The following is a 57,671-nucleotide window of genomic DNA, read 5'->3' as shown; positions in this document are numbered from 1 at the left end:
ATTTTATTGGCCACCAGCAGCACGGTTTCCAGACCCGTGCCGCAGGCCTGTTGTACGTCATACGCCGGCGTGCTTGGCGACAAGCGCGAGCCCAGCACGCATTCACGCGTCAGGTTCATGTCCCGGGAAAACTTGAGCACCGCACCAGCGGCCATTTCGCCGATGTGTGCACCGTGCAGGTTGTAGCGCTCGATCAATCCTTCAAGCGCGGCCGTCAGCATCGCCTGGTTGCTGGCGGTGGCATAAGGCCCGTTGGAGCGGGCGAAAGGAATGCGGTTACCACCGATGATCGCAACGCGGCGTAGCTGTGCCATGAAGAACTCCCCTGTATGCGCGAAAGATGCGAAATAAGCCTGCTGTAACGTACCCCAGCCACAAGCTTAGGCTTTATCCCGGCGATCGAACGACTGATTGCCAAACATGGTCCACACTTGGAACCTCATCAGCCGGAGTGTGTTCCATGTCAGACCGTTACATAGACTTTGCCAATTCGCCCATTGGCCTGCGTCTGGTTGGCGCTCTGGGCTTGCCATCGCCGGTGCGCCTGGAGCGCTGGCAAGCCGGGCGGTTACGGCCAATCGAGGGTGCCCTGCTACTGGGCGGTGGACCGCTGACCGAACAGGTCGGCACGTTTGCCAAGCGCCTGACCGATGCGATCTTCATCTACGGCGGCGAACCGACGCTGGCGACCGAATGGATTCCCGGCCATGGCCCGAAAATCAAGGCAGTGGTGTACGACGCCAGCCATCTGGTGCAGGTTGATCAACTCAAGCAGTTGCGCGAATTTTTCCAGCCACTGATGAAAAACCTCGACCACAGCGCCCATGTCGTCATTCTCGGCCGTGCCCCGGAAAGCTTCGATGATCCCTTCGCCGCCAGTGCCCAACGCGCCCTCGAAGGCTTCAGCCGTTCCCTGGCCAAGGAACTTCGCCACGGTGGCACGCTGCAGTTGCTGTACGTCGGTGAGGGCGCCGAAACGCAGCTGGAGGGGGCACTGCGGTTTTTCCTGTCGCCCAAGAGCGCCTACGTTTCCGGACAGGTGATTCGCCTCAAGGCCTGTGAGACCCAGGTCCAGGATTGGACGCGACCGCTCACCGGGCTCAAGGCACTGGTGACCGGCGCCGCACGCGGCATCGGCGCTTCGATTGCCGAAACCCTCGCCCGGGACGGCGCCGACGTGATCCTGCTGGACGTTCCACAGGCCAAGGCCGACCTGGACGCGCTGGCCGCACGCTTGAGCGGGCGCAGCGTGACGCTGGATATCTGTGCCGAAGACGCCGCTGCGCAATTGATCGAACACCTGCCCGAGGGTGTCGATATCGTGGTGCATAACGCGGGCATCACCCGGGACAAGACCTTGGCCAACATGACTCCGGAATTCTGGGACGCCGTGCTGGCGGTCAACCTCAACGCACCACAAGTGCTGACCAAGGCGCTGCTCGACAGCGGCACCCTGCGGGACAATGGCCGCGTTATCTTGCTGGCCTCCATCAGCGGCATCGCCGGCAATCGCGGGCAGACCAACTATGCCGCGAGCAAGGCCGGGCTGATCGGCCTCGCGCAGGCCTGGGCACCGGCCTTGCAGCCCCGGGGAATCAGCATCAATGCCGTGGCGCCAGGTTTCATTGAAACGCGCATGACCGCCGACATCCCCTTCGCCCTGCGCGAAGCCGGGCGGCGCATGAGTTCGCTGGGCCAGGGCGGCTTGCCCCAGGACGTCGCCGAAGCCGTGGCCTGGCTTGCGCAACCGGGTACGGGCGCCGTGACCGGGCAGGCGCTGCGGGTCTGCGGGCAAAGCCTGTTGGGGGCGTGAGCATGACGATCCAATGGCATGAGATAAACACTGCGCCGTCGATGTCCGGGCTGTACGCCAAGGCGGCGACACGCCGCAAGATAACCGGCGCGACCTTGCCCGACATCGGGCTGCGCCAGATGATCCAGGTCGACCCGCAACGCCTCGCGGCGTATCGCAAGGTCTGTGGCTTCGCCGAAAGCGGGTTGCTGCCACCGACCTATCCCCATGTCCTGGCGTTCGCCCTGCAAATGCAGTTGCTGACCGCCCGGGAGTTCCCGTTCCCCTTGCTGGGACTGGTTCACCTGAGCAACCGCATCCGTGTGCTGCGGCCCATGGGCGGAGTCAGCCAAGTGCAAGCCAGCGTCAACGTCGAGAACCTGCAACCGCACGCCAAGGGTGCAGTGTTCGATCTGGTGACCCGTATCGAAGATCAATTGGGGCCGCTGTGGGAAGCCGAAAGCCAGATGCTCTGCAAAGGTGTCCAACTCGATGGTGCGCTGGTCGAGGAGCCGCCGTCGTCGCCCCTCGATCTGACCGAGGTGGCGCGCTGGACTGCGCCCGCGGACATTGGCCGGCAATACGCCAAGGTTTCCGGCGACTACAACCCGATCCACCTGAGCGGCGCCAGCGCCCGCTTGTTCGGCTTTCCCACCGCCATCGCCCACGGGCTGTGGAACAAGGCCCGGGCCCTGGCGGCGCTGGATGACCATTTGCCCGAGGCCAACATCGAAATCAACGTAACCTTCAAGAAACCGGTACGCCTGCCCAGCGAGGTGACGTTGCTGGCAAGTGCGGCGGGGTCCAGTGGGCATTTTCGACTGGATGGGGCTGGAGCGCTGGAGCATATGCAGGGAAGTTGGCAGCCGGTTGCCTGAGAGAGTTGCACCCATCCTGTGGGAGCGAGCTTGCTCGCGATGACGGCGGCACATTCAACACATGTGCAAACTGATCCTTCGCCATCGCGAGCAAGCTCGCTCCCACACGGCTCCTTCGTTCAGCGGGGAGGATAATTGGACAGGATCCGCCCCACCGTCTCACGCACCTTCGTGCTGCGTTCCGCCGGGTTGGGCGAATCGCTGAGTAACTGCTCGTCGCTGCCACGCCATACCAGTTTGCCGTCCTTGCCATCGAGCAGGTCGATCTGCACCGTGGCGACCTTGTAGCTGACGTTGCGGGTCTCGTTGTACATCGGCCCGCCCCAATAGCCATTCCACGGGCCACCCCAACCGCCGCCATAGTTTGTCGTCACTTGCTGCTGGCGGTCTTCGACGATCAGATAGGCCTGGACCTGCATGTCGCCCCGAGCCCCCGCCTGCGCCGGGCGCAAGCCGCGCTGGTCAAGCTGATCGGCGACCGCCTGGCGGATCCGCTGCTCGGTCAGGTCGCTCTTGATACGCGGGTCATCGGGGCGATATTGCAGGGCCGGTTCTTTCCAGCTCCAACTGCGGTAGGCCGCGAAATCCCGACTGGTGTCGAAGTCATGGTTGACCTGGTTATTGGCGCAAGCGCCGAGCAGCAGGACAAGGGCAAACGGAACAAGACGGCGGGACATGGTTTTTCTCCGTTGCGTGATCAACTGGGAGGATAAGCCGACATGGCCTTTTCCACTGCCTCACGAATGGCATCGGTGCGCTCGCTCTGATGGCCCCGCTGACTGGTCTCGGCACTGGCGCTCCACACCGGCTGGCCGTTGCGGGCGTCGAACAGATCCACTCGAACCACCACCACTTGCTCCTGGTAAGTCCGTACCACCGGAACGCTGTTGTACATCCCGTAACCCGGTCCGTAGCGGTTGTAGCCGCCGTAGTATCCCGAGTCGTAATCGTCCCGGACCTGGCGGATGCGAGTCTCCAGGCGCAGTTCGGCAGTGACGAAGAGGTCCGCGGCGCGGTTGTCATGCAGTGGACGCAACCCACGCTGGTCCAAGGCCTCGCTCACCGCTTCGGCGACCTGGGCCGAATCCGCCCAGGCGGTGCCCGGTGGCAGCCGGCCGTTGAGCCAGGCCCAACTGCGATAGCGTCCATAGTCACGGGGCGGCGCCGGGTAGGCGCTGCGATCGAACACCGTGGCGGCTTCGGGCGGTGCCGGCGGCAACGGATTGGACGTGGCGACGTACGGGTTGCTGCCCTGGCAGGCTGCGAGCCCGAGGCATAACGCCAATAATCCTGAACGACCTTTCATTTCGCTCTCCGATGGCTCTTCAGGTCAGAGCGGCCGACACACCCAGTGTAGATAACGTCCCAAACCGGCAAAGGCCGGATGGCGACGGTGGGCCAGTTCCATTTCCAACAGCTGCGCAAGTTCTACGCGGCCTTGGAATTCCACTGGCATGTAGTCGTGAAAAACCCGCACGCCACTCTGGCTTTCGACCTGCCACAGGTCTTCAAGTTGCGCCGCCAATTCCCGCGGATCAAGGGGTTGTTGCGGCGTCAGGCTTTGTTTCTCGCCGGCCATGTCATTTTTGCGCAGCTTGCGGAAATGCCCTTTGAGCAGGTTGCGATAGACCAGCGCGTCGCGGTTGTAGAACGCCAGCGACAACCAGCCGCCAGGCTTCGTGAGCTGATGCAGCACCGGCAGGATCGCGTGGGGCTCGGCCAGCCATTCGAGCACCGCGTGGCACAGCACCAGGTCGTAAGGTTCGGTGAGCTGGCCAAGCAGATCCTGCCAAGGCGCCTGGATGAACGTTGCGTGCCGGCCGGCCTCGGCGAAGCGTTGACGGGCGCCTTCGAGCATGGGTTCGGCCGGCTCGGCCAAGGTGACCTGATGACCGCGCTCGGCCAGCCACAGCGACATATGGCCCAGGCCCGCACCGATGTCCAGTACGCGCAGCGGCCGCTCCGGCAGGCTTTCCAGCAAATCGGCCTGGAGCACGGCCAGGCGGATCGCCCCCTTGGCCCCGCCATAGATCTTTTCCGCGAAGCGCGTGGCGAGCTGATCGAAATGGCGGTCACTCATGGGCGAACCGCCGTTCACTGTCGGCTAATTTGCTGCGCACCACGGCGTCCATGTCCAGGCCCAACTCACTGCACAGCAGCAACAGGTACAACACGATGTCACCCACCTCCTGACCCGCGTGGGCCAGTTTATCCGCCGACAACTGCCGCGATTGGTCCTCGGTCAACCATTGGAAAATCTCGACCAACTCGGCCATCTCCACGCTGGCGGCCATGGCGAGGTTCTTCGGGCTGTGGAATTGCCGCCAGTCGTTACGGTCACGAATGGCATGCAGGCGTTCGGTCAGTTCAACAAGGTTCATCGGGCTCTCCTGAATGCACATAGCTTCGGGGGGATGACGGGGGAAGGCAAGCGTCTCGGTACGAAGCGGCGAATTGCCTCATAATCGAACGATCGCAGCCGTCGCAGCTCCTACAATCAGAAGCCAACGGCTCGATTTCGATTCCTCTTCATCAGGATGCACACATGCAGGCAGAAAGCTTTTTCGAATGGCTCGGCCAGGCGCTCGGTTCGGTGATCCGTTTCATCGTCGACCTGCTCAGCGGCCTGTTCAACACCTTGGCCAATGCGGGCGGCAACTTTGTCGACGGATTGTCCCGCACGCTGGGCATGGACACCTCGATCATCAGCATCGTCGCGCTGATCCTCGGGCTGATGCTGTTGTACTCGGCGATCCGCGCCTTCATGCGGGCGTCGATCGTCATGGGCATTATCTGGCTGGTGCTCGGGTTGTGGTTGTTGAGTTGGATCATTCACTGAATACAAGCGTGGCGAGGAAATTGCTCCCTCGCCACAATGAATCCAAGTTCCGCAGGGAACGACCAAACAATAACCCGCTACAATCGCGCTCCATCAAGGAGCCCGCATGTCCAACCTGATCGCCGACTGGCGCGACCGCTTCACCCATCGCCGGGTCTGGGCGCTCGCCGCACCGATGATTCTCTCCAACATTTCCGTGCCGTTGGTGGCGTTGGTCGACAGCACCGTCATCGGCCACTTGCCTCATGCCCATCAACTGGGCGCGGTGGCAGTCGGAGCAAGTCTGTATACGGTCCTGGCGTGGGCCATGGGCTTCTTGCGCATGGGCTCCACCGGGTTCGCCGCCCAGGCCGCCGGTCGGGGTGACGGCGCGGCGTTGCGACAGGTCTTGCTGCAAGGATTGCTGCTGGCGATGGGGCTGGCGGTGATACTCGGGGCTGTCGGGGTGCCCTTGAGCGATGTGGCGCTGCATTTCATGCAGCCGTCGGCAGAACTCAATCAACTGACCCGGGACTTCTTTCACACCCGCCTCTTCGGTTTGCCCGCGGCCCTGGCCAGTTACGCACTGGTCGGATGGTTCCTCGGCACCCAGAACGCCCGGGCGCCGCTGACGATCCTGCTGGTGACCAACCTGGTGAACATCGCCCTCAACCTCTGGTTCGTGATTGGCCTGGACTGGGACGTGGTCGGTTCGGCCCGGGCGTCGGCAATCGCCGAGTGGACCGGTGCGGTGGTCGGCCTGGCCCTGGCGCGCAACACACTGCGCGCCTGGCCGGGGCAAATAGCCTGGGCAGCCTTGGGCTTATGGAAAAGCTGGCAGCCGCTGCTGGCGGTTAACCGGGACATCTTCATTCGCAGCCTGGTGCTGCAATCGGTGTTTTTCCTGATCACGGTGCAGGGCGCGCGCCTGGGGGATGCAACCGTGGCGGCCAACGCCTTGTTGCTGAACGGCCTGCTGCTGACCGCCCATGCACTGGACGGCCTGGCCCATGCTGTCGAAGCGCTGTGCGGCCACGCTATCGGCGCCCGCGATCGTCTGGCCTTGCGCCGTTCGCTGGTGGTCGCTTGCGGTTGGTCCTTGATCGCCAGTGTGGGGTTTGCCCTGCTGTTCCTGCTCGCAGGCCACCTGTTCATCGACCTGCAAACCGACATCGCCGACGTGCGCGACACCGCCTACCGTTACCTGCCTTACCTTGCGGCCCTGCCGCTGATTGCGGTCTGGAGCTATTTGCTCGACGGCCTGTTCATCGGCGCCACCCGCGCTCGGGAAATGCGCAACGGCATGCTCCTGACGTTGTTGCTCACGCTGCCGTTCGCCTGGATTTTGCAAGGTTTGGGCAATCACGGCTTGTGGATCACCTTCCTGCTGTTCATGTCATTGCGCAGCCTGACCCTGGGTACCGTCGCCTGGCGTTTGCAACGCAATGACGGCTGGCTCGAACCCCGCAGCACATGACGTTCAGCGATGCTTGCCCTGCCATAGCCGTCGCAGATGATCGAGGCGTTCGCGCTGCGACTCTCCTGGCAAGCTCGACACTGGCCGGGCGTCAGGGTATTGCAAGCGCAGCCACAGCCAGCCGTCGAGTACAGCCTGTTCGCTGAAGCCAAGGGCCAAGCCCTGCTGCAAATACCCCCAGAGCAACCAATAGTCGCGCCCCGTGGAGCGCGACCATCGCCAGACGTGGCGCTCCAGCAGACAGGCCTGCAACTTGCCCTGCTGCCTGTCGCTGAGACCCTGTTCATTGTCCAGTGCCGGCACCGGCAGCCCGGGGTTGGAGAGTTGTTGCCAGCCCTGACACCCCGTCGACCGATCAGCCCAGGTACCGCCGAACCAGCGCAACTGGTTGATCGGCCCCAGCCAGCGACTGAGTTCCCGAGGATCGCAACCATCGAAGAAATAACTGGCGGTATGGGGGTTGTAGTAACTCAGCAAGGCTTTGTGGTGCAGGCCCAGCGTCACCGTCAACATTCTTCGAAGGTGTACCAGGAGATGCTCGGCGGGCGTGGCGGTGAACAACAGCAAACCCGGCCAGGACCGCGCATCCAGATGACACAGGCTGGCCAGCGCAGGCGACTGCCGCAGATCCACCAGCAGCGGACCGTGTGCCCGCAGTCCATGGAATTCGGTATCTTCGAACAGGGCTAAGCGCCGGGCTTCGGCAAATTGCGCCTGCAGACGCGGCGCGGCGTCGGGGGCGTCCGACACGTCGAGCAGTAACCATTGAGGCGCGGGGCCAGGCATGACGGCGGCATTCATGGCGCCGCGTCCGTGACCATGCGGCAGGTGCATATCGACTGGGTACAGTGACTGAAGCGCCCCCCTCCGGGCAGCAGGCAGAGCAGGACCAGCGGCTCACCCTTCTGGATCGCGGAGAGCAACGGCGAATCGACGCCGGGCGGCAAGCGCATGTCCTCCAGCGTTTCGCTCGGAAGCGGGTCGCAGGCAATCTCCGCGCTGGCGGGGGAACCGAGGAAAGCACTGATCAGAGGACGATCCGGATCACCCTCGATGAAGCTCACCAACACCTCGGTGCCCTCGCGGATGCCCTCCACCGCACACCCTGCCAGCTCCGGCGCCAAGGGCAACCAGCAATGGCTGGGGCTGGCACCTTCTCCCTGATAAACCCAGTCGAACTGCACCGCCAGCCGCCCGGCCACCTGTTCTGCCGGAGCCTCGACTTCCACCACCCATCCACGTTGCCGACTCACCATGACAGGTTTTTCGGGAACCCTGCCCGCCACGAACGGCAACCCCCACGGGACGCCTCGAAACTGATTGGTGTACGCCCCACCCTGTCCACGATGTTCAACCTCGGTCAATAACCAACGCTGATTCCACTCTTTATAGGGATGCGCCGTCAACGACAGGATCTGGCCGCCGTACAGATGTGTCAGATCGCTGCTCCCACGAGCGACGAGCCCTCTCGAAGCGTCGATGTCGACCCTGAACGCATGCACTGCCGAAGCCTGTATTCCACTGCTGTAAACAGCCTTGCCAGCAGGAGAAGCGCTGCCCACGGTATCGGCGAACACCACGCCGTGTCCGTCTCGGCCCTGCTCGAAATGAAAATGAATGCCCGCTTGGGCGCACACCCGCTGGAGAAACTGCAGGTCGGATTCACGATATTGGGTACAGAAATCCTGCACGGGATAGTCGCGACTCAGGTCCAGGCAAACGTCGCGGCCGTTGATGCCGTGCTCCTTGAGCACCTGGCGGATGATCTGCGGTACCGAGCGTGCGCTGAACACGCGCTGGCTGAAGCGCAGTGCAAGGCATGCCAGCTTCGGCCCGATACGCACGCGGCAACCGATGCCATGTCGGTCTTGCACGAGCTCATGAAGCTGCCCGTGAATGCCTCGACCGGGGGCGCCAAAACTCAACCAGGCGCTTCGGTACAACAGACCCGCCAAATCCAGGGCCGGGTCGCCGGTCAGCACCTGCGCCTCAAAAACGAACGGCTCGCTGATGGCTTCACTACCCGTGAAGGCCACGACGACGAAGGGTTCAGGCAGACCGGCTATCTCCAGACGAAATGACAGCTCGCAGGCTGGATCGGACATCGGCGTTTCTCTACAGGAGGGGCGACCGGGCATTCTCGCTGAGAGCCTTGGTCGAGTAGAGAGCTCAAGGACAGATTAGGAAAGGGACTACATGAAATAAGGACCTCGCCCGGTCAAACGCAGCAAAGTACGTAGCCGAATGCGAGAAAAATCCTTCCACGCAAACAATATGGCGAGGGAGCACGCTCCCTCGCCATATTCATTAACGCAACCGCTGCGCGACCCTGTCAGGAAGACAGATAGGACGAACGCGTCAGCCCCAGGCGCAGCGCATCCAGGAATTGCGTGCGCTCGGCGGCGGTGATACGGGCACTGGCGCACTTGTCGCGGTAATGCGTCATCAGCTCCTCCGGCGACAGGTGCACGTAGCGCAGCATGTCTTCGATGGTGTCGTGGGTTTCGATACCGGCGTGATACACGCTACCGTCGGCGTTCTGGTAGATGTTCACCGAGTCGGTGTCGCCGAACAGGTTGTGCATGTCGCCGAGAATTTCCTGGTAGGCACCCACCAGGAAAATACCCAGCAGATAGTCTTCACCCGGATTGAGCGAGTGGACCGGCAAGCTGGTCTCGATGCTCTGTTCGTCGACGTACTGCTTGATCTTGCCGTCGGAGTCGCAGGTCAGGTCTTGCAGCACGGCACGGCGCAATGGCTCTTCGTCAAGGCGATGCAGCGGCAGGATCGGCAACACCTGGCCGATGGCCCAAGTATCCGGCAGGCTCTGGAACACCGAGAAGTTGCAGATGTACTTGTCGGCCAGCTTGTCATTGAGCTCGTCCAGCACCTGGCGGTGCGAGCGCTGACGGGCCTTCAGCGAGTTGTGCAGGCGGCGGCACACAGCGAAGTAGCACTGCTCGGCCAGGGCTTTTTCTGCCAGGGTCAGCTTGCCGTCGGCGTACTGGGCAGCCACATCGCTCATGTAGTGGGTGGCGCGCCAGTAGGTCTCGGTGACCATCTCGATGTCGGTCGGCCCTAACAGGTCCACCAGCCATTGCACGGTTTCCGGCAGGCTTTCCTTGTTTTCGATCACCGGCACGTCATCGTGATGTTTCTCGACGTCGGTCACCTGCACCACCAGCATGGCGTGGTGGGCGGTCAGCGAGCGGCCACTTTCGGAGAAGATGTGCGGATGCGGCAGGCTCTGGGCATCGCAGAACTCCTTGAGCATGCCCACCACGACACCGGCGTAATCGTCCATGTCGTAGTTGATCGAGCTGGCGTTGCGCGAGTGCGTACCGTCGTAGTCCACGCCCAGGCCACCGCCGACGTCGATGTGATCCACCGGCAGGCCAAGGTTGCGCAGCTCGCCGTAGTAACGGATCGCTTCCTTGAAGCCATGCTGGTAGTCCGCCAGGTTGGCGATCTGCGAACCCATGTGGAAATGCAGCAGGCGAATACCCTGGTCCAGGCCGGCGTCGCGGAAACGCTCAACCACCGAGAGCAATTGCGCGGCCGACAAGCCGAACTTGGATTTTTCACCACCGGTATCAGCCCATTTGCTCGACGCCAGGGACGACAGGCGCACCCGCAGGCCCACCTGTGGCTTGACCTTGAGCGAGGCGGCTTCTTCGATCACCAGGCCGACTTCGGATTCTTTTTCAATCACGATGAAGACATTGTGGCCGAGCTTCTGGCCCATCAGCGCGAGGCGGATGAACTCACGGTCCTTGTAGCCGTTGCAGACGATGGTCCCGCCCTTCGGCGCCAGGGCCAGCACCGCCAGCAGCTCGGGCTTGGAGCCAGCCTCAAGGCCGATGGAGACGTTCTGGGTCGCGATGATGTTCTCGATCACCGCTTCCTGCTGGTTCACCTTGATCGGATAGAGCGCGGTGTACTGGCTCTGGTATTCCAGGCGCGCGATGTTGCTGTCGAACGCGCCGGTGAGCTGACGCACTCGGTCTTGCAGGATGTCGGGGAAGCGCACCAGCAAGGGCAGCGAAAGGCCGCTCTGGCGCAGCTGGTCGACTTGCTCGTACAAATCGATGGGCGAGCTGTCGGGGCCATTCGGACGGACTTCGACGCGACCGGCTTCATTGATCGCGAAATACCCGGCCCCCCAATGGCGAATCCCGTAAACACTGCGGCTGTCCGCAACTGTCCATTGGCTGCCATCGTCTTTGCGTGTGCGTCGTACGGACATCGAAGTCCCCTATAAAGAAGTCAAAATGCACCATCCGGTCGGAGGCTGGCGCAGTCTAGAGAATGGAAATGACGATTTGCCTGTAAGCAAGGTAGACCCTGCCCGCAGCGCTGAGTTTAAAACCCGTTCAGAACAGGCTCTGTGAAAACCATGCGGGCGACTGGCGAACCGGGGTTCGGATCAAGCCGGGGTGGTTTTCACAGAGGCTGCTAGCCGCCGGATTTCCTTGCCTTGAAGCCGTGTTTGGTGAGTTCCGCCAACAGCAGCTCGACGTGATCGCCCTGGATCTCGATGACGCCGTCCTTCAACGCGCCACCCGTACCGCAACGTTTCTTCAACGTCGTCGCCAGTTCCTTGAGGGCGTCTTCGGCCAGCGGCACGCCAGTAATCGTAGTCACTGTCTTGCCACCGCGACCTTTGCTTTCGCGGCGCACGCGCGCGATACCGTCGCCGGCGGGAATGGCGGTCTGTTTGCAGATGCAGGCATCCACCGGCTGGCGGCAATCAGGGCAATGACGACCGGCGTCGGTAGAAAATACCAGGCCGCCCAGGGCGGCGAAGGATGCGGCTTTTTTGGCCACCGGCAATCCTCTTGGGAGGACAAAGACTGGTCGAGGGGCGAAAGTGCCTCGACCGCGAAGCCCCACTCAGGCAGGGGCAGCGCAACTGGGCCGAACGATGTCGGCCAAGCTTGAAAAGTCGCGCAGTGTAACGACAAAAAGGCGACTTGCTAAGGGCCAATCGGCGCCAATTTACAGCTTCTTTGCGACACCGCCCTCCCGGGCTCGCAAATAACGTCCGAGCGCCGCCAGGGAGTCCGGGCAATAAGGCTTGTGGCGGATTTCCTCCAGCACCTGTTCGACGGGCAAAAAACGCGCCTCCAGCACTTCTTCCGGCTGCAGGATCAACGGACCGTCCCACACGGCCGAAAACGCCGAGCACCACAAGCGACTGCCGGTGTCCTCGAAATAGAAATGGTCATGGGCAACCAGATCCACCCCGCTTACACCCAGCTCCTCCTCAAGCTCACGGGCTGCCGACTCGGCGTAGGTCTCGTGCGCCTGCACCATGCCACCGGCCGCGACGTCCCAATAGCCGGGATAGATGGCTTTGCTCAACGTCCTGCGATGAACGCACAAGTCACCGGCCGAATTGAACAGCATGATGTAGGTGCCACGTCCGATCAGGCCGCGCTCGCGCAAGTCCGAACGCACCAGGCTGCCGAGCAGGTTGTCATGCTCATCGACCCAAGCGATCAGCTCGGCATCCGAGGCCGCTCGGTGAGCGACCTCCCGGGTGCTTTCGTCCATCGGTCAGCCCTGGTTCAGCAATTGCCGCAAGTCGATTACCGCTGCGTTGGCGCGGGAGATGTAATTGGCCATGACCAGCGAATGGTTTGCCAACACACCGAAACCGCTGCCGTTGAGGATCATCGGGCTCCAGACCGGTTCCTGGGAAGCCTCAAGCTCGCGAATGATCTGCCGCACACTGACCGTGGCGTTTTTCTTCGCCAATACATCGGCGAAATCCACTTCAATGGCGCGCAGCAAATGGGACAGCGCCCAAGCCTGGCCACGTGCTTCATAGAACACGTTATCGATTTGCAGCCATGGCGTCTCGACCACTTCTTCATCCACCTGCGGTACCTGGCCTGGAGCCGGGACCTCGGTTTTCAGCGAAGTGTTGAGCTTCACCCGGCCCACGCTGGCAGACAACCGCTGGGACAGCGAGCCCAGGCGAGTGCCGACATCGCCCAGCCAGTTGTTCAGGTTGTCGGCGCGGGCATAGAACAAAGCGCTCTTTTGGGCCGGATCGGAGAGACGCGCCTGATAACGGCTCAGGGAATTGATGCCTTCCTGGTATTCCGACTCACTGGAGGGCAGCACCCAACTGCGGTTGTCGAAGTTGAAGCGCGGCTCGGCCTTGGCAAGGTCGGCGTCCTCTGCGGACTGCGATTGGGAACGGGCGAAATCCTTGCGCAGGGCGCGACTCAAGTCGCGAACCTGGACCAGGACGCCGTATTCCCAACTCGGCATGTTGTCCATCCACAGGCCTGGGGGGAAACGGTCGTTGGAGATGTAGCCGCCCTGCTTGGTCAGCAAAGTTCCGGCCACGGTCTTGAGGGTTTCGACGGTGGTGTAGCCGACCACCATTTGTTTGCCATCCTTCTCGGCCGCTGCCTGGGCATTCTGCTGCACCGGAAACAGCGCAGGCTCCTGGCTCCAATACCAACCCACCGCAATGGTCACCAGCAAATAGAGACCGATGAGCGTGGCCAGTGCCCGGCTGAAAAACAGCCCGCCCAGGTAGCTGCGGGTGTCCGATTTCGGCTCGGCGGCGCGTTCAGGCGCGCTGCCCGCGCGGTTTTTCCAGTCCAGCATGGCGATGTCCCTTCAATCACTTGAGTTCACGGTTCGACCACAACCTTACATCAACGTGCCTTGGCCGGCATCCGTCGTTGGGCTTATCGGAGAATTACCACCAGGAAGCCAAGTGACTCCTAAGGGTTTCCCTTAACTCTGCCGGCCGAAAATTCAGGGCGGTCATCTCCACATACGCCTGCGTGCGGGCAGATCGGTTCTTTTTACACAGCGGAGCAGGCATGCAAATAGGATCCAAAAAACCGCTGCACCTGTTGATTTCAGGGCATTGAAGGACAGAGGCCAGCCGATTGAAAACCGCTCGGTCAGAAACTGAATGGCATCTCTTGGCAGTTTATTGACGTACGACACTCATGTAAGGGAAAAGAGGTGCTAGCATAGAGCCACCAGTCGATCTCAGCATGCCCCCTAACTAGTAGTCAGGATATGACCGAGTCAGAAGACCCCAGCCGTGAGCGCCTCAAGCACCACTTTGCCCAGCGGGTAATTCACCAGGCTCGCCAGATCCTCGAGATATGGCAGCGCCTGCAACGCAGCGAGTGGTCGAGTAACGACCTGTCCGAGCTCAGCGAAGCCAATTTGCGCCTGCTGCGCTTTGCCGAGCGTTTCGAACAGCCCGAGCATTGCCAGCTCGCCCAAGGCATCAGCCAGTCGCTGCAGGCGGTGGACGCCAATCGTGGGCGCCTCAGCAGCCATTTGATCACCGAGATCAATCGCTTGATGCAACGCCTGTCCCGCACCGGCCTGCGCCACGGCGACCAGCTCGAGCAGACCTTCTTGCCGCCGCTGCGCAAGCCGATCTACGTGATGCTGCAAGACCACGACCGCGCCGAACGGCTGGCCAAGCAACTGGAATTCTTCGGCCTCAGTGCCCAGGCGCTGGACAGTGTCGCGGCGTTCCGGGCCTCGATGATCGAGCGCCTGCCCGCGGCGATCGTCATGGATGTGGATTTCAGCGGCCCCGGCGCGGGCCTGACCTTAGCGGCCCAAGCCCAGGAAGGACTCGACCAGGCCATTCCATTGCTTTTCTTCAGCCTGCTCGAAACCGACACACCCACCCGCCTGGCAGCGGTGCGCGCCGGTGGCCAGGAATTTCTCACCGGCACGCTCGAAGCCTCGAGCCTGTTGGAAAAGATCGAAGTGCTGACCTGCGTCGCCCAGTACGAACCTTATAAAGTGCTGATCATCGATGACTCCCGCGCCCAGGCCTTGCACACCGAGCGCCTGCTTAACAGCGCAGGCATCGTCACCCGCACACTCATCGAGCCGATCCAGGCCATGGCCGAACTGGCGGATTTCCAGCCCGACCTGATCATTCTCGACATGTACATGCCCGCCTGCACCGGCACGGAACTGGCCAAGGTGATTCGCCACAACGACCGCTATGTCAGCGTGCCGATCATCTACCTGTCCGCCGAAGACGATCTGGACAAGCAGCTCGACGCCATGAGCGAAGGCGGCGATGACTTCCTGACCAAACCGATCAAGCCCCGGCACCTGATCACCACAGTGCGCAACCGCGCAGCCCGGGCGCGCAATCTCAAGGCGCGGATGGTCCGCGACAGCCTCACCGGCCTCTACAACCACACCCACATCCTGCAATTGCTCGAAGACTGCAGCTTCCGCGCCCGCCGCGAGGGCAAGCCGCTGAGCTTCGCGATGCTGGACATCGATCATTTCAAGCGAGTCAATGACAGCCACGGCCACCCCATGGGCGACCGGGTGATCAAGAGCCTGGCGCTGTTTCTCAAACAGCGGCTGCGCAAGACCGATTTCATCGGACGCTATGGCGGCGAAGAATTCGCCATCGTCATGCCCGATACCGACATCGATGCGGCCTGCAAGGTACTGGACGAAATCCGCCAGCGTTTTGCCGAAATCCATTACCCAGCCCAACCGCAAGACCTGTGGTGCACTTTCAGCGCCGGGGTGGTGGAGATGAGCGAGGAGTCCGACAGCCTGATGATGGCCAGCCAGGCGGACGAAGCGCTGTACCGCGCCAAGCACGCAGGGCGCAACCGGGTACAGAGCGCCAGGCAATCAAAGCAAAGTGCCACCTTTTCATCGGAATCCACCGATTCGGTCATAAACGTGTAACGTAAACGCAATAACTTCAGGCACTTACGATTCTGCCCCCGGTAGACCCTTGATGCGCCTGAAGCTGCTGACCAATCTCAACACCCTTCTTTTAGTTGCCGTGTGCCTTGGCCTTGGCGCCACCCTTTGGTGGTCGCAGATCGCCTTGGAACGTCCGTATCTACTCATGGAACGCTACCTGGGCCTGTCGCGGCAGTTCCAGGGCGAAGTGGCACGCAACATCGAGGATTACCTGGCCAGCGGCGACGCCCTGCGCCTCAGCGCGGCCACCCAAGCGCTGGAAAGCTTGCAAAACGAACTGGACCAGTTCCCCCCGGACCTGGCCAAGACCCTGCGCCCGAGCCTGGCGAACCTCGACAGCTTCAGCAAGACCGACCTGCTGGGCGCCGGCAAATTGGCCGGCGACCCCCAGGCCCTGTTGTTGCAAGCCGAACGGGAACTGAGCGCCAGCCTCGATCAGTTGGCCCAGTACGCCAACGGCGCGCCCGCTTATCTGCCGCCGCTGTTCGCCGCGTCGCAGCATCTGGGCCGGTTGTCCCTCACCCGAGACAAACTCGTCAGCAGTGGCCGTAGCGAATTGGCCGCCGACGTCGAAAGGGAACTTGCCAGTATCCGCGCCCAGGCCCAACAGCTCGATAGCCTGCCATTGCTCGGCGTCACCGCCAGCAGCGAATCGGGCAGTGATGATTTCGCCGCCATGATGGGTTTGGAGTCCCAGGAAAAGGTCGCTACCGAAGACGCCGGTATCGCGCTCAAGCGTGAGCTCAACAGCCTGCTCGGACGTTACCCGGCGGAACTGGCCCGCACCCGCGAATTGATTCAGAAACGCACCGAACTGAGCGATGCTTCGCACCTGAAAACCACCAATGTACAACAAGCGATTGATGCCATGGAGCCCGCGGTGCGCGCCCAGCACGGACGAATCCAGGGCGAGGTGCGCATGATCCAAGGCGTGATGATCGGCCTGATCCTGCTGATCGCACTGCTGATCGATACCCTGCAGCGGCGCCTGGCCCGGACGTTGACCCGCCTCGCTCCAGCCTTGTCGACTTGGGCAGAAGGAGATTTCAGCGGCGATATCCACGTGGGTGCCAGCAACCGTGAACTGAAGGATATCGAAGCCTCTCTCAACCGCCTGCGGGCTTATCTGGTGGACTTGGTGGGCGCCATCCGCCAGAACGCCGAGCAAGTGGCCGGCAGCAGCCGGGCCTTGGCCGAACTGAGCGGCGAGCTGCACAGCGGCGCCGAACACCAGGCGGGCGATACCGCGATGATTCGTGATTCCCTCAGCGAACTCGAGGCAACCATCCAACAGGTGGCCGGCGACGCCAGCCAGGCCGCCGATGCCAGTCGCAGCGCCGGGAATGCGGTGGAGCACGGGCAGAAAGTCATCGGCCAGAGCCTCGCCGGCCTCCATGCGCTGGTGGGCGAGGTGCAAGGCAACGCGCAGATGATCGAACAACTGGCCGAGGAATCGGCGACCATTGGCGGCGTGCTGACGGTCATTCGCTCGATTGCCGACCAGACCAACCTCTTGGCCCTCAACGCCGCCATCGAAGCCGCCCGCGCCGGGGAGATGGGCCGCGGCTTTGCGGTGGTGGCCGAGGAAGTCCGCTCCCTGGCCCAGCGCACGGCTGGCGCCACCTCGGAAATCCAGGCGCTGATCGCCCGCTTGCAACTGGCCGCGCGCCAGTCGGTGGACGGCATGCGTGCCCAGGTCGAACACGCCGAAGCCACCGCCAACCAGGCACAAGCGGCCGACGGCGCGCTGGACACCATTGTCGGCGCCATCCAGACCATCGCCGATACGGCCGTGAGAATCGCCGATGTCACCGCCCAGCAAAGCGACGCCGTCAGCGAGATCCGCGACCACAGCGAGCGGATACATCAATTGGGTGGAGACAATCTGCAGCGCATCGGCCAAGGGCGAGAACAGGGCGACAACTTGCTGGTGCTCGGCGGACGGCTGCATACCGCGGTGCAGGCGTTTCGGGTGTGACTTCAATAAACACCACACATCCATTGTGGGAGCGAGCCTGCTCGCGAAAGCGGTGGGTCAGTTAGCCACGATTTTAACTGTGCAGCCGTCTTCGCGAGCAAGCCCGCTCCTACAGGGTTCGGCTTCCAACCGTATGACCGGATCAGAGACCCCGGTCATAAATTTCGCGCAAACATCGGTCAACGTGCTGGCTATTGCCGAGAACTGGACAGTCATTAAGGCTTTGCGGCATAGTCTCCGGGTTCTGACACCTGCTCACAGATAACAAGGAACAGCAGATGGCGACCCTCTTGGTCCTGCACGGACCCAACCTGAACCTGCTGGGCACCCGCGAACCGGGCGTCTACGGCGCGGTGACACTGGCCCAGATCAACCAGGACCTGGAGCAGCGGGCCCGCAATGCCGGCCACCATTTGCTCTATCTGCAAAGCAACGCCGAATATGAGCTGATCGACCGCATCCATGCCGCGCGTGGCGAAGGCGTGGATTTCATTTTGATCAATCCAGCAGCTTTTACACACACAAGTGTCGCATTACGTGACGCGCTGCTGGCGGTGAGCATCCCATTCATCGAAGTGCATTTGTCCAACGTGCACAAACGCGAACCTTTCCGCCATCACTCTTACTTCTCGGATGTAGCGGTGGGAGTGATCTGCGGCCTTGGCGCCAGCGGTTACCGACTGGCCCTGGAGGCCGCTCTAGAGCAGCTTGAAAAACAGGCAACAGCTTGAACAACAAGCGTTAAACGCCCCTGACCGACCCTTGGGAGTTGATGATTCATGGATATCCGTAAAGTTAAGAAATTGATCGAATTGCTGGAAGAGTCCGGCATCGACGAGCTCGAGATCAAGGAAGGCGAAGAGTCCGTACGCATCAGCCGCCACAGCAAGACCCCGGCCCAGCAGTTCTATGCACCGGCCCCGATGCAAGCCCCGGCTGCCGCACCGGCTCCGGCCGTCGCGCCAGTAGCCGCTGCCGCACCAGCCGCACCTGCGGCGCCAGCGCTGAACGGCACCGTCGCTCGTTCACCAATGGTGGGTACGTTCTATCGCAAGTCTTCGCCATCCTCGCCGTCGTTCGTTGAAGTCGGCCAGACCGTGAAGAAAGGCGACACCTTGTGCATCGTCGAAGCCATGAAGATGATGAACCACATCGAAGCTGAAACCAGCGGTGTGATCGAATCCATCCTCGTTGAAGACGGCCAGCCGGTTGAGTACGACCAACCGCTGTTCACCATCGTTTGAACCGCGGAGAGCCTTTGATGACTGCGAAGTTGGAAAAAGTTCTGATCGCTAACCGCGGTGAGATCGCCCTGCGGATTCTGCGTGCCTGCAAAGAGATGGGCATCAAGACCGTCGCCGTTTACTCCAAGGCCGACAAAGAACTGATGCACCTGGGCCTGGCGGACGAATCCGTCTGCATCGGTCCGGCGTCGGCTGCGCATTCCTACCTGCACATCCCGGCGATCATCGCCGCCGCCGAAGTGACCGGTGCCACCGCCATTCACCCTGGCTACGGTTTCCTGGCGGAAAACGCCGACTTCGCCGAACAGGTGGAAAACTCCGGCTTCGCCTTCATTGGTCCGAAAGCCGACACCATCCGCCTGATGGGCGACAAGGTTTCGGCCAAGCACGCCATGATCGCTGCCGGCGTACCGACCGTTCCGGGTTCCGACGGTCCGCTGCCTGAAGACGAAGAAACTGCTTTGCGCATTGGTCGCGAAGTCGGTTATCCGGTGATCATCAAGGCCGCTGGCGGCGGTGGTGGTCGCGGCATGCGTGTGGTGCACAAGGAAGAAGACCTGATTTCCTCGGCCAAACTGACCCGCTCCGAAGCAGGCGCGGCGTTCGGCAACCCGATGGTTTATCTGGAAAAATTCCTGACCAACCCACGTCACGTCGAAGTCCAGGTACTGTCCGACGGTCAAGGCCATGCCATCCACCTGGGCGACCGCGATTGCTCGCTGCAACGTCGTCACCAGAAGGTCCTCGAAGAAGCACCGGCACCGGGCATCGACGAGCAGGCTCGCCAGGAAGTCCTGGCTCGCTGCGTCAAGGCCTGTATCGACATCGGCTACCGTGGCGCCGGCACCTTCGAGTTCCTCTACGAAAACGGTCGTTTCTATTTCATCGAAATGAACACCCGTGTTCAGGTGGAGCACCCGGTTTCGGAAATGGTCACCGGTATCGACATCGTCAAGGAGATGCTCAGCATCGCCGCCGGCAACAAGCTGTCGTTCACCCAGGATGACGTGGTCATCCGCGGTCACTCGCTGGAGTGCCGGATCAACGCCGAAGACCCGAAGACCTTCATGCCAAGCCCAGGCACGGTCAAGCATTTCCATGCCCCAGGCGGCAACGGCGTTCGCGTCGATTCGCACCTGTACAGCGGTTATGCGGTTCCGCCGAACTACGACTCGTTGATCGGCAAGCTGATCACCTACGGGGCGACCCGTGACGAAGCCATGGCGCGCATGCGCAATGCGCTGGACGAAATCGTGGTAGACGGGATCAAGACCAACATCCCGCTGCACCGCGACCTCGTCCGCGACGAAGGCTTCTGCAAAGGCGGCGTCAACATCCATTACCTGGAACACAAGCTGGGCAACCAGCACTGATGTTTCAGCGGATGTAAAAAGACCCCGGTCCGTTTTTGGCCCGGGGTCTTTTTTTGTCTCGAAATCAGCTCAACACCACCATGGAGAACTCGTTCAACGCAAGTTGCGCAGGTGTCGCCGACCGGCCTTGAGTGGTGCGAACGGCACCGCTGGCATCTGCCTTCAACGGCTCGGCGCTGAAGCGCGCCATGAATCCGCGCGCCCGCAGCGACACCGGATCGGTGCCATGCCTTGCTCTCGCCAACAAGGGCCTGTAGTAGCGTTCAGGCTGACTCTGCGAGGTCTTGAATACGGAAGTGACACCCGTGCGCAGGTCCAGTGCAACACCATAGGTGTTCCCGAAGCAGGACGAATACGACCAGTGGTCCCAGGTAGGCTGCAATCCCTGGCGCCGCATCATCAACCTGACCGGCCCGCCAATGTCGTCCGCCGTCGTCAGCCAGTCGCCACCCACCAAGGTAGCGCGAATATTTCTGGCGGTGCCGCCCAGGCGCTGTTTGACCTCGCGAATACAACGCTCGATCAGCGCCCGGATGTTGTGATCAAAATGAATCACCGCCCCCACCCGAGTGGCCGGGTTGTACAACGAAGCGACTACGCATGCCTGCGCATTAAGCGAAAACAAGTAGTTGTCCGTCACGGCCTCGCTGAACCTTGCCACCACGGCTTCACCCTGGAGCGCTCCCCTCGTCACGTCCGGCGAAACATGCCCGGGAAATGCCTCACGCAAATCCCTCACTCGCCCCAGGTTGCGCAAATTATCGTTGCCCCCTCTCAAGCCGACTGAGTTGTGCACCCATTTGCCATCCGCCACCCTGCGTATGGGAAGCTTGTAGAGCGCACCGGGACGGCGAGCGTCCACCAGGCACAAACCGTCGAAATAAGCATCCTTCCTGACTTGGTAATACTTGCCCGCGCTTTTTATGTAGTAGGTGCCTTGCGGTTGCGCTGCGCTGGAAGGACTGCGGTAGGTGCCGTAAAAAATACTGTCGTCAGTCACGAGCTGCAGGTTGTCAGGCGTTTTCCTGACTGCCTGTTTCGGCTTGAAATGCAGGGTTCTGATTACCGGCCCGCTTTCCTTGGCGGCGACGGTGGTCACGCTTCTCAAGCGCTGGGCAGCCAACGACATTGGCCTGGCGAGCAGATTCAGCCCCTTGACGGCCCACCCTATCAACTTGGCGACCATCCATGGCCCCAGCGTGGCAAACAGCACACCCCACGATGCGGCCATCCAGTGGCCAAGCGCCCCCTGCGTATCACCTTGCCTGTGCGCGTCGATTGCCTGCTTGGAGGTGATGCCGATAAAAACGACGTCCAACAGCAAGGCAAAAGGGGGATAGATCATGCAAACAGGAGCCGCCGCGAAAAGCAGCCCTTTGACGATCTGATGCTTGATCACCTCCGCACGACTGGTGGTGATGTCTTGCACGTCGGTGATGGCACGCTCGATGTACATATCGAATTGCGCGCTGATATCAACGACCCGATTGAATTCACGTACCCCATCCACACGAGTGGTGCCGGCCGCCAGAGCCCGTAGCGATGTGCGTACGGCGTCACGCGCGACCAAGGCGACTCGCTCCAATACGTAATCATGCAGCTGTGCAGCAACGCTCCCGGCGAACTCAACGTATCGGCGAAAGACGATACCGTCAGGCGCATCGGGCGTGTACAACCAATAGGCGCTCCTGGGGGCAAAATAAGCAAAAACGTATACGCCCAACGCAACATGGCCGCCGACAGTGAAGTTCATCACGCCTTCGCTCGTCACCAAAGCTGTGGAATGCACACGCCTTTGCCCAGGTACCCACTGGCTCAGCAGCGTGACTTGCCGGGCAAGCCATTGGTATTCATCGTCGCTCAATACAGACTGGCCATAGACGATTCGCAAATCACGGTCCATTCTCGTCAGCAACATGTAACGCAAGGCATCGCGGCGCTTCGCATATTCCGGAGCCCGGCTATCCAGGAACTTGCTGCGGATTTCCCTGGCGTACTGCTCGCCCAGGTAGGCCCGTCGAATGTATTGTCCCAGATCGACGCTACGGACCTGCCGCAGATCCTGCCCAACCGAGGAACGCACACCTTTGGCCGGATGGTCGATACCCGAGTTGTCGTCATAGCCGTAGAGGGTCAAGTCCAGCAGATTGGCTACCTTCTTTTCATTTCCCAGCCCTGGGCGGTAATCGATAAGCACCGTTTCCGGGTCTACCGACCCCTCCACGCCCTTGCTGCGCATGTAAGGTGCAATTGCTTGCGTGACGGTACGCTTGGCAAAGTCCATGAAGACTTCGTAATCCTTGAACTGCTCATCGAAAGTTTTTTGATGGACCAGGAACTCCTGGTTCAGCCCGCGGATGATTTGCCGACTGGCAAGCGGCAAAACGCGATACCACGCAGGCGAATCACTCAACGCCACCTGCAACAGGTTGTTTGCCAATCCTGCCAACACAGCGGCCTCAAGACAGGCCCTGAAACCGTGTACCGTCCCCCTGGGATCCTGATCAAGGTCCCAATGAGTCGGCTTGTGCATGACGCCGATGAAATACTCCCGAGCAACGGCACGATCAGCCGGAGAGAGCTGCTGCAACAAATATTCGCGACCGGCTTCGTTTTCGGTCCACAGCCCTATCTCGGCACTCACAGCCCGAAGCGAAGCCAACTTGATCCACTCCTGACCATCCGGCTTGCCAGGGGCATACAGAAGTAATTCGCTGGCCTCACCCGGTCTATCTTCGCGATAGAACAACAAGAGGTCAGCACAGCGCACCGCATTCGGCAGCACGACATTGCAGACTCGCCGGCCGCCGTCGGCTTGCGATGACGTCGCGCGGATCTCATCGTAATCGGCCCCGGTCAGATGGCCGGCGCAACGCGCAACGAACACACTGTGCTGCAATCGCAAGACGCACCAATCGAGCATGGCCATCTTCAAGTCCAGGCGGTCGTATTGGGTCGAAAGCGCAGGCCAATATTCAGCCGAGGCGTCCAGGTCCGATAGCAATCTTGTGATGAACTCGGGTGCAAGCGGCTGGTTACGCAACATGCCGCCGTTTTCAACCAGGCGAACAGATAGGGCATCAGGCCGGGTGGGACCCGCCGCTACCAGCTCGGTCAAGGTGCGGGTTTCCACCGGTCGGCCCACTACGGTTTGCCACTGCACCTGCACCCGGACACTATCAGGCTCAACCTCCATGTCCAGTTCACGCCTGACGCGGTCCTTGACCAAGTATCGGGCGAAGTCTGTCAGCGAACCCAGCCCATCGAGCAACTCGTCTACCCGGGCCTGCGCTTCGGAAACTCGCTCCTGAAGAGCTTCCAGCCGCTCACGGTCTGCATCGCTCAGCCACCGCAGCCAGTCCGGCAACTGCGAACGCGCCAATGCGTCCAGCGCCTGGCGCTCTTGCGCGGTGGCCAACTCGGTCGGTTGCCCCATCCGACGCCAGTTATCCTGGAGGCTATGGATTGCCTCACGCAGCGTCTCGATATCCCGCCCGGCTTGTTGCTCGGGCTGGAAAAGCCTTTCGATAGCCGCCAGATGCCCATCCAGTTTTTGCTGGATGATGTTTTCAAGCGAGGCGTCGAACCCTGCTGTTTCCCAATGCCGCCGCAGGTAATCGGTGTAATGGCGGATTAAATTCGAGGCGGTACCTTCCACCGCTTGGACAAGAGCATCCCGACGCTCGGCCGCAAAGCCCCGGTCGGCCCCGCCGGGCCAGCGATAAGGCGCATCCTGCTGCTCTTCATAGGTCACGGGACGTTGATCGATCATGCGCTGCAGCACCGTATCCAGCAGCGTGCCGATGAAATAGGGATCGACATTGCCCTCGTGATGGTGCGTGCGCAGCTCGACCAGCAAATACTGCTCCAGCGTTTCCAGCAGGGTCATCTGGGTCTGCAATCGCGAGTCGATTGCAGACTGCCAACGCGTCAGCTTATCCAGGATTGCCTGGGGCGTGGACGATGCCGCTGCGCCGCCGTCCTTGTTTCGATTGGATTCGGTGATGGTGTCCATACACATCGCTCCTTGTTGTGTGGACCGACACCTTATCCACGTCGCGACACCGCGATGCCGTACATATATATAGGGAAACACCACGGCCTATCGCGCCAGACTCGCTTATCCACTTTGATGACGACCTGGCGTACACTGCGCGCCTTTGCAGCTCCGTGCTGCCCCCCTGTCGATTTTTTCAAAGGTGCCCGCCATGCCTTGGCTGCAAGTACGCCTGGCCATCAGCCCGGAACAAGCCGAAACCTACGAAGATGCGTTCCTTGAAGTCGGTGCCGTGTCGGTGACTTTCATGGACGCCGAAGACCAGCCGATCTTCGAGCCTGAGCTCAATACCACCCCACTGTGGTCCCACACCCACTTGCTGGCGTTGTTCGAAGGCGGCACCGAGGCGGCCAGCGTGCTCGCCCACCTGGAGCTGCTGACCGGCAGCCCGTTGCCCGAGCATCACAGCGAAGTGATCGAAGACCAGGATTGGGAACGCAGTTGGATGGATAACTTCCAGCCGATGCGTTTCGGCCAGCGCCTGTGGATCGTGCCGAGCTGGCATGCCGCGCCGGAACCTGACGCGGTGAACCTGCTGCTGGACCCGGGCCTGGCGTTCGGCACCGGCACCCACCCCACCACCGCGCTGTGCCTGGAATGGCTCGACGGCCAGGACCTCATGGGCTGCGATGTGCTGGACTTCGGCTGCGGCTCGGGAATCCTGGCCATCGCCGCGCTGCTGCTGGGCGCCAAGGAAGCGGTCGGCACCGACATCGATGTCCAGGCCTTGGAAGCATCCCGCGACAACGCCGGGCGCAACAACATTGCCGAAGATCTGTTCCCGCTGTACCTGCCGCAGGATCTGCCGAACGTGCAGGCCGACGTACTGGTGGCCAACATTCTCGCTGGCCCGCTGGTGTCGCTGGCGCCGCAATTGTCGGGCCTGGTCAAGCCCGGCGGACGCTTGGCGTTGTCGGGCATCCTCGCCGAACAGGGCGAAGAAGTCGCCGCCGCTTATGCTGCGGACTTTGACCTGGACCCGATCGCCAATCGTGATGGCTGGGTGCGCATCACCGGACGTCGGCGCTAGAATGGCCGCCTGTATCAACCGGATTGCCGCATGACCGACAGCTTCGTCACCCAGTGCCCGCATTGCCACACCAGTTTTCGCGTCAGCCATGCTCAATTGAGCGTGGCCCGCGGGGTGGTTCGCTGTGGCTCGTGCCTGCAAGTGTTCAATGCCGCGCGGCAACTGCTGGAGCAACGCACGGGCAATAACGGCGCGCCCCCCCTGGCTCCGCCCCCCAAGCCTGCCGTCGACGCACCGCCCCGCGCCATCAGCCAGAAACAATGGACCGCCGCCGAGCTGGACCTCGATGACCTGGACAAGGAACTGGCTCGCCTGGAAAGGCGTGACAAGCGTGCTCCGGACACGTTCGGACGGCGCCGGGAAGACAACCTGAGTGCCCAGCGCGAGCATCCCTCAAACGAGCAGGAGCCATGGGTCGACGGCCTGTACAGCGAATCCCCCATCGAACGCGCAGAAGCCGCGATCCAGCAGCCTGTCGAGCCGTTCGAGCCCCACGAACCCGCGCGGCCGCCGCGCACCGAGCCGTCCTTGTCGCTTGCCCTTGAACCGCTGGAGCCGGACGATACGCCTGTCGCCGTGCTAAGCCTCGCGCTGGATGACGAGCCTCACGAACATCTCGAACGCCTTTCAGCCACTGACGACCTGGACGACGAACCGGAGCCACTGGCAGCGTCATCCAGGAAACGCGAGCGCCAGGAGCCAGGCATACGCGCCGAAGCCCTTCAGGACCTGGACGATGACCCGCTACAACTGGATTGGCGCAAGCGCCGTTCGCCCTGGGGCCGACGCCTGCTCTGGAGCCTATTGATACTGCTGGGGGCCGCAGCCCTGGCCGGCCAGTACATTGCCTACCACTTCGAGGAACTGGCCCGCCAGGACCAGTATCGTCCATGGTTCCTGCAAGTCTGTCCGGCCATTGGCTGCGACGTACCGTCCAAGGTCGACATCGCCAAGATCAAGAGCAGCAACCTGGTGGTGCGCAGCCATCCGGAATTCAGCGGCGCGCTGATTGTCGATGCGATCATCTACAACCGCGCGCCCTTCTCCCAGCCCTTCCCGCTGCTGGAACTGCGCTTCGCCGACCTCAACGGCCACCTGATCGCCAGCCGGCGCTTCAAGCCCGGCGAATACCTGGGCGGCGACCTTGAAGGCCTGGGGGAAATGCCACCGCAGACGCCGATCCATATCGCGCTGGACATCCTGGACCCTGGCCCGAAAGCGGTGAACTACAGCCTGAGCTTCCATTCGCCTGAATGAGACGCGCCAGGGTCGGTCCGTTGACGGCAGCTTTCTGACTCACCCCGCCCGGACCAAACCGCTGGCGATAACAAAATAGCTGTTCAGATTTTATCCAATTCGACCTTTATCCAGTCATCGAGAGCGGGTATCATGCCAACCCTTTTTCGAAGTCTCATGATCCGGCCCCACTTCAGGGAAGTCCTATGTCGGCGGTACGCATCGGCCCTTATACATTGCAGAACGGTCTGGTCCTCGCCCCCATGGCGGGCGTCACCGACCAGCCCTTTCGTCAGTTATGCAAACGATTGGGTGCCGGGCTCGTGGTGTCGGAAATGGTGACCAGCGACATGAGTTTGTGGAACACCCGCAAGTCGCGCCTGCGCATGATCCATGAAGGTGATCCCGAGCCGCGCTCGGTACAGATCGCCGGGGGTGATGCGCAGATGCTCGCGGAAGCGGCCCGGGCCAACGTAGAGCTGGGGGCGCAGATTATCGACATCAACATGGGCTGCCCGGCAAAAAAGGTCTGTAACAAAGCCGCAGGCTCGGCACTGTTGAAGGACGAAGCGCTGGTCACCGAGATCCTGCAGGCGGTTGTCGCCGCAGTTGATGTGCCGGTGACCCTGAAGATCCGCACCGGGTGGGACCGGGAGAACAAGAACGGCCTGACGGTGGCGAAGATCGCCGAACAGGCAGGCATCACGGCGCTGGCGGTCCATGGCCGCACCCGTGCCGACCTGTACACCGGCGAGGCCGAGTACGACACCATTGCCGCGATCAAGCAGGCGGTGTCGATCCCGGTCTTTGCCAATGGCGATGTCGACTCGCCCGAGAAGGCCCGGTTCGTGCTGGACGCGACCGGTGCCGATGGCCTGTTGATCGGCCGGGCCGCCCAGGGGCGGCCATGGATTTTTCGTGAAATCGAACACTATCTGCGCACCGGCGAAAAGCTCGCCGCGCCGTTGTTGTCCGAGGTGGAACGTATTCTGCTAGAGCATCTGGCCGCGCTGCATGCCTTCTATGGAGAAGTCATGGGCGTACGCATCGCTCGCAAGCATGTGGGCTGGTATCTCGCAACCCTGCCGGGCGCCAGGGAGTTTCGCGCCCGTTTCAATCGTTTGGATGGTACGCAAGCACAATGCGCCGACGTTCAGGCGTTCTTCGCCGAACGTTACAAGAGCCTGACAGGGGACGAAGGGGTGGCCGCATGACGATGATGACCGAGACTTTAGTGAGTGGAATAACACCCGTGAGCGACAACGTGAATTTGAAACAGCACCTCAACACGCCCAGCGAAGAAGGCCAGACCCTTCGCGGGAGTGTCGAGAAAGCGCTGCACAATTATTTCGCCCACCTTGAGGGCGCTGCCGTCACGGATGTGTACAACCTGGTGCTTTCCGAAGTCGAGGCGCCTCTGCTCGAAAGCGTGATGAACTACGTCAAGGGCAACCAGACCAAGGCCAGTGAGCTGCTGGGCCTGAACCGCGGCACCCTGCGCAAGAAACTCAAGCAGTACGATCTGCTGTAAGCATTCAATCAAACCAGAAAGGCGCCCGCGTAAAAAACGGTCGCCTTTTTTGCTGACTTCCCTTGCTTTTGATGGAACTTGAAATGACCGACCAGACCACCCGCCTGCCGATCCGCCGCGCCTTGATCAGCGTCTCCGACAAGACCGGGATCCTTGAATTCGCCCGCGAGCTGCAACAGCTGGGCGTCGAGATCCTCTCTACCGGCGGGACCTTCAAGTTGCTGCAGGACAACGGCGTTGCCGCAGTGGAAGTCGCGGACTACACCGGTTTTGCGGAAATGATGGACGGTCGCGTCAAGACCCTGCACCCGAAAATCCACGGCGGCATCCTCGGCCGTCGCGGCATCGACGACGCCATCATGAACGAGCACGGCATCAAGCCGATCGACCTGGTGGCGGTCAACCTCTACCCGTTCGAAGCCACCATCAACAAGCCTGGCTGCGACCTGCCGACCGCCATCGAGAACATCGACATCGGCGGTCCAACCATGGTCCGCTCGGCAGCCAAGAACCACAAGGACGTGGCGATCGTGGTCAACGCCAGCGACTACGCCAGCGTCCTGGAAAACCTCAAGGCCGGTGGCCTGACCTACGCCCAGCGTTTCGACCTGATGCTCAAGGCCTTCGAACACACCGCCGCCTACGACGGCATGATCGCCAACTACATGGGCACCGTGAACCAGGCGGCCGACACCCTGAGCACCGAAGGTCGCAGCGAATTCCCGCGCACCTTCAACACCCAATTCGTCAAGGCCCAGGAAATGCGCTACGGCGAGAACCCGCACCAGAGCGCGGCGTTCTACGTGGAAGCCAAGCCTGCCGAAGTCGGCATCGCCACCGCCACGCAATTGCAAGGCAAGGAACTGTCGTTCAACAACGTGGCCGACACCGATGCCGCGCTGGAATGCGTGAAGAGCTTCGTCAAGCCGGCCTGCGTGATCGTCAAGCACGCCAACCCGTGCGGCGTGGCCGTGAGCCCGGACGCCGAGGGCGGTATCCGCCAGGCCTACGAACTGGCCTACGCCACGGACACCGAGTCGGCCTTCGGCGGCATCATCGCCTTCAACCGTGAACTGGACGCCGAGACCGCCAAGGCCATCGTCGAGCGCCAGTTCGTCGAAGTGATCATCGCCCCTTCCGTCAGCGAAGAGGCCCGCGCCATCGTCGCCGCCAAGGCCAACGTGCGCCTGCTGGCCTGCGGCCAATGGTCGGCTGATCGCGCACCGGCGTGGGACTACAAGCGCGTCAACGGCGGCCTGCTGGTCCAGAGCCGCGACATCGGCATGATTGGCAGCGCAGACCTCAAGGTCGTGACCCAGCGCGCTCCGAGCGAGCAGGAAATCAACGACCTGATCTTCGCCTGGAAAGTCGCCAAGTACGTCAAGTCCAACGCCATCGTCTACGCCAAGAACCGCCAGACCATCGGCGTCGGCGCCGGCCAGATGAGCCGCGTGAACTCGGCCCGCATCGCCGCGATCAAGGCTGAACATGCCGGCTTGCAGGTACAGGGTGCGGTCATGGCTTCGGATGCGTTCTTCCCGTTCCGTGATGGCATCGACAATGCGGCCAAGGTTGGCATCACCGCAGTGATCCAGCCAGGTGGTTCGATGCGTGACAATGAAGTGATTGCGGCTGCTGACGAGGCTGGCATCGCGATGGTCTTCACCGGCATGCGCCACTTCCGTCACTAACAAGACAACGGCCGCACTGAAGCCGGCATCTGCTGCGTTGGAGCCGACCTCGATGATGCTCATTGCCAAAAGGCAACTCCGCTCATCGAGGTCGACCCCGCCTTGCATCTACCGACTTCATTGCAGCCTCCTACGGCGTAGAACGCCTTAGGCTCCAAACCGAATCAGCGTCATCCGAGGTTTTTGAAATGAATGTTTTGATCATTGGCAGCGGTGGCCGCGAACACGCCCTGGCCTGGAAAGTGGCTCAGGATCCGCGTGTGCAAAAAGTGTTTGTCGCACCGGGCAATGCCGGCACCGCCATCGAAGCCAAGTGCGAGAACGTAGCCATCGACGTATTGGCCCTGGAACAGCTGGCTGATTTCGCCGAGAAAAACGTCTCGCTGACCATCGTCGGTCCGGAAGTACCGCTGGTTGCCGGCGTCGTCGACCTGTTCCGCTCCCGCGGCCTGGACTGCTTCGGCCCGACCGCCGGCGCAGCGCAGTTGGAAGGTTCCAAGGCCTTCACCAAGGATTTCCTGGCACGCCACAAGATCCCGACCGCCGACTACCAGAACTTCACCGAAATCGAACCAGCCCTGGCTTACCTGCGCGAAAAAGGCGCACCGATCGTGATCAAGGCCGACGGCCTGGCCGCCGGTAAAGGCGTGATCGTAGCCATGACCCTGGCCGAGGCCGAGGACGCCGTGCGCGACATGTTGGCCGGCAATGCCTTCGGTGACGCGGGTTCGCGCGTCGTGATCGAAGAGTTCCTCGATGGCGAAGAAGCCAGCTTCATCGTCATGGTCGATGGCAAGAACGTCTTGCCGATGGCCACCAGCCAGGACCACAAACGCGTCGGCGATGGCGACAGCGGTCCGAACACTGGCGGCATGGGCGCCTACTCCCCAGCGCCAGTGGTCACCGCCGACGTGCACCAGCGCGTCATGGACCAGGTCATCTGGCCAACCGTGCGTGGCATGGCCGAGGAAGGCAACGTCTACACTGGCTTCCTCTATGCTGGCCTGATGATCGACAAGGCTGGTAACCCAAAAGTCATCGAATTCAACTGCCGTTTCGGCGATCCTGAGACCCAACCGGTCATGTTGCGCCTGCAATCGAGCCTGGTGCTGCTGGTGGAAGCCGCCCTGGCCCAGGCGCTGGATAAGGTTGAAGCCCAATGGGATCCGCGTCCGAGCGTCGGCGTTGTCCTGGCCGCCGGTGGTTACCCGGGCGACTATGCCAAGGGCAATGCGATCAAGGGCCTGGATGCCTCGGCACAATTGGAAGGCAAGGTGTTCCACGCGGGTACGGCATTGAAGGATGGCCAAGTGGTTACTGCGGGCGGGCGCGTGTTGTGCGCCACAGCCATGGGCGAGAGTGTCGGTGCCGCTCAAGAGCAGGCCTACAAGCTGGCCGCGCAGATTGACTGGGAAGGCTGTTTCTATCGCAAGGACATTGGCTACCGCGCCATTGCCCGCGAGCGTGGCGAAAACCTGTAATAACCTGGCCATTCAGCCGGGCAAGGGTCCATGGCCCTTGCCTGTCGGCTCAGGCGCCGCGCATAGTTATAATCTGGCATCAACCTACGAAGGGATTTCGCCGTGCGCTGGCTCAGGATTGCCATAGGCTTGACCGTTACGCTGCTGACGCTGCTCTGCGTGCTCCCGGCCCAGGCCGCGCCGGGCAGTGCCTGGGCGGTATTGCTCGACGAACAGGGCGATCTGAAACTGAGCGACATTCGCTCTGCTCGCTACACCAATCAATTCAGCCCCATCGACCTTGACCACCTCAAGGCCGCCGAACCTGGCGGCGCATTGTGGCTGCGCTTCCGGCTGGCACCCGACAAGCATGAACAGATACTGCGCATCTTCGCGCCGGACCTCTCACGCCTGAATCTCTATGTGCTGGACGGCGATACCCTGGTCGACCAGCAGATCAGCGGCAACGCCACGGCAGGCACCGAACAGTCCGTGCCCAGCAGCGATTTCATGCTGGCGCTGCCCCGCAGCGATAAACCACTCGACGTCTACCTGCGTTTGGCCTCGCGATATGAGTTGCGCCCGTTCGTCTCATTGCAACCGGCCGTGATGGCAGCCGCCAACCAGAACCAGACCCTGGTTTATGGGCTGCTGTTCGGCTGTATCGCAATGCTGATCCTGCACAACCTCACCCGCTACGCCTACACCCGCTCACGCAGTTGCCTGTGGCTGGCAGCCTGCGAAGGGCTGCTGATGCTCAGCCTGATACTGCTGCTGAACCTGGCAGGCGCCTGGCTGCCGGACTGGCCGGCGATCCAGACACCGGGTGCCTACCTGGCCCTGTTGCTGACAGCGCCCTGCGGCTTGATGTTCGCCTATCGCTATTTCGCGCCGCTGGGGCCGCACCCGCTGAACCGGCTGCTGCTGGGCGAAATCGTCTTCATCATGCTCTGCAGCCTGTTGCTCCTGTTCGTCAACACGCTGCCCCTCAACATCATGACCTACGCATTGGTGGCCTTGGCCGGCCTGAGCATGCTGTTCGTCAGCGCCTGGCATTGGCAGAAGGGCTACCGCCCGGCACGGCTGTTTGTCGCCGCCATGGTGGTGTTCAACCTGGGCACGTTGATCATTCTCCCCGCCCTGCAAGGGCTGACGGAGGTCGCGCCCCAAGGGTTGATCGTTACATTGCTGGTATTCATCTGCGTCAGTGGTCTGCTGATGAGCGTCGCCTTGGGTGAACGACAGCGGTCAATCAACGAAAACCGCTTCAGTCTCAGCCGAGATCTCGCGGCAAGCAACGCGGAAATCAACGCCAAAGCCGAATTCCTGGCGAAGATCAGCCATGAGATTCGCACCCCGATGAACGGTGTGCTGGGCATGACCGAACTGCTGCTGGGCACGCCGTTGTCGGTCAAGCAGCGCGACTACGTACAGACGATCCACAGCGCCGGCAACGAATTGCTGACCCTGATCAACGAAATCCTCGACATTTCCCGCCTCGAATCCGGCCAGATCGAACTGGATGACGTGCAGTTCGACCTCAACGCATTGATCGAGGATTGCCTGAGTATCTTCCGCGCCAAGGCCGAACAGCAGAACGTCGAGCTGATAAGTTTCATCCAGCCCCAGGTGCCGCGGGTGATCAGCGGTGATCCGACAAGGCTGCGCCAGGCACTGCTGAGTCTGCTGGAACATGCCCTGAAAAAAACCGACGAAGGCGAAGTGCTGATCGTCGTGGCCCTCGATGAACGCAGCAACCAGCCTCGTCTGCGCATCGCCGTGCAGGACAGCGGGTCGCCCATGGACGCCGAGGAGCGCGATACGCTGATGCATGCGGAACTGCACAGCAAGAATTTCCTTTCGGCCACGCGCCTGGGTGGCAACCTGGGCCTGGTCATCGCCCGCCAGCTGATCATGCTGATGCACGGCGAATTCGGCATCAAGAGCGGCAGCAGCCAGGGCAGTACATTGTGGCTGACCTTGCCGCTGGACCCAGATCGTCTTGAACACCCGACTTCCGACCTCGATGGCCCGCTGCAAGGGGCACGAGTGCTGGTCGTTGACGACAACGATACCTGCCGCAAGGTGCTGGTCCAGCAATGCAGCGCCTGGGGCTTGAACGTCAGCGCCGTACCATCGGGCAAGGAGGCACTGGCGTTGCTGCGCACCAAGGCCCACCTGCGCGACTATTTCGATGTAGTGCTGCTGGACCAGAACATGCCCGGCATGACCGGCACGCAATTGGCCGCCAAGATCAAGGAAGACCCGAGCCTGAACCACGACATCCTGTTGATCATGCTGACCGGCATCAGCAACGCGCCGAGCAAGATCGTGGCGCGCAACAGTGGCGTCAAGCGCATCCTCGCCAAACCGGTGGCCGGCTATACGCTCAAGACCACCCTGGCGGATGAGCTGAACCAGCGCAACAAAGGCCAGGCGCCAAACGTCCCGGCCAATCCAGGCCCGCCCATACCGGCGAAAGTGCCCAGTGACTTCCGCATCCTGGTGGCTGAGGACAACACCATTTCCACCAAGGTCATCCGCGGCATGCTCGGCAAGCTCAACCTGCAGCCCGACACTGCCAGCAATGGCGAAGAAGCCCTCAAGGCCATGAAGGAACAACGCTACGACCTGGTCCTGATGGATTGCGAAATGCCGGTTCTCGATGGCTTCTCCGCTACCCAGCAGTTACGCGCCTGGGAGGTTGGCAACCAGCGGACCCGCACGCCTGTGGTGGCGCTCACGGCGCACATCCTGGCCGAACACAAGGAGCGCGCACGCCAGGCAGGAATGGACGGGCATATGGCCAAGCCGGTCGAATTGTCGCAACTGCGCGAGTTGATCGAGCATTGGGTGGCCCAGCGCGACCAGCAGAACCGTACAGCGCATACGTCCTGAGCCGACAGACGCCAAAACGCCTGATAGACTCCGGTCGTCTTCCTCCGTCCCGAGCCCTCGACCATGCTTCACGTGCTGTTCAGCGTTTACCTGAAAATGTTGGTGCTCTACAGCCCCTTCTTCGTCCTGTCGTGTTTTATCGGCCTGACGCGTGGCTATTCACGCAAAGAACAACGTCGCCTCGCCTGGAAGGTCGCGACGGCGACGCTGGTCTCCAGCGTGCTGCTGTATCTGTTCGGGCGGGTGATTTTCAGCGTGTTCGGCATCACCGTGGATGCGTTCCGGATCGGCGCCGGCAGCGTATTGTTCATCTCGGCGCTGGGCATGGCCCAAGGCAAGTCGGCGGTACAGACCGACAATGTCCAGCAGGACGTGACCATCGTCCCGCTGACCATTCCGCTGACTGTCGGCCCCGGCACCATCGGCGCCCTGCTGGTGATGGGCGTGAGCCAACCGCACTGGGACGACAAACTCATGGCGATCGTCAGTATCGCCCTGGCCAGCTTCACCGTTGGCGTCGTGCTATACCTGTCCAGCCGCATCGAGCGAATTCTCGGCGACCAGGGCTTGCAGATCGTCAGCCGCTTGATGGGGCTATTTGTCTGTGCCCTGGCAGCGCAGATCATCTTCACCGGGGTAAGAGGCTACTTGGTGCAATGACTCAGGCAAGCTTGCGACGGCTGAAGCGCTTGCTCAACACTTCCCGGCGATGTTCGCCCAGGTACTCTTCGATGTCCTGCCTGAAGTCTTCATAACGCGCCGGGTTAAAAGTCACGAACGACTTGCCTCGAAAAATTTCTCGCGCCGAACAGCGCCAATTCACAAATAGAACACCACCGTTATTCGAAGTACCGGTCTGTTTTATCGAACTGGAAGAGGCAATCAGAACACCGTTGGACAATTGCTCACAGGGAATGACGGACAAGCGTGCGCCATCGGCCGACTTCGCCTGGGTGCCAAACAGATCGAGTGTTTGCTTGTCCTGCTTCAAGCCATCAATCGTGGTATTGACCACGCTACCCAGTACCATCGCCGCCGGAATGCTGGCCTTCACGCCGTCGATGATGCCTTTGACGATATCGCTGATCACCAAGTCCATATCCACTTGCAGGGAGCTCTCGGTGTAACGGGAATAACCGTCATCCGCCACGAAACATCCGAGCTCTTGCAGGCACTTGATAAACTCCATGTACCACGCATGGGTGTTTTTCCCGCCAGGCATCAGATAGTTGGCCTCCATGATTGCCATGGTCATGACGTTCTCCATGATCGCCATGTTATTGAGCGACATGTTATTGCCATAGCCTACCAACGCATCGCCCAGCATGACCGCATCCATTTCCTTGGTGGGGTTGTCCTGTAGCACCTGTACGGCGGACCTGCGCATACGCCGATTTGCGGAGACCTGCGCCCTGCGCCTGCTGATACGCGCGCCGATGAGCTCGATACTTTGCGCAGTGTTGATTTCACTCTCAAACATTTCCATGGTACTTCCTTAGTTAATTAAATGACCGCTCCTGCGGACAAACGACAATCTAGAACACATTAAAAAAGAACAACAACCCTAACCAGATACAATATATGTAGCGCCCCCGCAACCCTAACAAACATCCAGACCCAACCAAACAACCGAAACCCTTGAAAAAGCCTTCAATTATTGTATTCCTAGAAAACCAAACAACCCAAACGGACGAGAAACTTGAAAATGGAACTTCAATCATTAACCGGCCTCGTCACAGGTCCCAACTTGCTTTCTTACATCGACACACTTTCCCTGCAAGATTACAACGACATTGCCGATTGCAATAACATTGCCACTCGATCGGCCGACCTTGGCTATCACCGCTACGGCAATGCCGAGGGCTGGTTTGAAGAATATGCGCGCACGCTGAATTACCTGGGTGGTCACTGCATGGCGATTCGATCTATACCACCACGAGACACATCGTCTCGGGCTCCGTGGCGGACTTCCTGGTGGAAAGTGCCCACGCGATACGCGACTCTCGGCAAGCCAACGCGATGATCGACACGCTGGACAGTTTGAAAACCAATAACCCGGCCATGCTGTCGCTAGATATAGAAACCCGAGAGGGTGAATCTTTTCAGGTAGTCCCGGCGCGCTACGACTTGCAGGGCAATCTTGTCATGGCTCTTTATAAGATCGAGCTGAGCGTCCAAACGAGAAAGCACAGCTTCTTGTTCTGGGAATGGGAAAAAAGCTCCGCCAGAATAATTCAGCGCAAGGCATACCTGAGACTGGACAGAAGCGAGCTGGACAGAAACAGGGCGTTGATGCGAAAGAAACTGGATGAAAGTCTAATGATGCGATTTTCCTTGCGAAATGACCGCTCTTGAACAACTTGCTCCAAGGTTGCAGGTGGATAACCTGCAACCTTTTTCTGCCTCACGAAGCGATCAGCTCACCCCGTTGGTTTCCGACTCCGACGACACCTCCAATAACGCCTTGAGCGTGGTACCGCCCAGGGCTTTCGGCGACGTGCCCAACCACGCGACCAGCGTCGAGACCTTATAACGTCCCTTCCTGCCAAAGTTGAGCAAAACCTCACCATGAAAGTCGCTGTCTGTTGCATAGGCGTCACGACAGATCAAACTGTGTCCACTGTTCGGATCAATGATCACCAGATGCTTATCGACGCGACTCAGCAGCAGCTCATCCGGCTCATCGAGTTCCCAACTCAATTTCCCAGCAGTCACCGGCACACCGGCCAACGAATGTCGGCAGTCAAGAATGACTGAGTTGATTCGCAACCAGGCCGCCTTGGACAACCTGTAACTGACCGCCCCTTGGCCAATGTGCAGGACCAGAGTCGTGACACCGTCGGGTATCAGCGACAGAAGATCCAGAACTCTCGTCTCATTCCCCTCGACAACCAACACTTCCCCCTCACGCCTGGCATAGCTGAGTGTCGAAACCTGCTGCGCCTGTGGCAGGGTCAACAGCTTTTGCTGCTCGCCTTCGTGAAGCAGCACGTTGGTCTGTCGCTGGGTCCCGAGTATTTCGAAGGACGGCGGGATAGCCGTTTTCGGGACCCGGATCATCTGCCCTGCTCCAGCGATGAACCATGTCAGGCTATCGGGCTCTTCGACCGTCAACAACGCGCTATGGAACGGATGCCTCGCCAACTGCCCAAGCGCTTCAAGCACCTGGTCGCCCTGGGCGACAACCCACTCATGAGTAACGCCTGTAATCATCGCGGGTTCGTGGTCCCGCAGAATAACCACCAAGCCCTCGTGGGTGATGCCTTTCAGGCCCGGCCCTTCGACCGTCAACTCGGCAAATTGATACGAGGCCCATTCACGCTCTGCGGCGGGTATCGCGTCAGCCTGAAGCAACCGCACACCTTGCCCGAACGCGCCCGCCCATTTCTGCGGGTCGACAAACGCCTGGCGATAGACTCCACCATTTGAAACATCGAACAACCAGGCGGCCTCGCCATCTGGCGTCACGTTGAGCAAGCGGACTTCCTTTCCTTGGCCCAGGTCACTCAGCAACAACTTGTCATCGACGTACCAGGCACATAGATTTCCGTCGCCCCTGGTATTGAGCAAACCAACAATGGCGAAGCGCTTCGTTTTGTATTGGCTGGTCAACGGTGCCAACTCAGACAGCCAATGATTCCGGCCCTTGAGCCACGTTTCGTTCAGGCCTGCGAATTGCAGTTCGCCCTGGGGCGCCAGAGTGAAAAACAACCCGTCGGTACGCATCGCTACATAACCACCCTCAACAGCGATGACATCCTTGAGGTTGTCCGACGGTAACCATCGAACGGTCCATTGTCCTTTACCCGCTACCAGGGTGCGCTGCAGATGACACAGCCGTTGTATGAGCCTGTTGTAAATGACAAACGAATCGCTTCCGTCCGTCGGGGTGATCAGCACCAAATCAGTCAGGTTCTTGATCGAATCGGGCCAGCCTCGAGAATATTCGGGTTCAGGCGTAGGACGGATGATCAACCGGTCACTGCGACGAATCCAAGCCATGTTTCGATTCAGATCATTATTTTTCCAGCAAACCGAGACAAAAGGCGCAGGCTTCCAGTCGACGTTTTCATAGGGATATTGATCGGCGAACGACGGTGGATAGTCATAATAATCTCCCAGCACATCGGGCCAGGCCCTCAGTTTCTCGCTGGAACTGATGGTAGGCTCCAGCGCAGTGTCCACGTCTCGAGTCGCTGAAATGAGCAGCAATTCTCCTGCGTGGATCACATAACCCAGCTCTTGATAAGTGCGGCCTTGGCGACTGATCTGCTGCACGATATGAATCACACCTTGCTCATCCGCCTCCAGGCTTTTGATCACGCCGAGTTCGCTGAACGACCTCCACAACCAGTAACGCCGAACCAACACGCCGGTAGTGGCATCGACCTGCCAGACCAGCATATTTCCCGGGTCATAGAACCAGGCGTAACCGCCGGTTACCGCGCCCAGAATCGTTTCATCGGCGCCCGGTATCTCGTCACGAATGTAGAGGAAACGATCATTCATCCCGTCGTACCATGCCGTGACGTGTCGGGGCTCATCCGGGTTCTCGAACGGAACCAGGTAGTCATGTATCGCCGTATACGGCATCGCCAGGCGATGTTGCCGAGCCAAGCTCTTCATGTGTTCGTGCAACGCTTGGTGATCCATGCCTGGCGCCTCGGTCAACTCGACAGCGGACAGTTGGCCTGCCTCGACCTTGAATATTTGGTCGTCACAAAGCCGTAGTAAGGTCCCATGATGCCCCGCTCCGGTGAGTGATACGGCAACGTCGCGAATAAACAGCTTGGCGACACCTTCAAACCGCACGTCGCTTTCCTTTGCCCACGGGGCATCCAATACCCAGCTTGAAGTCAGTTGAGCGGGCGCTTCAAGGCTCAGGCTCACGCCGGTATTAATCAGCACCGCGCATCGCTTGCCGGCTCCCCGGATCCGATAGTTGATTTTTCCGTGCCAACTCGGCAGTAGAGCGGGCACCACCAATGAACGATCGATACTGTCCAGCAGCACGTCGATTGTCGTGGGCCGATAGTCCGGGCTGTGAAGGCGGTGGAGAATGTGGTCGCAGGGAAACGAATAGAAGGAACACAAAAACAGCCACCCACCGTCCGGCTTGATCTTCTCCAGGCGTCGTGCCGTGTCGAAACCGGGAGGAAGGTGCCAACTGGAAAACGGCAAGGCCTTGTATGCATAGCCGTAACAGGTCTGCGGCGTGCAAGGCAGGACAATAGCCTGGCCAGAAGCCGGCGCGAATTTTATTCGACTGGGCAATTCCAGTTGCTGGCGAATGTTGATTGCACGGGCGTAATCCGCCTCGAACGTAGGCACCCCAAAGTGGTCGTGCAGCGGATATAGCTTTGGACTACCCAATCCGAGTGCGCCGTTCGCCAGATCTACCGTCTCGATGATCAAGGAAGGACCAGGTGTCCAGGCATTATGGGCGGGATCAAAGCGATAAGCGTCAAGATGCGCCTTTTCGACGTCAAGGAAAAACAGCCCGACTTGCTCAGCTTCCTCGGCAATGGTCGCAAACCCCCTGACCACCGCGGCCACCCCCACCGCAAGCCCTCCCAATATCACCGCAGCCCCGCCCAGTATCGCCCCGGCGGTGGCACCGGCGGCATAAGCTGCAACCGCTACCGCCAGGCTCGCCGAGTCGAAAGCCAATTGAGTACCGAATTCGGCACGTTCGACATCATTTCGCGCAGTCGACAATTGGTAGATGTCGAACCCGACGTTCGCCAACTGCAACAACGCCCCAACCCCCTCGCCTATCCGGCCACCCACCGAGGCCTTGACCACTGGCGCGACGGCTTGGGCAATCAGTTTTTCTTCTGCCAGGGCTTGCCGGACCAGACCGACCAGCGCCGCGATATCAGTGATGACGCCGTGAGCCATCTGGGTGTAATTGACATAAGCATGCAGCCGCACCGCCAGGGTAAGGGACCGACCGTCTCCTTCGCGCGCTCTCAGTGCGCTCATCAACGCCTGTATGGCGAAACCGGCGTTCAGCGTGTGGACAGCGCCTACCGCCGTGGGGTCTCTCGAAATGACATCGTGATTGGCCAAGGTCGAGAAACGTTCGGAAAGGTAGTTTTTTATACGCAAGAACCTGTGGTCGTCAGTGCTGATCCGCATCAACTGCGCCGGATTGGCAGGGTCTATCAAGGTGATCCGGTACCCCCCGCCAGGAACGTCCTCCAAGGTATCGAACAAGGGCACGAGTTGAGCCCCCAGATTGTTCGCTTGGTGGAGGTCATTGGTCGTCTCACTGATCTGTTGCGCCCACCAATGGCTATCCAGGGCCAACAGGCTACTGCCGAGTCGAGGATTGCTCTGGAGTGATTGCCCCCGAGCGCTGGCGATTCGCTGCCTGATTGGGCGTGTCGGCTGCCCAGGCAATGCGCCCTGCTTCAGCAGTCGCGAGACCTTCATTTCGCCGGGCAATGACAGGTTCGACACCCGCGCGCCATCCAATTCGATCAGGTCGAAAGTGGGGCGCGCCGCATCGCCATACGCAGCGTAATAACGAGCCATGTCCCGCTCAAGGAAGAACCGTTCCAGCGTCTGCTTGAACGCGGTCGGGTCCTCGAATTCGAATACGCCAAAATTCGGATCGTAGAAGTGATAGGTACCCCGCTCGCCGTCAAACGTCTTGGCCACCAACATGGTGTGATTGTCCGAGTTGAGCATCAGCGTAGCGGTGGTGGTCCTGGTCTCCAGCATCCGCGCCACTTCGTGCAAGTCCGAACGTGGCAGCGCGTGGCCAACATCAGCCACCTGCACGTCACGCAACGACTCCATCAGGTTCAGGAAAGACACCGAATCGCTTGCCTCTGGCTCGATAACCCCGAGGAAAAATCGCTCCCGCAAAGTATTGACCGCAGCCTTGTCCTCCGACAGGGCTGCCGCCATTGCCAGGGCGAGGGGATAACACCGGCCGCCCACCCGGTCACCCTCGCCATGAAGCAACAGATCCTGCGGCACGAGCTTGAGCGGAATGGCTTCAAAACCGTCCAGGACGACACCGATGCGCTCGATGATCTGAACACGATGTTCCAATTTCGCCGCCTGCTTGATCCGCGCCACATATTCGCCCCACTGGCGCAGTGTCAGCGGCTCTCGCAGTGCGACTTTCTTTAATGCCAGTGCTGTTTCGTCACGCTTCGATGAATAATCGGCCGCACTGGCGAGTCCGGCCAGGAATGCAGGCGCCTGCTGCTGATATAACGCGCGCTCGATTGACGCGTAACCCCCGGCGGTGCCGGGTTTCCTGAACGTGTTGATCAGGTTCTCCAGCCTCGGACGAGCCGCATCGAAAGTGCGGTTGTCCACCGCCTCGGCACCGATCAACGCAGCCAGCTGCAGACGTTGCAAGGGACTCAAGTGATCGACGTGAAAACTATCTTCGGCGAGCCGGTTCAAGAGCTCAGCGGTAGACAACTGTTGCGTCTGTGAATCGCTCAATGACCCAGGGGGCGTGACAGGAATCCTTGGGGCGAGGATCGACTGACGCTCATCAAAGCCCAGGGGAATGGGCTTGTCGAAGACCATCGAACCGCTGTGGCCGCGGCTCATCGCCTGCTTGAAGGGCTCACCCAACTCATCGGCCAGGTGTTGCAGCAGGTCGGTGGACAACACGTGGCGGCCCTCGATCACCGGCCAGCCGCTATCGAATTCCAGGCTGTTGTATTTAAGCAACGGCTCAATATCTTTCGCATAGCGGGCTTGGAATCGACCGCCTAGCCAATTGCCTTTTTCTTTTTCGAGCCACTGTTCAGGACTCGCGTTTTCTTTCCAGGAATGATCTTGCTCCTCTTCCGTGACGTTGCTAAAACCGGTTTCCAACCTGATGGAATTCCGCACCGCGTTAGCACCGCTTGGTGTGTAGACCCTGCTTTCATACTCCAGCAGCCCCGCTCGCAGCGCGCCCGGTCCTGTCAGAAATATCGATCCCTCAGTCCCGGGACGGATGCCATCGCTGAAATAGTCGGCAATCCCCTTATACAAACTCATGGCCCGGTAGTCTTCATTACCGGCTTTTAGATCAACGATACCGAACTCGTCCTTTAGTATCTTCATGAGGTCGACCCCATGAAATACGTCATTGGCCCTCGCGGCTTCGCGCTCCACGGCTAGCAAGGCCTGATAGTGGGTCTCGATGCGCTGGAGGATGGTTTCGAGCGGAGCCGAGTGGGGGTGGCTGACAATTAGCGCATTGGACTCGCCCCCCTCGATAAATGCCAATCGCAAACTGTCCGTCGGAACGCTGGTTTCCTGGAACGGAGCAAATACCTGATCCAGGGATGGGCTACCTTTTGCGAACCGCTCCAACATCTCGCGATGCTCCACGGGAATTTGTGAGGTGAAATCTGTGTAGCGACCGACCAGTGCCTGACGGCCCGGCATCCACTGGGGGTTATTGTTCAACAACAACTGCAATACACCCAACCGAGCGCCCTTCGCCAGTTGGTTGGCATTGATGCCCGCGATTTCCTGAACAAACGACGGCAAGAAATCCACATCGCTGTAGACGCCCCCCTCATCGTGCTCCACCAGCAGCCGCACAATGTCCGAGGCTGTCGCGAGATTTCCGCGCAAGGACATTTCACGATTGTAAAACTCTTCCAATCGAGAATACGTCTGGAGTTCATTGATATTGCGCAATCGCAGCCCTTCGCGATCAAGGCTGCGCATGATGTGCGCGTTTTTATCTTTCAGCGCACGCAGAACATCTCCATCACAACCATACCCGCGTACCAGTAGATCGATGCGTGCCTCATCCGCACTTTTGTTCTGCTTCAACGCTCGATTGACGTGCATGTACATCTGGCGTTTAAGCGCGGTGATTCGTGCCTCATAATGGTCAGCCAAACTGTCAGGCGAACTGATGGCGCCCGCTTCATTTAACCAAGTATCTGCCTTTGCCGCCTCGACAATAATCCGCGTGGTTTCGTGAGCCAATAAACCGTCTTTGTCATACCAGACATTTATGGCGTAGTCGTCCGGCATGACGCTCTTCCAGATACGTAGGTAATCGAGTTGAATGTCACCCAATCCTCCTCCTAGCCAAACGAAGTTCAATTTCTTTGGCACCGCGGTGGCGGGGAGCCGTTCGATATTGTTGTATAACCGTACTTCAAATCCCTCCAGCTTATTGTAAATCTCTGTCAAGCCAGCAGCCCCGGAACTATCGGGCTCCGTTGGCGTACGGCGTACTCGGCTACGCCCTTGCAGGTCGCCCAACGCCTGCTTTAGCAGGCCCAGGGGCTCGAGCAATTGCGCAGAATCCCTCAAGGCGACACAGCTGGCATAATAGCGATGCACCGCTTCATATTCGGGAGTGCCCTGATATGGAACTAACAGCTGATCGATCTCCTTCAACTTCAACAAATCAATAAAATCGACATAATTATCTACTGACAACGACTGAGTCTCGCTCACTTACAATACTTCCTTTTATTGCAGGCGTGCAGCCGAGCAAAGCCAGAGCAACAAGCACTGACCAACAAACTGACACCCAAGATTCAACCAAGTAAAAAGCTTATCAACGCCCACGCATTGAAGCGGACATTACAATAGCTAGTTTGTCCGTCGCCCGATCAATATCGACGACATCAACGAAAAGGAAAGTACTCTATCGGTTTGCGGAAGCACAACACCCAGGCACGACCAATAAATATCCAAATAAAACAAACTTCAAACATTAATTAGAACGACCGTCCAACTTACAAACGACAACATTACAAACCAGTCTATTGAACGCTCAATAAAACGCCGTTCAATTCACTGACGAAGTGACGCGATATGGCAGGAAATACAAAGTAATGACGGCGGCCCGAACGGGCCGCAATGTTTCATCAGAGGGGCTTGTCGCCATACCACCGCGGTGTATACACCCAATCGCCACCCTTGGCACGGGGGAACACGCACGTCGTGGAAGAGCCCACCAGCACCATCGTGCGCATGTCCACCTGATCCGGGGTCAATTGCCCCAGCGTCGTGACGCGCAACGTCTGGCCCGGTCGACCGATATCCCGCCCCAAGACGACGGGAGTGCCTGGAGTGCGATGTTGCGCGACGATTTCCAGCGCCCGTCCCAACTGCCAAGGACGAGAGCGGGAGATGGGGTTGTAGAACGCCAGGGCCAGGTCGGCTTCGGCCGCCAGGTCCAGGCGCTTCTCGATGATCGACCACGGCTTGAGATTGTCCGACAGCGACATCACGCAGAAGTCATGCCCCAGCGGCGCGCCCGCCTGGGCGGCCGTGGCCAGGGAAGCGGATACGCCCGGCAGAATTTCCAGGTCCACCTGGTGCCAGGCCGGATCGCTGGAATCATGCAGCGCTTCGAGCACCGCCGCCGCCATGGCGAACACGCCAGGGTCGCCCGAGGATACCACCACCACCGACCGCCCCTGGGCCGCCAGTTCGAAGGCGTGCCGGGCGCGCTGCATCTCTTCACGATTGTCGGTGCAGTGTTGTATCTGATCGGCACGGAAAGGCCCGGCCATGCGCACATAGGTTTCATAACCCAGCACGTCGGTTGCACGGTCAAGTTCCGCGCGCACGGCCGGAACCATGAGCTCAGCCGCGCCAGGGCCCAGACCGATCACCGCCAGACGCCCGCGCGGGCGGCCGATCCGTTGCGGATCGAGGGGCTGTGCGGCCACAGCAATGGCAACGTCGCCCGAGACCCGAGGGGATGCCCGATGGCCGATGGCGTCACCCAGCCACTGCGCCACACTGCCGTTGGCCGTAACGAAGCGCAGCGGCACGCCCAGGACCGACGCAGCTTGCTGCAACTCGGAGCGCACCATGTCGCTGTCCGCCGTCAACAGGCACGCCACTGATTGCATCGCGAGTCCGGCCTGGGCCAGCGCTTGCTCAATGGAGGCCAACACATCCGTCGCGCCAGCGCTCACTGCGACCACGACACTGCGCGGATAAATGCGCAACTCGTTCGCCGCAGGCACTCCCGCAGCACTGTCGATTCGGATCGCCAACCGAGCCTGTGCATCTTGCGGCAACTGCGCCTGGTCCAGCCACGGCGCGGCGCCTTCGATGCGCACCGGCTCACCGGCCAGCAGATCAGACACGAAGCGCTTGCCCTGCTCCAGGTCGCCGAGGCGGTAGCCGCTTGGCGGATTGAGCAGGCACGTGCCGAAACGCAACTCGCCGCTGGTGGTGATTGCCGGCGCGACTTGCAGCGCTGCCGCGATTTCACGGGCCATGACGTTCACGCCGCCGAGCCCGCCCAGCAACGGCACCACGGCGCTGCCATCCTCGGCCACCACCAGCACTGGCGGCTCGGCGCCTTTTTCCAACAACAGCGGCGCCAAGCTGCGAATGACAATGCCCGCCGCGCACAGGGCGATGATCGGCGTGTCTTGCTGATAGAGCTCGCGCAATGTCGCGCCGAATTCCGTGTATGGCCGGTCACTGCCCTCGACCCGACCGGCCAGGCCGTGGATCAAGGCTTCGGGATAACGCTGCTGGATTCGCCGGGCCGTCGCCAGGCTGCCCTGGCCGAGAATGACAATTGCCGGAACCGTTGAAGTCATCCCTGCCACCGTTCGCCAGGGACAATGATCAGCGAGAAATACGGCGAAGACATCGGCTCGACTTCATCCAACGGCACGATCTTTTGATTGGCCATGGTCGCTCGTTCGACGTACAGCGCCCGTCCGTCCATGCCCAGCTCCTGGAGCACTTGGCGAACCTTGGGAAAGTTTCGCCCCAGCTTCATGATGACGGCAGCATCGGCGTCGGCCAGGCGACGCTTGAGTTCTTCGTGGGGCAACACGCCCGAAAGCACCGACAGGCTCTGGTTGCGATAGACCAGCGGCGCACCCAGCACCGAGGCACCACCGAGCATCGAGCAAACACCCGGGATGACTTCGGCATCGTAGCGCTCGGCCAAACGATCGTGCAGGTACATGTAGGAGCCGTAGAAGAACGGATCGCCTTCGCAAATCACCGCCACGTCACGCCCTGCGTCCAGGTGCACGGCCAATTGCTCGGCGGCGGTGTCGTAGAAATCGGCGATTACTTGCTCATAGGACAATGGCGCTGGCAGCACCTCGGTGGTGACCGGATAGACCAGCGGCAGCAACGTCTGCGCGTCCTGCAAATGGGCTTCGATGATGCCGAAGGCGTTGCCCTTCTTGCCCTTGGCGACGAAGTACGCCACGACAGGCGACTCGCGCAGCAGGCGCAGGGCCTTGACCGTAATCAGTTCCGGATCACCGGGGCCAACGCCGAGGCCGATCAGACGTCCAGGCTGCTGCATCATTCAATCTCCGTGGCGAGGGCGTTGACGGCGGCGGCAGCCATGGCGCTACCGCCCAGGCGGCCTTGCATGATCACGAACGGTACGCCACGGCTGTCGGCCGCCAGCGCGGCCTTGGATTCGGCGGCGCCGACAAAGCCCACCGGAAAGCCGAGGATCAGGGCCGGTTTTGGCGCACCTGCATCGAGCATTTCCAACAGGTAGAACAGCGCCGTCGGCGCGTTGCCGATAACCACGACGCTGCCTTCCAGATGCGGACGCCACAGTTCCAGCGCCGCCGCCGAGCGGGTGTTGCCCAGCTCGCGGGCCAACGCCGGCACACTGTCGTCGCGCAGGGTGCAGATCACCTCATTATTGGCCGGCAAACGGGCCCGGGTCACACCCTCGGACACCATCCGCGCGTCGCACAGGATCGGCGCACCGGCCGCCAGCGCCTGGCGTCCAGCCGTGCCCGCGCCTTCGGAAAACTGCAGGCCGTCGATAGCCTCGACCATGCCGCAGGCGTGGATCACCCGCACCGCGAGCTTCTCCAGGTCGGCCGGAATGCGCGCCAGGTTGGCTTCGGCGCGGATGATCGCGAAGGAGTTGCGATAGATCTCCTGACCGTCGCGGATGTAATCAAGCATCAAGGGGGCTCCGGGGATGAGCGTCGAGCCAGTGGTCGAGCGCTTCGATAGTCAGATTGTGTGCCTGCAACGCGCCGAAACCCGGCAGCGTGGCATCGCGAAAATACAGGTCATAACGACCGGGGGCGACCGCCAGCAAGGTGACGGGTGCGACATGGGCCGCCGCGCAAGAGCGCGGGCAGCCGGAAAAATGGATCTTCAATGCCTGGCCTCGGCGTTGCAGTCCCTCGGCCAGTCGGCGGGCGTCGGCCTTGGTGTCGGCGAGGGCTTTGCCACAGCCACTGGAACCGGTGCAGGCGATGAGTTGTGCAAGGGGCTGATCACTCGAACCTAAAAATCCCAGTTCTTCAAGCCGCGCCAACACTTCATCGGTATATTCGCGATGCACGTTGGGCAGCAACAGGCTCTGCCAGGGCGTGAAACGAAAGCTGCCGTCGCCCTTCTCCCGTGCCAACTGCGCCGCTCCTCGCAGCATTCCGGCGTCGAGCCGGCCAAGAGCCGCCGCCGCGCCGACATAGACACGGTCGTCGTGCTGGGAATGGACGCCGAGGTGCAGTCCATCGATGGATACATCCCGCTGCCAGTCCGGGCAAAATTGCAGGGGGACGCGGCGGGCCACGCAGATCATGAATTCGTCCGCGGGAAGTTCAGCCAGCAAGTCACGCATGCGAATCTGGTCCGGACGCGCCAAGTCCAGAAACACCTCAAGTACCGCCACCACCAAGGCGTGCCCTTGGGCCAGGGGCACCCGGCCCGCCGGTTTGTCCAGCGGGGTGCCGGCCAAGCCGAAGGCCAGCCAGGGCTCGCCGTCGCGGACCAGGGCCGACAGCCACAGGTCGTGGTGATGTTCGAGCATCGCCAGCGCTTCCCCACCGTCCAGTTGCACGGCGAACTTGGCCGACAACTCATGGAAACGTTCGTGGGTTTGCAGGGTGACGAGGATCTGTCCGGCCAATGGGCGGGTGTCGAACAGCATCTGCCGATCAATTCCTGCCGAAGGGCTGAGCATCAGGTTGCGCACGTCATCGCCGGACGGTTTGCGGGGACCAAGCCCGGCAGCCAGCAATGTATCGATCAGCGCGTCATGTCCAGGGCCAATCCCACGGATTTGCAGGTTGGCCCGGTTGGTCGCCTCGATCACCCCGCCCGCGAACCGCTCGGCTGCCGAGGCCACGGCATCGGCCTGATCCGCCAGGATGGAACCGCCATCGAGCTTGATCCGACAGATTCCCCCGTCCAGCGCCTGGACGACACGTAGCAACCCCGGGCAACCGGAGGGGCGAATGACGTTTGAGGATGGATGTTGGTTCAAGGCAGGACCGGCAGATAAGAAACGCCACGACGGCGAGGGGCCGTCATTATGCCTGCTTTGCCGGGGGTCATGAAAAGCTTGCTGGTCGGATTGCTGATGGTGGACACACAAATCCTGTATCCATCACAAATCCCCCTGTGGGAGCGAGCTTGCTCGCGATAGCGGTCTGCCTGAAAAAGTGATGTCGAGTGTAACGCCGTCATCGCGAGCAAGCTCGCTCCCACAGGGGATGGGTCACGCCTGATCCACCGGAGCGCGGTATGATGGCGGCCCGTTCGCGGACGCTACCAGTGCGCCGATCCAACCCATTCATTCGAGGAACAGAGATGACCCCCTGGCTGACCGTAGTGGGCATCGGTGAAGACGGCTTCAAGGGCCTGGGCCGAACGGCCCGCCATGCCTTGCTGCAGGCATCGCGGATCCTGGGCAGCGCTCGCCAGTTGGAATTGCTGCCGCTGTGCATCCGTGGTGAAAGAGAATCGTGGCCCAGCCCGTTCTCCCTGGAACCGTTGCTGGCTCGCCAGGGCGAACCGGTGTGCGTGCTGGCCAGCGGCGATCCGATGTTCTATGGCGTCGGCGCGAGCCTGGCCAGGCAGGTGCCCAGCGATCAAATGTTGATCATCCCCGCGCCATCCTCCTGTTCGCTGGCCGCGGCGCGCATGGGCTGGCCGCTGCAGGACGTGGTCACGCTGTCATTGGTGGCGCGCCCCATGACGGCGCTCAATGTGCATTTATCCACAGGCGTCAGGCTGTTGTTGCTGAGCAATGATCGCCAGACCCCTGCCGCAGTGGCGGCGTTGCTGCGTGAGCGGGGATTCGGCTCGAGTGTCATGACTGTCCTGGAGCATCTGGGTGGTGCTGCCGAACGACGGATCGAAAACACCGCGACACAGTGGTCCGATGAACCCGTCGCCGACCTGAACCTGATCGCCATCGAATGCCGCGCCGAACCATCGAAGCGCGCCCTTTCACGCCTGGCCGGCCTGCCGGACACCGCGTTCGAGCATGACGGCCAGTTGACCAAACGCGACGTGCGCGCCATCACCCTGGCCCGCCTCGCCCCCACACCCGGCGAGCTGCTGTGGGATGTCGGCGCGGGCAGCGGCTCCATCGGCATCGAATGGATGCGCGCCCATCCTAGCTGCCGGGCCCTGGCCATCGAAACCGACGAAGGCCGACAAGCCTTGATCGAACGCAACCGCGACACCCTCGGCGTGCCGGGCCTGCAACTGATTCGCGGCAGCGCCCCGCAGGCGCTGGAGAACCTGGAGCGGCCGGACGCGGTGTTCATCGGCGGTGGCGTCACCCGCGAAGGCGTGCTCGACGCCTGCTGGACCCAACTCAAGCCCGGTGGCCGACTCGTCGCCAACGCCGTGACCCTGCAAAGCGAAACGACCCTGATGCACTGGCGCGAACGTCACGGCGGTGAACTGACCCGCATCCACATCGCCCAGGCCCAGCCCTTGGGCGAGTTCGACACCTGGCGCCAGGCCTTGCCGATCACCTTGCTCGACCTGGTCAAGCCTCTCGATGCGTGACGAAACCGCCGAACAACCCGCGCCCCTGCGCAGCGGCCTGACCACCGGCAGTTGCGCCACCGCCACCAGCCTGGCAGCGGCCCGCTTGCTGCTGCGCGGCACCGAGGCCGATGCCGTTGAAATCGTCTTGCCCAAGGGCAAGCACGTGCAGATGCGCCTGGAGTTCTGCCGTTTGACCGAGCAAGGCGCCGAGGCAGGGACGATCAAGGACGCCGGCGATGACCCGGACGTGACCCACGGCGCCCTGTTGTTTTCCCAGGTGCGCTTGATCGCCGAACCCGGCGTGCGCTTCGTCGCCGGGCGCGGCGTGGGCACAGTGACACGGCCGGGATTGGTGCTGGGCGTCGGTGAGCCGGCAATCAACCCGGTGCCGCGCCAGATGATCAACGATCACCTCGGCCGCTTGGCCGAAGAAAGCGGCTACGCCGGAGGTTTCGAAGTCACGGTCAATGTCGAGGGCGGCGAAGCCCTGGCGTTGAAAACCATGAATCCGCGACTGGGCATCCTCGGCGGCCTCTCGATCCTTGGCACCAGCGGCATTGTCCGGCCGTTTTCCTGCGCGGCCTACATCGCCTCGATCCACCAAGGCATCGACGTGGCGAAAACCAATGGGTACCTGCACATCGCCGCCTGCACCGGCAACGCCAGCGAAGACACCATGCGCCGGGTCTACAACCTGCCGGAAATCGCCCTGATTGAAATGGGCGACTTCGTCGGCGCCGTGCTCAAGCATGTGCGCAAGGTGCCGGTGGAAAAACTCAGCCTCTGCGGCGGCTTTGGCAAGATCAGCAAACTCGCCGCCGGCCACATGGACCTGCACAGCCGCCACTCGAGCATCGACCTGCCGCAATTGGCCGAATGGGCCGCCGCGATCGGTGCCGATGAGATTCTGCAGAACGGCATCCGAGGAGCCAATACCAGCCAACAAGCCCTGGCGATGGCCAGCGCCGCCGGCATCGCCTTGGGCGACGTGGTGTGCGAGCACGCCCTGGCCTTCGCCCGCAGCGTGGTGCCGGCCCAGGTCCAGGTCGAAGTCTTCGCCATCGACCGCCAGGGCGGGATCGTCGGCCACGCCGGAGCCTTGTCATGAAACGTTTCCTGCTGCTCGGTGGCGTCACCGAAGCCCTGGCCATCGCCCGCACCCTCGGGCCCCAGCACATCTACAGCCTGGCCGGCATCGGCCGCATCCCCACCGACCTGACCTGCCAGGTGCGCGTCGGCGGCTACGGCGGCGCCGAAGGGCTAGCGCAATTCATCCGCGCCGAGGGCATCGACCTGCTATTGGATGCAACCCACCCCTACGCCGCGCAAATCAGCCACAACGCCGCCCACGCGGCCCGCGCCTGCGCCATCCCCTGCTGGGCCCTGCGCCGCCCGGCCTGGCAACCCCAAGCCGGCGATGACTGGCGCGAAGTGGCCGACTGGAGCGAATTGATCCAGGCCCTGCAACCCTTCCAGCGCCCCTTGTTCACCCTCGGGCGCGAGCCGCTGCAACACCTGGATGAAATCCCGCCAGAGCAATTCTGGACCTTGCGGGCGCTGGAGGTTTACCCCGGTAATGAGCGCTGCGAAGTGATCGGGGCTCGTGGTCCTTTTCATATCGAGAGCGAGCGTGAGCTGTTCGAACGGCGGCGGATCGATGTGCTGGTGAGCAAGAACAGCGGCAGCACTGCTACTGAACCGAAGCTGGAGGTGGCGCGGGAACGGGGGGTGCCGGTGCTGGTGTTGAAGCGGCCGGTGTTAGCCGGGGTGGACCGGGAGTTTGGGACGGTGAATGAGGTGTTGCAGGGGCTGCGGCAGTTGGTCTGACAGAAATCTGCACCGTCCTACAAGCCTGTCCTGTCAGAACTACGTCAGCAGGCTACATCACCTTGCGTCGCTGCCTACAACTACACCAGAATCCGCCGGCTTGTGCGCCTTGGAGGCCGTCGGTAACTTGCTTCCCGTCACTGCCCTTCAGTGATCGGGTTTAGTCGCCCGAGGTTTTCAGCGGGTTCACAAGCTTCGTCAGTCAGGTATTTCATCCCTGCACTTGATGGTGGTTGTGCGCAGGGCGCCTTCGGGCGCGCCGGTAATGCTGGACTCTCCGGTCGACTAACCTGCGCACAGCAGCCGCCCTGTGGCGAGGGAGCTTGCTCCCGCTGGGCTGCGCAGCAGCCCCAAAAAAGCGGACGCGATATTCCTGACACACCGCAATGTCCGGTTTTAGGGCCGCTTCGCGCTGGAGCGCCAGCCCGGCCCAGCGGGAGCAAGCTCCCTCGCCACAAAAGCACTCACTCGAAGATCTGTTGCTACTGTTAACACCAGCCCTGCGACCCTACACCGCACATGGCTTTTTTACTTCTCACCCCCGATCAGGCTAAATACCGCCACCTGATCGCCCAACCGAGCGGATTGCCCCATGTCCCGACAACGGCTTGCATTTGCCTGGATCGCCTGCTTCGCAGTGCTGTTCAACATGCTTGCCATGCCGCTTTCCAACAGCGGGAGCGCGACCGCCAATTCGCCAGGCGAACAAATACTCTGGGGCAGTTTCTGCTCCTCCAGCGGCACGAAGATGGTGGCGGTTTCGCTGGGTAAATTCGAACAAGGCACGCCACAAAAAGACACTCACTCGACCATGCAGCATTGCTGGTGCTGCTCAGGCCCGGCACCGTTAGTGGCGCTCGCCGGGCATGCTCCGCAGTTGTATCTGGATGCACAACGGGCCCATCGCAATGCCGTCCATTCACAGCTCGACAGCCCCACCCCGCGCCAGCAATGGCCCAGCCTCAATCCCCGCGCCTCGCCTCTGGCCTGACTCTCCCCGCACCAAATTGCGCCCTGAATCGTTCCGGAGAATTGCCATGTTGAACAGACTTATCCTGCTGGCTGCCCTATTGCTTCCCGTCGGCTTCGCCCAAGCTCACCAGTACAAGGCAGGCGAGCTTGAGATCGCCCATCCGTGGTCCCAGGAGTTGCCACCCAACGCGCCGACCGTGGCCGCGTATTTCGTGATCCACAACGGCGGCACGACCGCCGACAAGCTGCTCAGCGTCGACTCGCCGATTGCCGGCAAGGCCGAACTCCATGAGCACGTGATGCAAAACGACTTGATGAAAATGCAACAGGTGCCCGTCGTGAATATCGCCCCCGGTGCGACCGTCACCTTCGCACCAATGGCGTATCACGTGATGCTGCTGGACCTGAAGGACCGCAGCCTGCTCAGCGACGGCAAACGTTTCCCCATGACCTTGCACTTCGAAAAGGCCGGGGATGTCACGGTGGACGTCGCGGTGCAGAAAAAAGCACCCGACGGCACCAAGACGCATAAACACGAACAGTAAGACGTAACCGCCCCATGCAACCTCGTCGCGCCAGCCTGCCCACCCGCCGTCGTCAGCCCATGAGCCTGACCCGCGGTAGCTGGATCAGCCTGTTCGCCATGCTGATGATCTTCATCGGTCCGCTGGTTTCCCAGTCGATGCCGATGGATCAACGCATGTCCATGTCCATGCCGATGGACATGGATATGAGCATGGAAATGGCGGTGCACGAAGCGCCGGCAGCCGAACATTGCCCGCCCCAGGGCGAGCATCATGCGTTGTGGGAAAAGTGCGGCTATTGCAGCCTGCTGTTCAACTGCCCCGCGCTGCCCGGCGGTCATACCTTCGCCGCCTTCGACACGCCGCACACCAACACCTTCACCAGCCCCTCCCCACGCCTGGGCCATGCCCGGCCCGCGTTCTTCCCGGGTGCCCGCACCCGCGCACCGCCCTTCGCAGCGTAGCTCCCGACACTTACTCACCCGGTCGTACAAGACAGCCCCAGGCTGCCCGACCGTGTCGTCTACGTTTGTTCGATGGAATCATCATGTCCAGGTTTCCTGCTGGCATCGCGTTGGGTTCTGCCCAGGTTCGCTGCCTCCTGAACGCGCCACCGGCTCGTTCACGCCACACCATCGCCGCACTGTGCGGCCTGCTGCTCACCCCGCTCGCGCTGGCTGATGAGCACGAGCATCACGACCATCCGGTCGAAGAGCTGAGCCCGACGGTCATCACCGCCATCGCCCCCAGCTCGCCGCTGACCGTCGTCACCAACCCCAAGGACCCGCGCCAACCGGTGCCGGCCAGCGATGGCGGCGACTACCTCAAGACCATTCCCGGCTTCGCCCTGGTGCGCAACGGCGGCACCAACGGTGATCCGGTGCTGCGCGGCATGTTCGGCTCGCGGCTGAACATCCTCACCAACGGCAGCATGCTCTTGGGCGCTTGTCCGGGCCGGATGGACGCGCCAACGTCCTACATCTCGCCGGAAACCTACGACAAGCTCACCGTGATCAAGGGCCCGCAAACCGTACTTTGGGGCCCCGGCGCCTCGGCCGGGACCGTGCTGTTCGAGCGCGAGCCGGAGCAGTTCGGCGAGCTCGGCACCCGGGTCAACGCCAGTGTGCTGGCCGGCTCCAACGGCCGTTTCGACAAAGTGGTGGACGCCGCCGCTGGCGGGCCGCGGGGTTATGTACGGGTGATCGGCAACACTGCCCATTCGGACGATTACCGCGACGGCAACAACGACACCGTGCCGTCGCGCTACGACAAGTGGAATGGCGATGTCACCCTCGGCTGGACCCCGGACGCCGATACCTTGCTGGAGCTGACCGCCGGCAAGGGCGACGGTGAGGCACGCTACGCCGGGCGCGGCATGGACGGTTCGCAGTTCAAGCGCGAAAGCCTCGGGCTGCGTTTCGAGCGCTCGAACATCGGCGAGGTGCTGGATAAAGTCGAAGCGCAGGTCTACTACAACTATGCCGACCATGTGATGGACAACTACAGCCTGCGCACGCCGTCCGGCACCGGGATGATGGCCGGCCCCATGGCGTCCAATGTCGACCGCCGCACGCTCGGTGCCCGCATCAAGGCCACCTGGCGTTGGGCCGATGTGCAATTGATCAGCGGCCTCGACGCGCAGACCAACGAGCATCGCCAACGCAGCAGCATGGGCGTGGATACCTACAAGGACCTGCCTTACACCAAGGACGCCGACTTCCACAATTACGGGGTGTTCGGCGAACTGACCTGGTACGCCGCCGACCGCGACCGGGTTATCACCGGCGCCCGGCTCGACCGCGCCTCGGCCAAGGACTATCGCCAGAGCATCGGTTCCGGCATGTCGGCCCAGCCCAATCCCACCGCCGATGACACCCGCGCCGACACGCTGCCCAGCGGATTCGTACGCTACGAACATGATTTGGCTGACAGCCCCACCACCCTCTACGCAGGTATCGGCCACGCGCAACGCTTTCCGGATTATTGGGAGCTGTTCTCGCCAAACGCCGGCCCCAGCGGTTCGCTGAACGCCTTCGACGCGATCAAGCCGGAGAAAACCACCCAGCTCGATTTCGGCCTGCAGTACAAGACCGAAACCCTCGAAGCCTGGGCATCGGGTTATGTCGGGCAGGTTCGCGACTACATCCTGTTCGACTACACGCCCGGGATGATGGGCACCACTTCCCGGGCCGAGAACATCGATGCGCGGATCATGGGCGGTGAACTGGGTGCGGCCTACCAGCTCACCGAGCGCTGGAAAGCCGACGCCACCCTGGCCTATGCCTGGGGCAAGAACAGCAGCGACGGCAGCGCCCTGGCGCAGATGCCACCGCTGGACGCGCGCCTGGGCCTGACCTACAGCGAAGACCGCTGGAGCGCCGGCGCCTTGTGGCGGGTGGTGGCGGCGCAGCACCGGGTCGATGAAAACAAAGGCAACGTGGTCGGCAAGGACTACGGCAAAAGCTCGGGGTTCGGGGTCTTCTCGCTCAACGGCGCCTATCGCATCAATTCGAACTGGAAGGTCAGCAGCGGCGTCGACAACCTGTTCGGCAAAGCCTACGCCGAGCACTTGAACCTGGCCGGCAACGCCGGGTTCGGCTACCCGGCGAGCGACCCACAGGCCATCAACGAACCGGGGCGCACGCTCTGGACGAAGGTGGATATGAGTTTCTAACCGGCACCGGATATCTGTCAGCAAGGACACAAACTGTGGGAGCGAGCTTGCTCGCGATGGCGAAGGCACATTCAACATCGATGCAAGCTGAACCACCGCTATCGCGAGCAAGCTCGCTCCCACAGTGGTTCGTTTCCACCTTGACTGACCGCACAACATAACAACCCAATTTGCCCTGCGGAGCGCTTTGCAATGAGCCAACCGAAACCGAATTTCTACAACCTGGCCTGGCGTTGGCATTTCTATGCCGGGCTGTTCGTGGCGCCGTTCATGGTGATGCTGGCCCTGACCGGGATCATTTACCTGTTCAAGCCGCAACTCGATCCACTGATGTACGGCGACTTACTGAACGTGCCGCCCAGCCATCACGCCCTGGCGGCGGACGATCTGCTCAAGCAGGTCCGCCAGGCCTACCCCGAAGGCCAGGTCAAGCAGTACCTGCCACCGGTCAATGCCGAACGCAGCGCGCAATTCGTGGTGATCGACCAGGGCCGGGAACTGAATGTGTTCATCGACCCGTACCACGGCGACATCCTTGGCGAGCAGGATGCGAAGAACAACCTGCAAGCCATGGCCCGGGCGATCCACGGCGAGTTGTTGATCGGGACGGTGGGCGACCGATTGGTGGAAATGGCCGCCGGCTGGGGCGTGGTGCTGGTGGTTTCCGGCCTGTACTTGTGGTGGCCGCGCGGGCAATCATCGGCCGGCGTGCTGTGGCCGCGCTGGAGCGCGCGCGGTCGGCTGTTCTGGCGCGACTTTCACGTGGTCCTCGGCTTCTGGGGCGCCGCGTTCCTGCTGGTGATGCTGCTCAGCGGCATGACCTGGACCGGCTTCTGGGGCAAGCAATACGCGGACCTGTGGAACCGCTTCCCGGCGGCAATGTGGAATGACGTGCCGAAGTCCGACGTCGAGGCCGGCAGCCTCAACAACGCCCACCGCCAGACCGTGCCATGGGCCGTGGAGAATACGCCGATGCCGATGTCCGGTGACCACGCCGAGCACATGGCCCACGGCGGCATGCACGAAGGCCCCGCGGCGCCGACCGCCAGCCTGCAAGCGGTGCAGGATATCGCCACCGAGCGCAAGGTCGAACCCGGCTACAGCATCACGTTCCCTACGACCGCTTCCGGCGTGTTCACCATCGCCGTGTTCGCCGATGACCCGCGCAACGACGCGACCCTGCACGTAGACCAATACACCGGCAAGGTCCTGGCCGATGTGCGTTGGGAGCATTACAGCGTCGTGGCCCGCGCCACCGAAACCGGCGTGATGCTGCACGAAGGCAAGATGTTCGGCCCGCTGAACCAGATCATCGTGCTGCTGGTTTGCCTGATGATCCTGCTCAGCGCCGTGAGTGGCCTGGTGATCTGGTGGAAGCGCCGGCCCCAGGGCAAGTTCGGCGTGCCGCCGCTGCGCCACGATTTGCCGACGTGGAAGACTGGCGTGTTCATCATGCTGGCCCTGGCGGTGGTGTTCCCGCTGGTGGGGGCTTCGCTGGTGGTGGTGTGGGCGCTGGATCGGCTTGTTACCCGCTTGAATCGCCAGCCTGAAGTCGCTTCATCTTCAAGCTGAAGACAGTGCGTTAACGAAAGGCGGCGCGAAACCTCTACAATCGCGCCCGCTTTCAACAACTGTAAACACAGTCTAAATGTGGGAGCGGGCTTGCTCGCGAATGCGGTGTGTCAGTCAGCATTTATATGTCTGACACACCGCATT

44 protein-coding genes (1 of these 44 running past the window's edge) are annotated in these 57,671 nt (G+C 61.3%); 26 read left to right on the top strand and 18 right to left on the bottom strand.

Features of this window, described 5'->3' with window-relative positions; translation table 11 throughout:
* Positions 1-314: the start of an acetyl-CoA C-acetyltransferase gene (locus JMN22_RS22650; protein WP_030138046.1), read on the bottom strand. It extends 964 nt beyond the left edge of the window; only the first 314 of its 1,278 coding nucleotides appear in the window; the start codon lies at positions 312-314; its stop codon lies beyond the left edge, outside the window.
* 146 nt (positions 315-460) lie between these two features.
* On the opposite strand from JMN22_RS22650, the gene JMN22_RS22645 reads away from it, so the two are divergent.
* Entirely contained in the window at positions 461-1,813 is a 1,353-nt protein-coding gene (locus tag JMN22_RS22645) for a 3-oxoacyl-ACP reductase (RefSeq protein WP_030138045.1), read from the top strand.
* A 2-nt stretch (positions 1,814-1,815) separates the two neighbouring features.
* The gene (locus JMN22_RS22640) at positions 1,816-2,670 is read left to right on the top strand and encodes a MaoC family dehydratase (RefSeq protein WP_030138044.1); all 855 of its coding nucleotides are present in this window, start codon (positions 1,816-1,818) and stop codon (positions 2,668-2,670) included.
* 119 nt (positions 2,671-2,789) lie between these two features.
* Here the strand turns inward: JMN22_RS22640 and JMN22_RS22635 are convergent, their stop codons facing one another.
* From JMN22_RS22635 to JMN22_RS22620, 4 genes are read right to left on the bottom strand one after another with little or no spacing between them, the layout of a single operon-like run.
* The gene (locus tag JMN22_RS22635; protein ID WP_198797876.1) at positions 2,790-3,347 is read right to left on the bottom strand and encodes a DUF4136 domain-containing protein; all 558 of its coding nucleotides are present in this window, start codon (positions 3,345-3,347) and stop codon (positions 2,790-2,792) included.
* A 20-nt stretch (positions 3,348-3,367) separates the two neighbouring features.
* Positions 3,368-3,976 carry a DUF4136 domain-containing protein gene (locus JMN22_RS22630; protein WP_198797875.1) on the bottom strand — a complete coding sequence of 203 codons (609 nt, stop codon included), beginning with the start codon at positions 3,974-3,976 and terminating at the stop codon, positions 3,368-3,370.
* Positions 3,977-4,000: 24 nt separating this feature from the next.
* The gene (locus tag JMN22_RS22625) at positions 4,001-4,750 is read right to left on the bottom strand and encodes a methyltransferase (protein WP_198797874.1); all 750 of its coding nucleotides are present in this window, start codon (positions 4,748-4,750) and stop codon (positions 4,001-4,003) included.
* Positions 4,743-5,051 carry a MazG-like family protein gene (locus JMN22_RS22620; RefSeq protein WP_181287298.1) on the bottom strand — a complete coding sequence of 103 codons (309 nt, stop codon included), beginning with the start codon at positions 5,049-5,051 and terminating at the stop codon, positions 4,743-4,745. The genes JMN22_RS22625 and JMN22_RS22620 overlap by 8 nt, the downstream gene beginning before the upstream one ends.
* A gap of 164 nt (positions 5,052-5,215) precedes the next feature.
* Between JMN22_RS22620 and JMN22_RS22615 the strand changes: the two genes are divergently transcribed.
* Positions 5,216-5,509: a hypothetical protein gene (locus JMN22_RS22615; protein WP_030138039.1), complete on the top strand. Its 294-nt coding sequence runs from the start codon at positions 5,216-5,218 to the stop codon at positions 5,507-5,509.
* Between the two features lie 106 nt (positions 5,510-5,615).
* Positions 5,616-6,965, top strand: a complete 1,350-nt coding sequence (locus JMN22_RS22610; RefSeq protein ID WP_198797873.1) for an MATE family efflux transporter — start codon at positions 5,616-5,618, stop codon at positions 6,963-6,965.
* A 3-nt stretch (positions 6,966-6,968) separates the two neighbouring features.
* On the opposite strand, the gene JMN22_RS22605 is transcribed toward JMN22_RS22610, so the two are convergent.
* The 6 genes from JMN22_RS22605 to JMN22_RS22580 all read right to left on the bottom strand — a co-directional run bounded on the left by JMN22_RS22605 (position 6,969) and on the right by JMN22_RS22580 (position 13,592).
* On the bottom strand, positions 6,969-7,766 hold the full coding sequence (locus tag JMN22_RS22605; RefSeq protein WP_030138037.1) for a DUF4123 domain-containing protein: 798 nt from the start codon (positions 7,764-7,766) through the stop codon (positions 6,969-6,971).
* Positions 7,763-9,070, bottom strand: a complete 1,308-nt coding sequence (locus JMN22_RS22600) for a contractile injection system protein, VgrG/Pvc8 family (protein ID WP_198797872.1) — start codon at positions 9,068-9,070, stop codon at positions 7,763-7,765. The genes JMN22_RS22605 and JMN22_RS22600 overlap by 4 nt, the downstream gene beginning before the upstream one ends.
* A gap of 227 nt (positions 9,071-9,297) precedes the next feature.
* Positions 9,298-11,211 carry an arginine decarboxylase gene (gene speA / locus JMN22_RS22595; RefSeq protein ID WP_198797871.1) on the bottom strand — a complete coding sequence of 638 codons (1,914 nt, stop codon included), beginning with the start codon at positions 11,209-11,211 and terminating at the stop codon, positions 9,298-9,300.
* 209 nt (positions 11,212-11,420) lie between these two features.
* Positions 11,421-11,792 (bottom strand): translation initiation factor Sui1, encoded by a 372-nt coding sequence (locus tag JMN22_RS22590; protein WP_198797870.1) that lies wholly within the window; start codon positions 11,790-11,792, stop codon positions 11,421-11,423.
* Positions 11,793-11,963: 171 nt separating this feature from the next.
* Positions 11,964-12,521 carry an NUDIX hydrolase gene (locus JMN22_RS22585; RefSeq protein WP_030138033.1) on the bottom strand — a complete coding sequence of 186 codons (558 nt, stop codon included), beginning with the start codon at positions 12,519-12,521 and terminating at the stop codon, positions 11,964-11,966.
* 3 nt (positions 12,522-12,524) lie between these two features.
* Positions 12,525-13,592 carry a DUF2333 family protein gene (locus JMN22_RS22580; RefSeq protein ID WP_030138032.1) on the bottom strand — a complete coding sequence of 356 codons (1,068 nt, stop codon included), beginning with the start codon at positions 13,590-13,592 and terminating at the stop codon, positions 12,525-12,527.
* A 426-nt stretch (positions 13,593-14,018) separates the two neighbouring features.
* On the opposite strand from JMN22_RS22580, the gene JMN22_RS22575 reads away from it, so the two are divergent.
* From JMN22_RS22575 to accC, 5 genes are all read left to right on the top strand, one after another.
* Positions 14,019-15,689, top strand: coding sequence for a response regulator (locus JMN22_RS22575; RefSeq protein ID WP_030138031.1), 1,671 nt, complete (start codon positions 14,019-14,021; stop codon positions 15,687-15,689).
* Positions 15,690-15,741: 52 nt separating this feature from the next.
* A complete protein-coding gene (locus tag JMN22_RS22570) occupies positions 15,742-17,688 on the top strand; it encodes a methyl-accepting chemotaxis protein (protein ID WP_198797869.1) in 1,947 nt (648 codons plus the stop codon).
* Positions 17,689-17,966: 278 nt separating this feature from the next.
* Positions 17,967-18,419, top strand: coding sequence for a type II 3-dehydroquinate dehydratase (aroQ, locus tag JMN22_RS22565; protein WP_018605716.1), 453 nt, complete (start codon positions 17,967-17,969; stop codon positions 18,417-18,419).
* Positions 18,420-18,467: 48 nt separating this feature from the next.
* Positions 18,468-18,932 (top strand): acetyl-CoA carboxylase biotin carboxyl carrier protein, encoded by a 465-nt coding sequence (gene accB, locus JMN22_RS22560; RefSeq protein WP_198797868.1) that lies wholly within the window; start codon positions 18,468-18,470, stop codon positions 18,930-18,932.
* 17 nt (positions 18,933-18,949) lie between these two features.
* The gene (gene accC / locus JMN22_RS22555) at positions 18,950-20,305 is read left to right on the top strand and encodes an acetyl-CoA carboxylase biotin carboxylase subunit (protein ID WP_030138028.1); all 1,356 of its coding nucleotides are present in this window, start codon (positions 18,950-18,952) and stop codon (positions 20,303-20,305) included.
* A 64-nt stretch (positions 20,306-20,369) separates the two neighbouring features.
* Here accC and JMN22_RS22550 read toward each other — a convergent pair whose 3' ends face one another.
* Entirely contained in the window at positions 20,370-24,320 is a 3,951-nt protein-coding gene (locus tag JMN22_RS22550; protein WP_198797867.1) for a DUF6543 domain-containing protein, read from the bottom strand.
* 193 nt (positions 24,321-24,513) lie between these two features.
* Here JMN22_RS22550 and prmA point away from each other — a divergent pair, with 193 nt between their 5' ends.
* The 8 genes from prmA to JMN22_RS22510 all read left to right on the top strand — a co-directional run bounded on the left by prmA (position 24,514) and on the right by JMN22_RS22510 (position 34,868).
* Positions 24,514-25,392, top strand: coding sequence for a 50S ribosomal protein L11 methyltransferase (prmA, locus tag JMN22_RS22545; protein ID WP_030138026.1), 879 nt, complete (start codon positions 24,514-24,516; stop codon positions 25,390-25,392).
* 30 nt (positions 25,393-25,422) lie between these two features.
* Positions 25,423-26,649 carry a DUF3426 domain-containing protein gene (locus tag JMN22_RS22540; RefSeq protein ID WP_030138025.1) on the top strand — a complete coding sequence of 409 codons (1,227 nt, stop codon included), beginning with the start codon at positions 25,423-25,425 and terminating at the stop codon, positions 26,647-26,649.
* 185 nt (positions 26,650-26,834) lie between these two features.
* On the top strand, positions 26,835-27,842 hold the full coding sequence (gene dusB, locus JMN22_RS22535) for a tRNA dihydrouridine synthase DusB (protein ID WP_030138024.1): 1,008 nt from the start codon (positions 26,835-26,837) through the stop codon (positions 27,840-27,842).
* Positions 27,839-28,159 (top strand): DNA-binding transcriptional regulator Fis, encoded by a 321-nt coding sequence (gene fis / locus JMN22_RS22530; protein ID WP_025211617.1) that lies wholly within the window; start codon positions 27,839-27,841, stop codon positions 28,157-28,159. Before dusB ends, fis begins: the two co-directional genes overlap by 4 nt.
* An 83-nt stretch (positions 28,160-28,242) precedes the next feature.
* Positions 28,243-29,850, top strand: a complete 1,608-nt coding sequence (purH, locus tag JMN22_RS22525) for a bifunctional phosphoribosylaminoimidazolecarboxamide formyltransferase/IMP cyclohydrolase (protein ID WP_030138023.1) — start codon at positions 28,243-28,245, stop codon at positions 29,848-29,850.
* 188 nt (positions 29,851-30,038) lie between these two features.
* Positions 30,039-31,331: a phosphoribosylamine--glycine ligase gene (gene purD, locus JMN22_RS22520; protein WP_030138022.1), complete on the top strand. Its 1,293-nt coding sequence runs from the start codon at positions 30,039-30,041 to the stop codon at positions 31,329-31,331.
* A 102-nt stretch (positions 31,332-31,433) separates the two neighbouring features.
* Positions 31,434-34,208 (top strand): hybrid sensor histidine kinase/response regulator, encoded by a 2,775-nt coding sequence (locus tag JMN22_RS22515; protein ID WP_030138021.1) that lies wholly within the window; start codon positions 31,434-31,436, stop codon positions 34,206-34,208.
* Positions 34,209-34,271: 63 nt separating this feature from the next.
* Complete coding sequence (locus JMN22_RS22510) at positions 34,272-34,868, top strand: MarC family protein (RefSeq protein WP_198797866.1); 597 nt, start codon at positions 34,272-34,274, stop codon at positions 34,866-34,868.
* 1 nt (position 34,869) lies between these two features.
* Here the strand turns inward: JMN22_RS22510 and JMN22_RS22505 are convergent, their stop codons facing one another.
* Positions 34,870-35,694, bottom strand: coding sequence for a hypothetical protein (locus JMN22_RS22505; RefSeq protein ID WP_198797865.1), 825 nt, complete (start codon positions 35,692-35,694; stop codon positions 34,870-34,872).
* Positions 35,695-36,182: 488 nt separating this feature from the next.
* Between JMN22_RS22505 and JMN22_RS26605 the strand changes: the two genes are divergently transcribed.
* The gene (locus JMN22_RS26605; protein ID WP_236010390.1) at positions 36,183-36,563 is read left to right on the top strand and encodes a hypothetical protein; all 381 of its coding nucleotides are present in this window, start codon (positions 36,183-36,185) and stop codon (positions 36,561-36,563) included.
* Positions 36,564-36,623: 60 nt separating this feature from the next.
* Here the strand turns inward: JMN22_RS26605 and JMN22_RS22495 are convergent, their stop codons facing one another.
* The 5 genes from JMN22_RS22495 to cobG form a co-directional block, all read right to left on the bottom strand.
* Entirely contained in the window at positions 36,624-43,655 is a 7,032-nt protein-coding gene (locus tag JMN22_RS22495) for a TcdA/TcdB pore-forming domain-containing protein (protein WP_198797864.1), read from the bottom strand.
* 416 nt (positions 43,656-44,071) lie between these two features.
* The gene (gene cobJ / locus JMN22_RS22490; RefSeq protein ID WP_198797863.1) at positions 44,072-45,772 is read right to left on the bottom strand and encodes a precorrin-3B C(17)-methyltransferase; all 1,701 of its coding nucleotides are present in this window, start codon (positions 45,770-45,772) and stop codon (positions 44,072-44,074) included.
* Positions 45,769-46,500, bottom strand: a complete 732-nt coding sequence (locus tag JMN22_RS22485) for a precorrin-2 C(20)-methyltransferase (protein ID WP_030138017.1) — start codon at positions 46,498-46,500, stop codon at positions 45,769-45,771. Before JMN22_RS22485 ends, cobJ begins: the two co-directional genes overlap by 4 nt.
* Positions 46,500-47,126, bottom strand: coding sequence for a precorrin-8X methylmutase (locus tag JMN22_RS22480; protein WP_030138016.1), 627 nt, complete (start codon positions 47,124-47,126; stop codon positions 46,500-46,502). The genes JMN22_RS22485 and JMN22_RS22480 overlap by 1 nt, the downstream gene beginning before the upstream one ends.
* A complete protein-coding gene (gene cobG / locus JMN22_RS22475; RefSeq protein WP_198797862.1) occupies positions 47,119-48,438 on the bottom strand; it encodes a precorrin-3B synthase in 1,320 nt (439 codons plus the stop codon). The genes JMN22_RS22480 and cobG overlap by 8 nt, the downstream gene beginning before the upstream one ends.
* A gap of 326 nt (positions 48,439-48,764) precedes the next feature.
* Here cobG and JMN22_RS22470 point away from each other — a divergent pair, with 326 nt between their 5' ends.
* The 8 genes from JMN22_RS22470 (at position 48,765) to JMN22_RS22435 (ending at position 57,527) form a co-directional block, all read left to right on the top strand.
* Complete coding sequence (locus JMN22_RS22470) at positions 48,765-49,976, top strand: bifunctional cobalt-precorrin-7 (C(5))-methyltransferase/cobalt-precorrin-6B (C(15))-methyltransferase (protein WP_030138014.1); 1,212 nt, start codon at positions 48,765-48,767, stop codon at positions 49,974-49,976.
* A complete protein-coding gene (locus JMN22_RS22465) occupies positions 49,969-51,066 on the top strand; it encodes a cobalt-precorrin-5B (C(1))-methyltransferase (protein ID WP_030138013.1) in 1,098 nt (365 codons plus the stop codon). The genes JMN22_RS22470 and JMN22_RS22465 overlap by 8 nt, the downstream gene beginning before the upstream one ends.
* Positions 51,063-51,785 (top strand): cobalt-precorrin-6A reductase, encoded by a 723-nt coding sequence (locus JMN22_RS22460; protein ID WP_198797861.1) that lies wholly within the window; start codon positions 51,063-51,065, stop codon positions 51,783-51,785. Before JMN22_RS22465 ends, JMN22_RS22460 begins: the two co-directional genes overlap by 4 nt.
* A gap of 592 nt (positions 51,786-52,377) precedes the next feature.
* Positions 52,378-52,776: a DUF2946 domain-containing protein gene (locus tag JMN22_RS22455; protein ID WP_030138012.1), complete on the top strand. Its 399-nt coding sequence runs from the start codon at positions 52,378-52,380 to the stop codon at positions 52,774-52,776.
* Positions 52,777-52,822: 46 nt separating this feature from the next.
* Positions 52,823-53,302 carry a copper chaperone PCu(A)C gene (locus tag JMN22_RS22450; RefSeq protein ID WP_030138011.1) on the top strand — a complete coding sequence of 160 codons (480 nt, stop codon included), beginning with the start codon at positions 52,823-52,825 and terminating at the stop codon, positions 53,300-53,302.
* 59 nt (positions 53,303-53,361) lie between these two features.
* On the top strand, positions 53,362-53,745 hold the full coding sequence (locus JMN22_RS22445) for a DUF2946 domain-containing protein (RefSeq protein ID WP_198797887.1): 384 nt from the start codon (positions 53,362-53,364) through the stop codon (positions 53,743-53,745).
* 83 nt (positions 53,746-53,828) lie between these two features.
* Positions 53,829-55,955 (top strand): TonB-dependent copper receptor, encoded by a 2,127-nt coding sequence (locus JMN22_RS22440; RefSeq protein WP_198797860.1) that lies wholly within the window; start codon positions 53,829-53,831, stop codon positions 55,953-55,955.
* A gap of 192 nt (positions 55,956-56,147) precedes the next feature.
* Positions 56,148-57,527 carry a PepSY-associated TM helix domain-containing protein gene (locus tag JMN22_RS22435; protein WP_030138008.1) on the top strand — a complete coding sequence of 460 codons (1,380 nt, stop codon included), beginning with the start codon at positions 56,148-56,150 and terminating at the stop codon, positions 57,525-57,527.
* Positions 57,528-57,671: the final 144 nt, after the last annotated feature.

This window comes from Pseudomonas sp. HB05, from assembly GCF_016756915.1.
Classification (GTDB): domain Bacteria; phylum Pseudomonadota; class Gammaproteobacteria; order Pseudomonadales; family Pseudomonadaceae; genus Aquipseudomonas; species Aquipseudomonas alvandae.
Note: the sequence above shows the minus strand (reverse complement) of the source record. Positions and strands in the feature narration are given on the sequence as shown.

Excerpts from the sequence above, each read along its gene's own strand:
- JMN22_RS22645 (WP_030138045.1), top strand. The coding sequence starts at position 461 with ATGTCAGACCGTTACATAGACTTTGCCAATTCGCCCATTGGCCTGCGT.
- JMN22_RS22640 (WP_030138044.1), top strand. The coding sequence starts at position 1,816 with ATGACGATCCAATGGCATGAGATAAACACTGCGCCGTCGATGTCCGGG.
- JMN22_RS22635 (WP_198797876.1), bottom strand. The coding sequence starts at position 3,347 with ATGTCCCGCCGTCTTGTTCCGTTTGCCCTTGTCCTGCTGCTCGGCGCT.
- JMN22_RS22630 (WP_198797875.1), bottom strand. The coding sequence starts at position 3,976 with ATGAAAGGTCGTTCAGGATTATTGGCGTTATGCCTCGGGCTCGCAGCC.
- JMN22_RS22625 (WP_198797874.1), bottom strand. The coding sequence starts at position 4,750 with ATGAGTGACCGCCATTTCGATCAGCTCGCCACGCGCTTCGCGGAAAAG.
- JMN22_RS22620 (WP_181287298.1), bottom strand. The coding sequence starts at position 5,051 with ATGAACCTTGTTGAACTGACCGAACGCCTGCATGCCATTCGTGACCGT.
- JMN22_RS22615 (WP_030138039.1), top strand. The coding sequence starts at position 5,216 with ATGCAGGCAGAAAGCTTTTTCGAATGGCTCGGCCAGGCGCTCGGTTCG.
- JMN22_RS22610 (WP_198797873.1), top strand. The coding sequence starts at position 5,616 with ATGTCCAACCTGATCGCCGACTGGCGCGACCGCTTCACCCATCGCCGG.
- JMN22_RS22605 (WP_030138037.1), bottom strand. The coding sequence starts at position 7,766 with ATGAATGCCGCCGTCATGCCTGGCCCCGCGCCTCAATGGTTACTGCTC.
- JMN22_RS22600 (WP_198797872.1), bottom strand. The coding sequence starts at position 9,070 with ATGTCCGATCCAGCCTGCGAGCTGTCATTTCGTCTGGAGATAGCCGGT.
- speA (WP_198797871.1), bottom strand. The coding sequence starts at position 11,211 with ATGTCCGTACGACGCACACGCAAAGACGATGGCAGCCAATGGACAGTT.
- JMN22_RS22585 (WP_030138033.1), bottom strand. The coding sequence starts at position 12,521 with ATGGACGAAAGCACCCGGGAGGTCGCTCACCGAGCGGCCTCGGATGCC.
- JMN22_RS22580 (WP_030138032.1), bottom strand. The coding sequence starts at position 13,592 with ATGCTGGACTGGAAAAACCGCGCGGGCAGCGCGCCTGAACGCGCCGCC.
- JMN22_RS22575 (WP_030138031.1), top strand. The coding sequence starts at position 14,019 with ATGACCGAGTCAGAAGACCCCAGCCGTGAGCGCCTCAAGCACCACTTT.
- JMN22_RS22570 (WP_198797869.1), top strand. The coding sequence starts at position 15,742 with ATGCGCCTGAAGCTGCTGACCAATCTCAACACCCTTCTTTTAGTTGCC.
- aroQ (WP_018605716.1), top strand. The coding sequence starts at position 17,967 with ATGGCGACCCTCTTGGTCCTGCACGGACCCAACCTGAACCTGCTGGGC.
- accB (WP_198797868.1), top strand. The coding sequence starts at position 18,468 with ATGGATATCCGTAAAGTTAAGAAATTGATCGAATTGCTGGAAGAGTCC.
- accC (WP_030138028.1), top strand. The coding sequence starts at position 18,950 with ATGACTGCGAAGTTGGAAAAAGTTCTGATCGCTAACCGCGGTGAGATC.
- JMN22_RS22550 (WP_198797867.1), bottom strand. The coding sequence starts at position 24,320 with ATGGACACCATCACCGAATCCAATCGAAACAAGGACGGCGGCGCAGCG.
- prmA (WP_030138026.1), top strand. The coding sequence starts at position 24,514 with ATGCCTTGGCTGCAAGTACGCCTGGCCATCAGCCCGGAACAAGCCGAA.
- JMN22_RS22540 (WP_030138025.1), top strand. The coding sequence starts at position 25,423 with ATGACCGACAGCTTCGTCACCCAGTGCCCGCATTGCCACACCAGTTTT.
- dusB (WP_030138024.1), top strand. The coding sequence starts at position 26,835 with ATGTCGGCGGTACGCATCGGCCCTTATACATTGCAGAACGGTCTGGTC.
- fis (WP_025211617.1), top strand. The coding sequence starts at position 27,839 with ATGACGATGATGACCGAGACTTTAGTGAGTGGAATAACACCCGTGAGC.
- purH (WP_030138023.1), top strand. The coding sequence starts at position 28,243 with ATGACCGACCAGACCACCCGCCTGCCGATCCGCCGCGCCTTGATCAGC.
- purD (WP_030138022.1), top strand. The coding sequence starts at position 30,039 with ATGAATGTTTTGATCATTGGCAGCGGTGGCCGCGAACACGCCCTGGCC.
- JMN22_RS22510 (WP_198797866.1), top strand. The coding sequence starts at position 34,272 with ATGCTTCACGTGCTGTTCAGCGTTTACCTGAAAATGTTGGTGCTCTAC.
- JMN22_RS22505 (WP_198797865.1), bottom strand. The coding sequence starts at position 35,694 with ATGGAAATGTTTGAGAGTGAAATCAACACTGCGCAAAGTATCGAGCTC.
- cobJ (WP_198797863.1), bottom strand. The coding sequence starts at position 45,772 with ATGACTTCAACGGTTCCGGCAATTGTCATTCTCGGCCAGGGCAGCCTG.
- JMN22_RS22485 (WP_030138017.1), bottom strand. The coding sequence starts at position 46,500 with ATGCAGCAGCCTGGACGTCTGATCGGCCTCGGCGTTGGCCCCGGTGAT.
- JMN22_RS22480 (WP_030138016.1), bottom strand. The coding sequence starts at position 47,126 with ATGCTTGATTACATCCGCGACGGTCAGGAGATCTATCGCAACTCCTTC.
- JMN22_RS22470 (WP_030138014.1), top strand. The coding sequence starts at position 48,765 with ATGACCCCCTGGCTGACCGTAGTGGGCATCGGTGAAGACGGCTTCAAG.
- JMN22_RS22465 (WP_030138013.1), top strand. The coding sequence starts at position 49,969 with ATGCGTGACGAAACCGCCGAACAACCCGCGCCCCTGCGCAGCGGCCTG.
- JMN22_RS22460 (WP_198797861.1), top strand. The coding sequence starts at position 51,063 with ATGAAACGTTTCCTGCTGCTCGGTGGCGTCACCGAAGCCCTGGCCATC.
- JMN22_RS22455 (WP_030138012.1), top strand. The coding sequence starts at position 52,378 with ATGTCCCGACAACGGCTTGCATTTGCCTGGATCGCCTGCTTCGCAGTG.
- JMN22_RS22450 (WP_030138011.1), top strand. The coding sequence starts at position 52,823 with ATGTTGAACAGACTTATCCTGCTGGCTGCCCTATTGCTTCCCGTCGGC.
- JMN22_RS22445 (WP_198797887.1), top strand. The coding sequence starts at position 53,362 with ATGAGCCTGACCCGCGGTAGCTGGATCAGCCTGTTCGCCATGCTGATG.
- JMN22_RS22440 (WP_198797860.1), top strand. The coding sequence starts at position 53,829 with ATGTCCAGGTTTCCTGCTGGCATCGCGTTGGGTTCTGCCCAGGTTCGC.
- JMN22_RS22435 (WP_030138008.1), top strand. The coding sequence starts at position 56,148 with ATGAGCCAACCGAAACCGAATTTCTACAACCTGGCCTGGCGTTGGCAT.